Origin of the sequence: Flavobacterium sp. XS2P24 (assembly GCF_030010285.1) — a bacterium.
GTDB lineage: Bacteria > Bacteroidota > Bacteroidia > Flavobacteriales > Flavobacteriaceae > Flavobacterium > Flavobacterium algoritolerans.
This window is the reverse complement of the sequence record NZ_JASCRU010000020.1, coordinates 1-54,324: the sequence shown is the minus strand read 5'-3', so window position 1 is coordinate 54,324 and position 54,324 is coordinate 1. Positions and strand designations below refer to the sequence as shown.

The window sequence follows — 54,324 nt, the reverse complement described above, 5'->3', positions numbered from 1 at the left end:
GAATAATGTTTCTTCAAGACTAATTCTGCGCATTCTAGCTTAAATGCGTAATCATACTTAACTTTTCTTTCCATAAAAAATGCCCCAAATAGTGTCTAACTTTTTGGGGCATGTTCATTGTTAAGCCTTTTTTGTTATACTTTGATGCGTTTCCACTTTCCTCTTTTGTAGAGAACAATACTTGCCAAAGTAATTGCGGTTTCGGCTATAGGAATCGCTATAAAAACACCTGTTGGTCCCATTTTATAATATTTGGATAATAAATAAGCCAATGGAATTTGGAACAACCAGAATCCGAAAAAATTAATCATTGTTGGAGTCCAGGTATCACCGGCTCCATTGAATGTATTGATTAACACCATTCCTATTCCATAAAAAACATATCCCAAGCACATGGTTTGTAATGCTTCAACGGCAATCTTTTGAATAATAAGATCATTTGTAAAAAATGAAATCAGGGAACTGGCAAAAAACAATGTGATAACTGTAATAATTGCCATAAAAATCACATTGTATTTTGCGGTGGTAAAAACTGATTTTTCGGCACGTTCAATTTTTTTGGCACCTAAATTTTGACCCACCAAAGTTGCTGCAGCATTACTTAATCCCCAAGCAGGAAGAATAAAAAACATCATGATGCGCAATGCCGTTTGATATCCCGCCGAACCATGATCTCCACCCGTTGTGGCTACTAATTGAGCCAAAAATATCCAACTACAGGAAGCAATTACAAATTGTAATACTCCAGGAGCAGCGATTTTTACCAATGCTTTTATTTGTTCCAAATCTGGAATGAAATAAGAAGGTATGATTTTTAAAATTCCTCTGCCATTAAATAAATGATACAATTGGTACAAAACACCAATACTTCTGCCTATAGTTGTTGCCATTGCGGCACCCATTAATCCAAAAGCAGGAATAGGTCCAAATCCATTGATTAATATGGGACATAAAATAATGTTGCAAATATTAGCCAACCAAAGACTTTTCATGGCAATGGCAGCATTTCCTGCACCACGGAATATTCCGTTAATAAGAAATAAAAGCATGATGCATAAGCTTCCGCCCATCATAATCCGAGTGAAGTTTAGCCCATATTCAGCAGCTTCAACAGAGGCTCCCATAAATAACAAAATATCTTTAGCGTAAATAAAACCAAAAATGCTGATTATTGTATTGATAACAAATGCAATAATAATGGCTTGCATTCCTGCTTTTGCAGCAGCGACAGGATCTTTTTCGCCAATTCGACGAGCAACAACCGCAGTAGCAGCCATACTAATCCCGATAGCAATAGAATAAACAATCGTGATTACCGATTCGGTTAAACCAACCGCTTGAATAGCATAACTGCTTTGCTCTAAATGACCAACAAAATATAAATCGACTAAAGCAAAAACGGATTCCATAAGCATTTCCAATACCATCGGAATGGCTAGAAGAATTACTCTTTTTTTGATGCTTCCAGACGTGTAATCAAAAGATTCATCTCCTTTGATAGCTTGTTTTAATGTTGTAAAAATTCGAGAAAATAAGTTTTTTTCTATTGTTGTTTCTGTCATGATAAATTAGGATTAATAAGATGGACAGTCCAGACGTATTAGCTGGACCTAAAAGTAAATAAAGTGGACCTAATTATTTTATAAATAAAGAAGGACTAGACAGAAACTATCATAGCGTTTAGATTTTAAGAAAGGTAAATGTAAATATTCTTTTTAATTAAAAAAATTAATCCAACAACTTCTTGCTCACGCGACTACTTGCAATTAAGGAAGCAATAAAGCCTAGTGCAACGATAGTTCCCATGACGATTAGTACGTTTTCGAGAGAAAAAATCACAGGATACGCCAGTGTAGGAGTAATCATGACCAACTGAAAATATTCTTGTAACAACACAATAATAATTCCTAAAACCAAGCCAATAATTCCGCCGAAAACACTTAGTAAAGTGCCTTGAAGCAGGAATATTTTTCGTAAATCCTTGATTTCGGTTCCAAGATTAAAAAGGGTTTTTAGGTTTCCTTTTTTGTCTAAAATCATCATAATTAACGCGCCAATCAAGTTAAAAAGCGCCACAACTATCACTAAGGTAAAAATTAAATACACGGCTATATTTTCGGTATTCAACATTTTATAAAGCGATTCGTTGAGTTGTGCCCTGTTTTTTACGGTGATTTTATTGTTGAAAATAGTTTGAAGTTGTTCAGTAATTGCACTTTCGTAAGCATCGGTTTTTGTCTTGATTTCAATCCCGGAAACCTGATTGGTTTTGTACTCCAATAATTCCTGCGCTAAACCTAAATCGGCAAAAACATATTTCGAATCTAAATCTTCACTGATTGCATAAATCCCAACAGGAATTAGATCCGTTTTGTTAAAAGCTTCTTCCGGATTTTCGATAGCGCCTTTTCCTGGCTTTGGAACTAAAACTTCTAATTGACGATTAAAATCAAGCAATCCCATGGAGAATTTTTGGGAAATTCCGTAACCCACCACCACTTGATAGGTGTCGGGTTTTAGCCATTGTCCGTTAAAAAGTTTTGTTTCTATGGCATTTACTTTACTGAAATTAGAATCAACTCCTTTCAAGTAGGTAACTTCCTGTTTTCCGTCAAAAGTGAATAAAACACGCTCTTCAATAATTTTAGTATACGAAACCAAGCCATCAATTTTCTTGATTTGGCTTTCTTGATTTGGAGAAATCAAAAAGGATTTTCCTAGAGTGCTGCTTATTTTTAGGTCGGGATCAATCTCATTCGTAAACGAAAGACTAAAAACTTTCAACCCGCTAAAAACAGATAAAACCACAAACAAAGCCATTGCGCCAACAATAATTCCCATGCTGGCAATGCGGTTGATAATATTGATAGCATTATTTTTACTATTGCTACGAATGTAGCGTTTGGCTATGTAAAGGGGAAAATTCAAATTTTATTGAAATCTGCGTTTGTCCAAAAGATCTCTGTTTTCTATAGGATTATCTCTGTTGGCTAAAGCATTGTCAATTTTTTCAATGTAATCCAAAGAGTCGTCAATAAAGAAAACCAAATTTGGAACTTTTCTTAATTGCAAACGAACACGTTGTGATAAATCATGCTTAATGTTTTTAGCATTGGACTTCACCGCCTCTAAAATCTCTTTTGCTTTGTCCTGAGGGAAAACGCTTAAATGCACTGTCGCTACTGATAAATCTGTAGTCACAGTAACCTTGGATACCGAAATGATTAAATTAGCCAATCCGTTTTTTCTCACTTCACCTTGCAGAATATCAACCAAATCTTTTTGGATAACCCCACCTATTTTTTTCTGTCTATTTGTTTCCATGCTGCAAAAATACTACTTTTAAGTTTTATCCCGAAGTTTCGGGACAAATTTTAAAAGTAACCTATTAATACGTGTGTTTTTAGAAGCTATTTCCTGCTGTTCACTATATCTTTTTATAAGGTGAAGAAAAATCACCTTATAAAAAGGATGCCGTTTCCATCAGGGCTAGGAGATTGAGAAATTAGGACGCTAATTCTAAATCAGAAATCTAAAATCGTTAATCAGAAATCTAAAATCGCAATGCAAAGACCTTCCTTTTCCATATACGATGCATCGGCCGGCTCCGGAAAAACCTATGCGCTTGTCAAAGAATACCTAAAAATCATCCTTGTAGCGCCAAAAAATGATGCCTACCGAAACATTCTCGCCATTACGTTTACCAACAAAGCGGTACACGAAATGAAAAGTAGAATCGTAGGCAGTTTATCCGAATTTGCTAAAGACGAACCAAGTGCAAAAGCGCAGGATTTAATGCAGGATTTATCCATTGACACGGAATTATCCATCATTCAAATTAAAACCAAATCACAGCAAATCATCAAGCATATTATTCATAATTATGCCGCTTTTGATATTTCGACCATTGATAAATTTACACATAAAGTGATTCGGGCTTTTGCGCATGATTTGAATTTGCCGATGACTTTTGAAGTCACATTGGACACCGAAAATTTATTGATAGAAGCCGTCGATGCTATTATTGCTCAAGCTGGAGAAGATGAAACATTAACAAAATTGTTAATTGATTTCACGATGGAAAAAACCGACGATGATAAATCTTGGGATATTTCTCGAGAAATCCTCGAAACGGGTCGGTTGGTTTTAAACGAAAATAACCGAAACGAAATCACCCATTTTCAAGATAAATCCATCACTGAATTTGTCGAAATTAAAAACAAACTTTCCGAAGCCTGCAAAGACTTAGAAAAGCAAACTATTATTTTTGCAGAAGAAGCGCTAACGGTAATTGATAAAAACGGAATTGATGTGAAATCTTTTTCCAGAGGGACTTTTCCAAATCATATTAATAGTATTCAACAAGGGAAATTCAATCCCAAGAATAAAACTTTTCATGAGTTTGATGATATTGCAATCAATAAAACGGCAAAAGATCGAGCGATTATTGAAAACCTTATTCCTGAATTTTTGCTAATTCTTACTAAAGTTTACACGGCTTTCGAAAAGATAAATTTCTATAAAGCGTTCCTGAAAAACATTACGCCATTATCATTACTAAATACCGTAAGTAATGAATTAGCCAAAATTCAGGAAGAACAAAATGTACTTTCTATTTCAGAATTTAACGCCATCATTCACCGAGAGATTCAAAATCAGCCTGCACCTTTTATATACGAACGATTGGGCGAGCGCTACCGTCATTTTTTTATTGATGAATTTCAGGATACGTCCGAAATGCAATGGCAAAACCTGATTCCGCTGATTGATAATGCGCTTTCGGGTCAGGATGATTTTGGAGTAAAAGGAACTTTGATGATTGTGGGCGACCCAAAACAATCCATTTACAGGTGGCGTGGCGGAAAAGCAGAGCAATTTATCGAGTTGAGTAAAGACCAAAATCCGTTCAATAACCCAGACAAAAGACTCGAACATTTAGATAAAAATTACCGCTCTTATTCGCAAATAATCGAATTCAACAATAATTTTTTTAAATTGTTATCGAATGAATTCGAACATTTGGATTATAAAGATTTGTATGAAAATCACAGCCATCAAAAAACGAATGACAAAACTGGTGGCTACGTAAATATTTCTTTCATTCCAAAAGTTGAAACTTCGGAAGATGAAGAAACTTTGGATAAAACCGATTTGTATGTTTTAGCGACATTAAATACGATTCAAAAAGTACTACAACAAGGCTTTCAATACAAAGACATTGTGATTCTGACTCGAAAACGAAGCCAGGGAATTGCGATTGCTAATTATTTGACCGAGCAACGGATTCCACTTTTGTCATCGGAAACTTTGATGATTCAAAATGCCACCGAAGTCCGATTAATTATTCATTTATTGAAATATTTGAAAAACAGTTCTGACTTGGAATCCAAAGCGAATTTCCTTCAATATTTAGGTCAAAACAGTCAGGATAAATTACCTATTCATGATTTTATCGCTCAAGGAATGGCGTTATTTCAGGAAATTGATTTCGAAAATTGGTTGGTGAGTTTCGATGTTTCGCTTTCGTTTCAAAACATTAGAAAAAAATCATTGTATGAAGCGGTGGAGACAATAATAACAAAGTTCCTGAACCCAAAAATTAGTAATGCCTACGTTCAATATTTCTTGGACATTGTTCTGGAACGAGACATTCGCAACCAAGCAGGGATTTCGGACTTCTTAAATTTCTGGGATAAAAATGCGGAGAAATTCAGTATTCCGTCTCCGGAAGGGACTAATGCAGTTCGGATTATGACGATTCATAAATCGAAAGGTTTGGAATTTCCGGTTGTAATTTTTCCTTTTGCGGAGGAAGATTATAGTCTAAAGCCAAAAGATAAATTATGGCTCAACGCGGAAGAACAGGATTTTGGTTTGCCAAAAGTGTTGATTGATAATAGTAAAGCGGTGGAAGGATTTGGAGTTGAAGCTGCGGAGGTTTATAATCAAAAAAAGCAGGAAGAATTATTAGATAACATCAATGTTTTATACGTTGCTTTGACAAGAGCTGAGGAGCAATTGTATGTGATTTCGAATATGAATTTATCCAGTAAAGGAGAAATTCCAAAGAATAATATGTGTAGTTTTTTTATTAATTATTTGGATAATAAAGTTGGGTTTGATGAAAATAAATTGGAATATGAATTTGGAAATCCAGCGAAATTATCTTCAGTAAAACAACACATCGACACTTCAAAAACGATTCCTTTGGTTTCTGAAATTCTAAATCCAAAGAATATAAAAATTGCGCAGCGTGAAGCATTAATGTGGGGAACGCATCAGCAGGAAGCTATAGAGTATGGAAATGTAATTCATGAAATTCTGTCTTTTGTGAAAACTAAAAACGATGTTGATTTGGCAATTACAAAGTCTATTGAAAACGGATTGATAACTTTTGATCAAAAAGAAATAGTTTTTAATACGATTCAAGAAATTGTCAATCACAGTGAATTAGGAATTTGTTTTGCTGAAGGGAATGAAGTTTTGAATGAACAAACTATTATTCAAAAAGAGGGTAAGACCATTAAACCAGACCGAATGGTTTTAACAAAAAACAAAGAAGTTTTGTTGCTGGATTATAAAACGGGAACACACAATGTGAAATACAAACAGCAATTGGAAAATTATCAAACGGCAATTGAGTTAATGGGATATAAAGTGATAAAAAAAGCACTTATATATATAGGAAAAGAAATCGATGTAGTAAATTTGTAGCCTGAGATATTTATAAACATAAAACGAATTAATAAACACTAACAATGTACGGAAAAATAAAAGAACATCTTCAAGCAGAATTACAGACTATTGAAGATAATGGAATTTTCAAAAAAGAAAGAATTATTACTTCGCCACAAGGAGCCGAAATTACTATTTCTACAGGGGAAACTGTTCTGAATTTTTGTGCCAATAATTATCTTGGATTATCATCACATCCGGAGGTTATTCAGGCTGCTAAAGACGCTTTGGATACTCATGGCTTCGGAATGTCATCAGTTCGTTTTATTTGTGGAACTCAGGATATTCACAAAACATTGGAAAGAAAGATTTCTGAATTTTATGGTACTGAAGATACTATTCTTTACGCTGCTGCTTTTGATGCTAACGGTGGGGTTTTCGAACCTTTATTAGGGGAAAACGATGCGATAATTTCAGATAGTTTAAATCATGCTTCTATCATAGATGGTGTTCGTTTGTGTAAAGCAGCTCGATATCGTTATGAAAATAGCAATATGGAAGATTTGGAGCAACAATTAATAAATGCTTCAGAGGCTGGAACTCGTTTCAAATTAATTGTTACAGATGGTGTTTTCTCTATGGATGGCGTTGTAGCTCCTTTGGATAAAATCTGTGATTTAGCAGATAAATACGATGCGATGGTTATGGTAGATGAATGTCATGCTGCCGGATTCATTGGTGCAACCGGAAAAGGAACACTCGAGGCAAAAGGTGTAATGGGGAGAGTAGATATTATTACCGGAACATTAGGCAAAGCACTTGGTGGCGCAATGGGAGGCTATACGACTGCCAAAAAAGAAATTATTGAGATACTACGCCAACGTTCCAGACCTTATTTGTTTTCTAATTCTTTGGCGCCAGCTATTGTTGGAGCTTCTATTAAAGTTTTTGAATTATTAGAAAAGGATACTTCATTGCGTGATAGATTGGAATCGAATACTAATTATTTCAAAGACGGGATGAAAAAAGCAGGTTTTGATTTCATTGATGGGGATTCTGCTATAGTTCCGGTTATGTTATATGATGCAAAATTGTCACAAAAAATGGCAGATGAGCTTTTGAAAAAAGGGATTTATGTTATAGGTTTCTTCTTTCCGGTAGTCCCTAAAGATAAAGCAAGAATTAGAGTACAGTTATCTGCAGCACATACAAAAGTACATTTAGACAAGGCTATCAGTGCTTTTGTTGAAGTTGGCAGAATGTTAAATGTTATATAATTTTGATTTGAAGTTATATAATTTCCACTTTTGGCAGTTTTTATAGGTTTTTTTTAATATTTAGTTTTGTAGTTAAAAATTTACGCATTACTTTTGTTTATAATTAACTAAATTGTAATTAAAAAAATTAAGTATGAAACATCTTAACAAACTTTTAGTTGCTGTAATGATGGTGATGGGATTAAGTTCTCACGCACAAGACAGTAACAATCCATGGGCAGTCTCTTTTGGAGTTAATGCCGTTGACACTAAAACTAGTGCTGGTGGAGGACACAATTGGCTAGATCAACATTTTTCTCAACCGTTTGCGATTAAAGACAACTGGAATATTCTTCCTTCGGTATCATACCTTAGCGTATCGAAATACGTAGGCGATAATTTCTCATTTGGACTTTCTGGTTCTGTGAACAAAATCGATAAATATGTGAAATTTGCTCCAACTGCAGTAGGTCATGATTCTCGTGGATATGTAGTTTCTAACCCTGGTGATTTGATGTACTACGGTGTTGATGCAACTATTAAATATAGTTTCATGAATTTAATCAATTCTAAAGTTATTGATCCGTCTCTATCTGTTGGTGGAGGTTATACTTTCTTCGGTGATAGTAGTTTCGGAACTTTAAACCCAGGTGCTGGTTTAACTTTTTGGTTTACTGAAAATGTTGGTTTAGAACTTGCAACAAAATATAAAAAATCTTTTGGTGATAGAGAAGATGCAGCTGGTGTTCCTGATGCTCCATCACATTTTCAACATTCAGCTGGACTTATCTTCAAATTCGGAGGTAAAGATACAGATGGAGATGGAATTTATGACAAAGATGATGCTTGTCCAGAAGTTGCTGGTTTAAAAGAATTCAATGGTTGTCCTGATACAGACGGAGATGGAATTCAAGATAGTGCTGACGCTTGTCCAGAAGTTGCTGGTTTAGCTGCATTGAACGGATGTCCTGATACAGATGGAGATGGAATTGCTGATAAAGATGATGTTTGTCCAGAAGTTGCTGGTTTAGCTGCATTGAAAGGTTGTCCTGATACTGACGGAGACGGAGTAGCTGATAAAGATGACAAATGTCCAACTGTTGCAGGTCCTAAAGAAAACGCAGGTTGTCCTTGGCCAGATACTGATGGAGATGGTGTTTTAGACAAAGATGACAAATGTCCAGAAGTAAGAGGTACTGTTGCTAATCAAGGTTGTCCAGAAGTTTCAGAAGAAGTTATGAAAACTTTAAATAACTATGGTAAAATTATCTTGTTTGATTCTGGTAAATCTACTTTCCAAAAAGGAACTTATACAGTTTTACAATCAATCACTTCAATCTTAAAAGAATATCCTTATTCAAGATTCATGATCGAAGGTCACTGTGATAGTGATGGTAGTAATGAACTTAACCAAACTTTATCTGAGAACAGAGCTGCTGCAGTTAAAAATTATTTAATTGAAAACGGAATTGCTGCTGATAGACTTAGATCTACAGGTTTCGGAGAAACTAAACCAATTGCAACTAACAAAACTGCAAAAGGAAAAGCAATGAACAGAAGAGTTGAAATATCTTTGATTAAAGAATAATTTCTTTCTAAAATATTTATGGAAAACGCCTCGATTTATCGAGGCGTTTTTTTTATTTTTATAAAATGACAAATACTTCTTTTTTAGATAAAATAGCCTCAGTTTTAATTGAAAATTACTCAGGCAATCTTTCCAATACGATTGTTGTTTTACCAAACAAACGAGCCAAAATATTCCTGATTGAAGCGCTAAAAAATCAGGTTACGACAAATATACTTTCTCCCGAAATTATAAGTATTGAAGATTTTGTTCAAAATATTGCAGGTATTCGCACCATAGATCCCATTGAACTATTATTTGAATTCTATGAAGTCTACTTATCCATTACCGATAAAGCAAACCAACAAACGTTTGAATTGTTTGCCAATTGGGCAAAAACGCTGTTACAAGATTTTAATGAAATTGACCGCTATTTATTAGAGTCATCACATGTTCTTTCGTATTTGAAAGATATCGAGGATATTAAAAAATGGGGAATTGAAGTCGAAAATAAAACGGTATTATTAGAGAAATATATCGATTTTTGGAAATTACTACCCAATTATTATCAATTCCTTTATACTCATTTACTGAATAAAGGAATCGGATATCAGGGATTAATTTATCGTGAAGCGGTAAACAATTTAAACCATTTTTCGAATTCAGTACAAAGTAAACAATTCCTGTTTGCCGGTTTTAATGCATTAAATGCAGCCGAAGAAAAAATAATCCAGCACCTTATCGCTTCTGATCAGGCCAAAATATATTGGGACGTAGATCAAACATTTCTCAATGATCCGTATCACGATGCAGGGCTGTTTGTGCGACGTTTCAAAGAAAGTTGGAAACATTATAAATTACATCCGTTTGAATGGATTGTAAATGATTTTTCGCAGACTAAAAACATACAGGTTATTGGAACGCCAAAAACAATTGGTCAGGCCAAAATAGCCGGAAGTATTATTGAGAATGTCATTAATGAATCCCGAAGCCTTGGGACTGACGGGAAGTTGGATAAAGTGGCTGTGGTTTTAGGCGAGGAAAATCTTCTGGTGCCGCTTTTATATTCGTTACCGTCAAGCGTTGGTGCTTTGAATATCACAATGGGATATTCAAGCAAGAACAATCCAGCCCAGATTTTGATTGCAAAATTATTCAAAATGCACACGAATGCGTTGTCCAGAAATGCCAAAAGTTATGTCTTGTATTACAAAGATGTTTTGGATATTTTGACACATCCTTTGGTGGAACCGTATGCGAAAACCAGTGCGCTTGTCCATACTATTAATCAAAATAATTATACTTTTATTACGCATCATAAATTGATGGAATTGAATGTAATTCCAAGCGAGTTGTTTCTCTTGTTATTCCAAAAATGGGAAAATGGTTCGATTCCGGTATTAGAGACTATTTCTAAATTATTGCAAACTATAAAAGAAAATTTAAGTAACGACAACGAAGAAGAAAAAATCACTAAGGCTTTTGTCTTTGCCATTTTCAAAGTCATCAATAAACTGATTAATTACTATTCCAAGCACGAACACATCGATAAAATAGAAACACTTTATGCGATTTACAAACAAGTCATTGATTTAGCCGAAGTTTCTTTTGAAGGAGAACCTTTGAATGGTTTGCAAATTATGGGAGTCTTAGAAAGCCGTGTTTTGGATTTTGACACCGTTATTGTCACTTCATTGAATGAAGGGAAATTTCCGGCGGGGAAATCACAAAATTCTTTTATTCCGTATGATGTGAAACGCGAACTAGGTTTGCCGACATTCAAAGAAAAAGATGCTATTTATACGTATCATTTTTATCATTTATTGCAACGGGCCAAAAACATTTACTTGCTGTATAATACCGAAAGTGAAGGATTGGATGCGGGTGAAAAAAGCCGGTTCATCACCCAATTGGAAGTCGAAAAGCAAAAAAATCATACATTGACTCACGAAATTTATAATGCTGTTTTACCCGAAACAGCGTATCAACCGATGGTAATTCCAAAATCGGAAAGTGTGATGGTGCGATTGAGAGAAATTGCCGAAAAAGGGTTTTCTCCATCGGCATTGACGAGTTATATCCGTAATCCGATTCAGTTTTATTTCCAGAAGATTTTACGCATCAGCGAAGTCGAAGAAGTAGAGGAAAACATTGCCTTGAATACGTTGGGAACTATTATCCACGAAACCCTAAAAGTTTTGTACGAGCCTTTCATTGGTAAATTTATTTCGGAAAGTGATATTCTAAATTGTTTCAAACAAATTGACGCTGAGGTTTTGGAGCAATTCAAATTGGTGTATAAAGAAGGCGAAATCAAAAAAGGTCGAAATTTATTGGCGTTTGAAGTTGCTAAACGAAATGTTTCGAATTTCTTAAAAGTAGAACTGGAAAGTATCAAGAACGGAGATGCAATAAAAATTTTAGGGTTAGAACAAACTTTCGGGCGACCATTACATCATCCTAATTTGCCTTTTCCGGTATTGATAAAAGGAAATGTGGACCGAATTGAAGAACGCAACGGAATTATTCGAATCATTGATTATAAAACCGGAAAAGTAGAAAAAGCAAGCGTCACTTTGAAATCTTGGAAAGGATTAACCGAAGACATTAAAAGCGATAAAATCATTCAGGTGCTCGCGTATGCTTATATGTATGAACATGAGGCAAAAGGAAAGCCAATTGAAGCAGGAATTATTTCTTTTAAGAATTTAAAGGCAGGTTTTCTTCCGTTTAATTTTAAAGAAGACAAAGAAATAAATTCGATTATAAATGAAGAAATTTTGACTAATTATTTAGAACAAATGGTTCTTTTGTTGAGCGAAATTTTAGACGAGAATATTCCTTTTGAAGAGAAAATAATTTAAATAGAATTCACAATCAGAAAATTAGCCAACATCTTTGAATTTTACAAAAGTACTTTGACGATAAACGTGTCAATAAGTGTTTTGGCATGGGTTTTTGAGGGGTTTGAAACCTTCAAATATGTGCTTATTATTTTTGGTTTCTTCATCAGTATTTTGATAAAAGAAGTGAATGCTAAAAATGAATACTTGTTTTATTACAACAACGGAATCTCTAAATTACATTTATTCATCTATGGTTTTCTAATGAATTTTGTTTTTTCGATGGTGCTGATTTTATTCATTAATGTAGTACTGAAACTCGTATGACTAAAAATATTTTAGAAGTAGACAGTGTTCAAAAACAATATGATGGAAAAATCATAGTTTCCGATGTGTATTTGAAATGTGAAACCACAGATATCATTGGCATTTTAGGAAGAAATGGTTCCGGAAAATCTACTTTGTTGAAAATCATTTTCGGAATTGTAACTGCCGATTTTAAATTTGTTCGAGTTGATGGCGTCGTGAAATCAAAAACTAGAGATTTACTAAATGAAATTAGTTATTTGCCTCAGGATAATTTTATTCCAAATTTATTTTCGATAAAAAAGACAATCTTATTGTCGATTGCCAAAGAGAAATTACAGGATTTCTATGCTGATGAAATGATTCAATCAATGCTGAACAAAAAAATAAAGCATTTATCCGGCGGAGAATTACGATATTTAGAAATTAAATTAATTCTGAGTAATGCGTCAAAATTTGTTTTGCTGGACGAGCCATACAATGGTTTGTCACCCATAATGATTGAAAAAATAAATGAATTAATTACAGAAATGTCTAGTGTAAAAGGTATTATTATCACGGATCATAATTATGAAAATGTGATTAAGGTTTCCACAAAACTGGCGTTGATGAAAGAAGGAAAAATGCACTACTTGAAAGACAAAAGCGAATTGGTTGAAAAAGGGTATTTGAAATCAGGAATGATTTAGATGCTTTTAAAAAAAGCGAACAATACGTTTAATAACTCGTCTTGATTCTCAATATGACTCATGTGTCCGTCCGGAAAAGTCACCAGTTTTACTGCAGTGTTTTCTATCTGTTCTTTGGTTTCTTCGTAATTTAAAACAGGATCTTTTTCGCCCAGAATCAATAATTTTGGATAAGGTGTAAGATGTAATAACACTTCCCGATCTTGTCGTATTTTCATTCCTTCCAGTGACGCAACGATTCCTTGAAGCGGTGTTTTTAAAGCTTCTTTTTTTACGCTTTCAATTTCGGATGAAAGTCGTTCTCTGTTGGCTTCGCTGAATAAGTTTGCAATAGAAAGTGAAACAAAATTCATAAAAGATTGTTTTACCGCTTTAATAGCCCGATCCCGATTTGTTTTTCGTTCCTCGCTGTCGGCTCTTGCGGTCGAGTTTAGTAAAACCAATCCTTTTATGGTGTCAGGATATAATTCTGCGAAAGCCAAAGCGACATAACCACCCATAGAATGCCCGACAAAAATGGCTTTTCGAATGCGCAATTCCGATAAAACTGCGTGAACAGCATCGGCATTATCTTCCATTGTTTGCACGTAACTCAAACATTCCGTTTCTCCATGTCCCAATAAATCAATCGTGATAACGCGGTTTTTTTTAGCAAACTCCGGAATATAAAAATCCCACATACCTTTGTTTTCCAAGAAACCATGAAGCAAGACTATAGCAGTTCCTTTCCCGGTATCGGAATAGGAGATGTTGGTATTTTTAAAGAGAATTTGTTTCAAAATGGAAATTTAGTCTACAAAAGTAACATTTTATTTTTTTAACCATTTAAGAAATATAAGGGCATAGAAGTAATTCATAAATGCGCTTGTATTAAAAATAGTATATTTGAGAAAAGCAATTGTAAATATGGCGAAGATTTTAATTACAGGAAATGGATTTGATTTATTTCATCATTTACCAACAAAGTATGGACATTTTATGTCGATAATGAAAACTATTGAGGGAAATAATTTTTCAAAAGACATCTCATTTGAAGATTTATTTGGCTCGTTTTTTAAAGATGAAAATCAAAATGATTACAAGTTAATAGTTGAAAATTATAAAGTTGCTGAATTTAAATTTGATGTAGATAAAATTAATGATTTGAAAGTTTCATTACATAATAATTTATGGTACAAATATTTTAAAAATGTAATAGAGATAGAAACTTGGATTGATTTTGAGGTTGAAGTTGAAAATGTTTTGAAACAATTATCAATTTTACTTAAATCAGAAACTCCCCAATTTAAAAAAATTAATAATTATAGAGATGTGCCAATAAATTATTCTGATTTTTGTTTATTTGGAATAATTGAGCATAAATATGATGATAAAGAACTTTTTAGTATTCCTGATGTGTATTTAGATAAAAGGAGATTAGGCATTAAAATCGGGCATGTATTGCGTGATTTGTCAAGTTCATTTGAGAGTTTTATAATTATTTTTAATCAATATCTTATTAATGTATTAGCTGTATTTTATGAAAATAAATCACATGATCAAATTATTCCTTTTCATTTAATCACTGAAATATATACTTTTAATTATACACCAACATTAGAAAAATTTTATGGTATTGATAAGTCAAAAGTGGTTTATTTACATGGCGAAATGCATGAAAAAAGCGAAATTCAAAATTTAGTTTTTGGAGTTAGTGAAATCCCTGAAGATGTTAAATTAGCCAAAGCATATGATTTTGCTAAATATTATCAGAGAATAAAGAAAAACTCTAATAAAAAGTTCATTAAAATTCCTTTAGACAGAACAAATCGACTTAATGAAGCGGTTTTTTATATAATTGGGCATTCTTTAGACGAATCTGACAGAGAATATATTAAAGATTTATTTAAATTTCTTGATTTTGATAAGAATGAAAAAGCTAAAATATGTGTATTTTATCAGAGTGATCATGATAGAGAGAATAAATTAAAAAATTTATTCAATATTATCGATAAGAATGTTATTATAGAAATGAATAAGGTTGGAAGACTCTATTTTGTTAAATTAAATATTGAAAATATTACTAAAGAATTCAATAGAGAGACTTATATAAAAAGCCATGGTTTCTCTTAATAAAAACAATAACGGCTTCCATTTTTGAAAGCCGTTATTATTTTGCTATTTCGAGAAATGGAAAGTTTAAATTACATACTAAAATCGTCTGTCGCCATCGAGCAAACTTCCCAATCCGCCTAATAAACTGCCTTCGTCGCGGCTGTTTCCGCCAGCTCTTGGTGCAGATGCAATGATTCTGTCGGCGAGTCGGCTGAAAGGCAAGGATTGTACATAAACTGTTCCCGGACCGCGAAGCGTGGCGTAAAACAAACCTTCGCCTCCAAAAATAGAATTTTTGATGCCGCCAATAAACTCAATATCATAATCAACATCTTTGGTAAAACCTACGATGCAACCGGTGTCCACTTTTAGGATTTCGCCTGCTGCTAATTCTTTTTTTGCCAATGTTCCGCCGGTATGTACAAACGCCAGACCGTCGCCTTCAATTTTTTGCATGATGAAACCTTCACCGCCAAACAATCCGCGACCGAGTTTTTTAGAGAATTCAATCCCCACAGAAACGCCTTTGGCAGCGCAAAGGAAAGCGTCTTTCTGGCAAATGAATTTTCCGCCAAATTGTGTTAAGTCAATTGGGATAATTTTTCCTGGATAAGGCGATGCGAATGAAACTTTGCTTTTGGTATTGTTTTGATTGATAAATGCTGTCATAAAAAGACTTTCGCCTGTTAAAACTCTTTTTCCTGCGCTTAAAAGTTTACCGAACAATCCGTTTTCTTGTTCGGAACCGTCTCCAAAAATGGTTTCCATTTGGATATTATTGTCCATCATCATAAAACTTCCTGCTTCGGCAATTACAATTTCCTGTGGGTCCAATTCTATTTCCACATATTGCATTTCCTCGCCGTAAATGTGGTAGTCTATTTCGTGTGCTTGCATGATTTCTGTGTTTTAAGTTTTTATTTAAAAGTTTTTACCATTAAGAAATTAAGTTTCATTAAGAATCAGAGCTTAATTTTTCTTAATTTCTTTTTGATTCAAATTACATATTGAATATGTTTTAAAAAATAGTTGTTGTTTTAAATAAGTCGGAAGGGTGATTATAAAGTTACAGTTTTACCATGAATTTTGGAATTCGTGTTTTGGAATTATAGATTTTCTCGTTGTAGCGCGCAAGGGATAACAGCGGAAAGCCCACAGTCTTGTCTTTTTGGACGAGACGAGGACTTATAGCGGATAGCCCGACGCAGCTGGAGTTTACGGAAGCTGGGTTGCGCCCAAAAAAAATCGGTTCACATTGCTGTAAACCGATTTGATTGTATGTATTTAAGGAATTAACTGTTCATTAATTCTTCGATTTCGTCCACTTCAATTGGGATGTTGCGCATCATGTTGAATGGTTCACCGCTTTCTTGAACGATGATGTTATCTTCCAGACGGATTCCGAAACCTTCGGCAGGAATGTAAATTCCAGGCTCTACGGTGAACACCATATTGGCTTGCATTGGCTCGGTCAGGATTCCGTAATCGTGCGTGTCCAATCCCATGTGGTGGGAAGTTCCGTGCATGAAATATTTTTTATAAGCGGGCCATTCCGGGTTTTCATTTTGTACATCGGCTTTGTCAATAAGACCTAAACCTAGCAATTCAGAAGTCATTAATTTCCCAACTTCTATATGGTATTGTTTCCAAAGAGTACCTGTTGTCAGCATTTTGGTCGCTTCGTTTTTTACATTTAAAACGGCATTGTACACTTCTTTTTGTCTTTTGGTATATTTTCCTGAAACCGGAATGGTACGCGTCATGTCACTGGAATAATTGGCATATTCAGCCGCAACATCCAATAAAATCAAATCACCGGCTTTACATTGTTGGTTGTTTTCGATGTAGTGCAAGACATTGGCATTGTTTCCGGAAGCGATAATTGGCGTGTAAGCAAAACCTCTGGAACGGTTGCGAATGAATTCGTGAATCAGCTCGGCTTCGATTTCGTATTCGGTAACGTTTGGTTTCACGAAAGACAATAATCTTCTAAAACCAAGTTCCGTAATATTACAGGCTTTTTGGATTAAGTCCAATTCTTCGGTTTCTTTTACGGAGCGAAGACGTTGCAATATCGGATTGCTTTTTGCGACAGCATGTGCCGGATATTTCTCTTTCCACCATTTTACAAAACGGGCTTCACGCGTTTCAGTTTCTACAGTGGCACGGTAATGCTCGTTTGTATTGATGTAAATTGTTTCAGCGTGCGTCATCATTTCGAATAAAACTTTTTCGAAATCCTGCAACCAATGTACGGTTCTGATTCCTGTTACTTCAAAAGCACGCTCTTTAGTCAGTTTTTCACCTTCCCAAATTGCAATGTGTTCGCTGGTTTCTTTCAAGAAAACCATTTCTCTTTGGTACTCGTATGGCGCATCCGGGAAAAGCAATAAAATACTTTCTTCCTGATCTACTCCGCTTAAATAAAAGATATCGCGGTGTTGTGCAAATGGCAAAGTACTATCGGCAGAAACGGGATAAATATCATTAGAATTGAAGATGGCAACGCTTTTTGGCTTCATCTGAGCCATGAATTTTTCTCTATTTTTTATAAATAAATCTCGGTCAATTTGATGATATTTCATTTGTTGATTTTTATTGTTTTTTATTTGTCAAATGGAATTCGCATAAAGCTAAAATTGGTTTTTTATACCATTTTTTTCTATGCTCATTTCATAACAATTCGTTTTTATACATTGAATATTCAAAAATACTAACTTTGAGAGAAACGGATGTTAATTACACTATAAAATTTTCAGATAACTATTTTTATGATTAATTTTCCAACTCAAATCAGTTTTTATGAAAAAAATAGTACTCTTCTCAGCCCTTATCGTACAAAGTATCTCTTGGGGACAAGTTTCTGCGGAAGCGATTCAGCAATCATTGGAAGCCAAAAAAGGAATGGAAAATCAATCGCTTTTTCAAAGTGTTACTTTCGAAAATGTGGGTCCAACGGTGATGAGCGGCAGAGTGGTAGATGTGGACGTAAACCCGGAAAATCCAACCGAGTTTTATGTAGGATATGCTTCAGGCGGACTTTGGTACACGAATAATAACGGAATGAGTTTTTCGCCGGTTATGGATGCGGCGCCAACGCAAAATGTAGGTGATATCGCGATAGATTGGAAACGAGGAACGATTTGGGTAGGAACTGGGGAAGTAAATTCGTCCCGATCATCTTATGCAGGAATTGGAGTTTTGAAATCTGAAGATAAAGGAAAGACTTGGCAAAATATGGGATTGCACGACAGTCATCACATCAGCAGAATCCTGATAAATCCATTAAATCCTGATGAAGTTGTTGTAGGCGCAGTGGGTCATTTGTATTCTAAAAATGAAGAAAGAGGAATTTACAAAACAACAAATGGCGGAAAAACGTGGAGTAAAACCCTTTATATAGACGATGAAACCGGGATTATTGATGTGGCTGTTTCGCCAAAAAACTTCAAGGTTCAATTTGCGGCTTCTTGGAGCAAAGATAGAAAAGCGTGGGATTTTATTGGAAGCGGTGCCACTTCAGGAATTTATAAAAGTGAGGATGCGGGATTGACTTGGAAACTTTTTTCGAATGCTGAAAGCGGATTTCCTGTTGGTGAAGGCGTTGGCCGTATTGGTTTAGCGGTTTATGATGATGCAAATGTATATGCCATTTTAGATAACCAATTCAAAAGACCGTTGCAATCCAAAAAAAGCAATTCGTTACCGATTGCGTTTTCAATGCCGGGAGACGAATTCTTGAAATTACCAAATAAAAGTCTGAATTCTATTCTAAAGAATTACGGATTGACCGAAAAATACAGAGCCGAAAACATCAAGCATTGGGTTGAAAACGGGTATTTGCAACCAAACGAAGCTGCAAAAGTGGTTTTGGATGCAATAAATAGTTTGGCCGAAACAGAAGTTATCGGAGCCGAAGTATACAAATCAAGTAACGGAGGGAAAAATTGGACGAAGACGCATCAAGATTTTATCGATGATTTCTTTTATTCGTACGGGTATTATTTCAGTGTTATTTCTGTTGATCCAAACGATGTGAATAAAATTTATTTGTCGGGTGTGCCTATTATAAAATCAAATGATGGCGGGAAAACATTCACCTCCATAAGCGAAGAGAATGTTCACGCAGATCATCACGTAGTTTGGGTGAACCCAAATAAATCAGGGCATTTAATTAATGGAAATGACGGCGGTTTGAACATTTCATATGATGATGGAGCGCATTGGGTGAAAAGTAATTCACATTCCGTAAGTCAGTTTTATGCAGTGAATGTGGATGAGCAAGAACCGTATAATATCTATGGTGGGATGCAGGATAATGGCGTTTGGGTTGGGCCAAGTACTTATAAATATTCATCAGAATGGTACCAAACCGGAAAATATCCATACGAAAATTTGATGGGTGGAGACGGAATGCAAACTCAAATTGACAAAAGAAATCCAAGTATTGTTTACACAGGTTTCCAATTTGGAAATTATTACAGAATTGATCGTGCAAAAAACAAACGTGATTATATTTCTCCAAAGCCAAAAAAGGACGAAAAACCATTTCGATTCAATTGGCAAACGCCTATTTTATTGTCTTCGCACAACCAAGATATTTTATACATGGGATCTAATTTCTTGCACCGTTCGATGAATCAAGGACAAACTTGGACTGCTATTTCGCCTGATTTGACGCAAGGAGCTAAAGAAGGGAATGTAGCTTTTGGAACAATCGCCGCCATCAGCGAAAGTACATTACAGTTTGGTTTGCTCTACACGGGAAGTGATGATGGATTGATTCATGTTTCGAAAGACGGCGGTGCGACTTGGAATAAAATTTCGGGAGATTTACCTCAAAACCGATGGGTTTCCAGAGTCGTGGCTTCGGCACACAAGAAAGAAAGAGTGTATGCGACTTTAAACGGATATCGAAATGATGATTTCACCAGTTATGTGTATGTGTCAGATGATTTTGGGCAAACCTGGAAAAACATCGCCAATAATTTGCCTGCAAGTCCAGTGAATGTAATTGTGGAAGATAATGTCAACGAGAATGTTTTGTACGTGGGAACGGACAACGGATTGTATGTTTCGTTAAACAAAGGAACGAGCTGGGATGATTTTTCTAGTAGAATTCCAAACGTGGCCGTTCACGATGTAGTGATTCAAAAGAAAGCAAAAGATTTAGTGGTGGGAACTCACGGTCGTTCAGTGTACAAAGTTAATTTGGAACAAGTGCAACAATTGAATGATAAAGTCATAGCTGAAAATCTTCATGTTTTTGAGCTTAAAAAGATAAAAAAATCAAGAGAATGGGGCAGCAGTTGGAGTTCTTGGGCTAAGGCTTCAGAACCAAAAGCAGAGGTTTGGTTTTATTCGAATGAAAATGCAGAAGTGCTTTTGCAAATTGAAAACAGCATGAAAGAAGTGGTTTATTCTCAGAAGATAAAAGCTGTAAAAGGATTGAATAAACACATTTACGATCTTTCAATGACTAAAACAGTAGCAGATAATTGGAAAAATAAAGACAAAAAACTAAAATTTGAAGCAGCCAAAAACGGTAAATATTACCTTCCAATTTCAATCAATAAAATAAGTATTCAAAAAGGAAAAGAGAAAGTGGTTACTGATCTTGAAATTATAGAATCAAAATAAACGGTCCTTTTATTTTAAAAACAAAAAACACGATTTCAGATGAAATCGTGTTTTTTTATGGTTGCAGTTTTTCTAAAACTGTGCTACTTCTGTAGAATCTTTCATCGCAGTAGTAGAAGATTTTCCTATTGTTACGGTATTTTGTACTGCATCAAAATAGGATGTCCCTACGAAACCTTGGTGTTTTACGGCTTTGAAACCGTGTTTTTGTAAAGCAAATTCTCTTTCCTGCAATTCAGAATAACCTGCCATTCCTCTTTCTTTGTATGCTTTAGACAATTCGAACATGCTAGTGTTCAACGCGTGGAATCCGGCCAATGTGATGAATTGGAATTTGTATCCCATTGCGGCAAGATCTTCGCGGAATGTTTCCATTTCAGCAACGGATAATTTTGCAGCCCAGTTGAAAGAAGGCGAACAATTGTAAGCCAACATTTTTCCAGGGAATTTTGCGTGAATTCCTTCGGCAAATTTTCTTGCGTAATCAAGATCTGGATTGCTGGTTTCCATCCAAATTAAATCAGCATAAGGCGCATAACTCAATCCTCTGTCAATTCCTTGCTCCACACCACAATTTACATAGAAAAAGCCTTCTCCAGTTTTTTCACCCGTGATGAATTTAGCATCTCTTGGGTCAATATCGCTTGTTAGTAAATTGGCCGCATCAGCATCTGTACGGGCAACAATCAGCGTTGGTGTTCCCATTACGTCTGCTGCTAAACGTGCTGCAATCAATTTGTTGATGGCTTCTTGTGTAGGAACCAAAACTTTCCCGCCTAAGTGACCACATTTTTTAGCAGAACTCAATTGGTCTTCAAAGTGAACTCCGGCAGCTCCCGCTTCAATCATCGATTTCATTAATTCGAAAGCATTAAGGTTTCCTCCAAAACCGGCTTCGGCATCAGCAACAATAGGAACTAAGTATTGTTTTTTATCGGTTGTTCCGTTTACTACTTGTATTTGATCTGCTCTCAAAAGGGCATTATTGATTCGTTTTACTACCAATGGAACACTGTTAGCAGGATATAAAGATTGGTCAGGATACATTTCGCCGGCTACATTTGCGTCAGCGGCAACTTGCCAACCGCTCAAATAAATAGCGTCTAATCCTGCTTCTACTTCTTGAATCGCTTGGTTTCCGGTAAGTGCGCCAAGTCCGGCTACAAAATCCTGAGAATTTAGTTTGTCCCATAAATTATTGGCTCCAATTCTGGCTACACTGTGCTCTATTTGATAAGAACCTTGCAATTTTACCACTTCTTCAGCAGTATAAGGTCGCTCAATGCCATTCCATCTTTGGTTCGTAATCCAGTCGGTAACTAATTCTTGAATTCTTGTTTCTGTAGTTTTCATTTTTCTTTTTTTTTGGTTGTTTGTTAATAGGTATCGCAATTGATTTTTAAATGTATTTGTATCCTGGAATTGTCAAAAATTCGATAAAATTGTCGTTCACGACCAAAATGTCTAATAATTGTTCGGCCAGTCTGTATTTATGTTTTTCATGATTTTCGTTTCCAACAAGCTTTCTGATTTTCTCAAATTCTTCCATCGCTAGTCGGTGATAATATTTTTCATTCAGTACTTTTTGATTGTCCAAAACCACTTCGTTTTGTAGCCATTGCCACAATTGTGATCTCGAAATTTCAGCAGTAGCGGCATCTTCCATTAAATTGTGCAACGCTGCGGCACCTTGTCCGTTGAGCCATGAAGCGATGTATAGAACGGAAATACTGATGTTTTTTCGAACACCTTCTTCGGTAATGGTTCCTTTTGGAGTTTCCAGTAAATCGCTTTCGGTAACGTGTACGTCTTCTCTTTTTACATGAATCTGATTTTTGGTCGGCATGTTTTTATCGAATACCGTCATGGCGAGCGAAACCAAATCCGGATGCGCGACCCAAGTGCCGTCATGACCATTTTTAACTTCCCGTTCTTTATCGGCAATTACTTTGTCGAAAGCTATTTTGTTGGCTTCTTCATTGTTTTTTATCGGAATTTGTGCTGCCATTCCCCCAATTGCGTGAATATTTCGTTCATGACATCTTTGAATAACCAATTGGGAATACGCACTCATAAATGGCGAAGTCATCGTTACTTGATCTCTGTTTGGAACTAGGAAAGCCGGATTTTTTCTTAGTTTCTTGATGTATGAAAAAATATAATCCCATCGTCCGCAATTAAGACCAACAATATGATCTTTCAATTCAAAAATGATTTCGTCCAATTGAAAACTGGCAGTTATGGTTTCTATTAAAACCGTGGCTTTGAATGTTCCGTTTTTCACGCCTAAATATTCCTGCGTGAATTCAAAAACTTCATTCCACCATCTTGCTTCCAGATAATGTTCCAGTTTTGGAATGTAAAAATACGGTGCCGTTCCATCCTCAATAAGTTGTTTGTGATTGTGAAAAGCATACAAACCAAAGTCAATTAAGGAACCTGAAGTTTGTTCTCCATCAATCAAAATATTTTTCTCCGGCAAATGCAAGCCTCTTGGTCGAACAATCAGTACGGCAGTTTCGTTGTTTAGACTGTATTTTTTATTTTTCACAGTGTCTTCAAGAGTGATGGTTTTATTTACCGCATCTTTCAGGTTTTGCTGGCCTGTCATTAAGTTGCTCCAAGTAGGAGAAGTGCTGTCTTCAAAATCAGCCATGAAAGTTTTTGCTCCTGAATTCAATGCATTGATGACCATTTTTCTATCGACCGGTCCGGTTATTTCGACTCTTCGGTCTAATAAATCCTCTGGAGTTTTTGCAGCTTCCCAATTACTGTCTCTGATGCTTTTTGTTTCAGAAGGGAAAGTTGGTAACGCGCCTACATCAAATAAATGCTGTTGATTTTTTCTTTCGGCTAATAGCAAAAGTCTTTTGTCATTGAATCTGTGATGCAATTCCGTTATTAAATCAATAGCTGCATCCGTCAAAATTGCTGGATAATGCTCTTTCGTTTCAGGTGAAAACTGTAACGTTTTTTCGGTTGTTTCAATAATATCTTTCATGGTTAAAATGTTTTACACGACAATGTTACAAAAAGTTTTTTACAAAACAAGCGAACGTACGCTAAAAATGAAAAATATTTTTTTTGGCGAAAATATTTTTTTAGTATATCTTTGAGATATGAACATAGAAAAGGATTATATCAAGTTAATTTTTGGATTAAAACTTAAGCAGGCTCGTACCAATAAGAACCTGTCACTATTTGGTTTGGCAAAAATCACGGACCTTTCAAAATCGTATTTGAACGAAATAGAAAAAGGGAAAAAATATCCTAAAACGGATAAAATCATTCTGTTGTCTGAAAAACTGGATGTTTCTTATGACAATATGGTTTCGTTGAAACTGGATAATAATTTGGCACCTATTGGAGAAATCCTGAAATCTGGGATTCTAAAAGAGATTCCTCTGGAGATTTTCGGGATTCAGGAAAATGATCTTATCGATATTATTGCCAATGCTCCTGCAAAAGTCAATGCGTTTATCAGCACGATTATTGAGATTGCGCAACATTATAATTTGACAAGAGAGAGTTTCTTTTTGGCTTCGTTGCGTTCGTACCAAGAAGCGCATACAAACTATTTTGAAGATTTAGAGCAGAAAGTGTTGCAGTTTTCCAAGGCGTTTCATGTAAATATTGACACCAAGATTTCGATTGAAGAGCTCACAGCGATATTAATTGAAGAATACGGTTATACGATAAAAGAACTCGTTTTTTCTGAGCAGGAACAATTGGGCGATTTGAGATCGATATTTGTACCAAAAAGCAAGACTCTATTGCTTTCATTAGATATTGACGAGCCTCAAAAGGCATTTATTCTAGCCAAAGAAATTGCGTATAATTACCTTGAAATCACCGAAAGGTTATATACGTTCAGCTGGATTAAATTTGATAATTTTGACCAAGTCCTGAATAATTTTTACGCTTCTTATTTTGCCGGAGCATTGCTTATTCCAAGACAAAAACTGATAGACGAACTGAATTTATTTTTGTCAAAAACTGACCCGAAGCCGCAGGAAATGATTGCTTTGATGAGCGGATTTAATGTTTCGCCTGAATCGTTCTATCAAAGATTGACTAATATTTTACCAAAAGATTTTCAGTTGAAGAATCTCTTTTTCCTGCGATTGTCTCATCAGATAGGAACGGATACGTATCAAATAAAAAAGGAATTACACATTACCAATCAGCAGGAACCGCATGCGAATGAAATGAATGAACATTACTGCCGAAGATGGGTTTCTATACGTACTATTGAGGAGTCTTTGAGGCAAAAGAAAAATCACTTTTTTGATGCGCAAATCTCCAGTTATGAAAACAGCAAAAATGAATATCTTGTTTTTTCATCGGCAACGCCGGATCCGTTTAAGGTAGATTGTATTCGTAGTATTTCGGTAGGAATATTGATTACACCTGGAATGAAGAAAAAATTCAAGTTTATCGAAAATGATTCAATCAAGAAACAGGTTGTTGGGGTTACCTGCGAAACTTGTGCTGTTAAAAATTGTTTGGAAAGAGCTTCGCCTCCAATTCATTTAGAGCAAAAAATGCGCAATGAAAACACAGATTTAATTGTGCAGCAATACATGACAAAATTCAGTTAAACATATTCTGTATTTAAATAAAAAAAGCACCGAAAGTTCAACTGTGAATTGTCGGTGCTTTTTTGTTGAAGTATAAATTAATCTACCCATTTGTAATAGCGAGCGCCAATTAAATTAGGAATTTCGTTTTCAATTCGGTCCAAAGTCCATTCGTTTTTAGGCGTTTGAATGCTGGTTTTTTGCTCCTTTTTATGTAGTTTGTTGTAGGTGTCAAAATCAATTTCAAAGCTTTTTTCTATTGTTTCAAAAAGATTGACACCAGCAATTGCTAATTTCCAGTCCGGTTGAATCGTTCCTTCAAAAACTTTCGATTTTGAACCGCTTCCATACGCCAGAAAACCAAATGTGCTGCCGCTTATTTCTTTTTCAGTATCGTAAAAATGAGCCAAAGTTGATAGTAATCCCATGAAAATAGAACCTGTGTATAGATTTCCAATTAATGAAGAAGCAATTTCTGCGGGCTTTAATTTTTCGTTTACAAATTCCTTGTAGGCTTCTGATTTACTGATTTCTTTCAGTTTATTTTGATATTCTGATGCATCTTCATTACCGGAAATAATTGTTTTGGAAGCATCCAAAGCATATATTTCAGATAACATTCGGCGTCCCTGAAAAGCATAAGGCAAATGCATGACGATGCTTTTCCAGGAATCATAAACAGTTTCGGTGGTATTTTTTAATTTTTTGAATGAAAAATACGCATCTCTGGTTCTGTCCATGTAACATTGATTCGAATATTGTCCGTCAAAAACAGGTTGGTCTTTGTGAATTTCAACTTCACTTTCTAAATTTTCAAACCAAGGTTCGTTAGTTGAATTTCCAGTAACTGCTGTTTTCGAAATCGTTCGGTACGGTTTGAAAAAGTCAAAAACTCCTTTTGTGCTGGTTGCCCAATTGTTTTCGAAAGCAATGATTCTTGGATTTGCAGTAATCAACATTGCCAAAGCTCCGGCGCCTTGCGTGTATTCTCCAGTAGAGTTTAAATCGTATTTTGCAAAATCAGTTGTGACAACAATTGCTTTTTTTGTTGGATTCAATTGTATAAAATCAATACAGTTTTGCATGGCATCAACTCCGCCAATACAGGCAAAGGTAAAATCAACCACATCGCATTCTGACAAAGTGTTTGCGCCAAATTTTTGTTCCATTAATGCAATCAAAAATGAGCTTATTGGTTTAGAGCTGTCAATGGCGCTTTCGGTTCCCACATAAATTCTGGCGATTTCATTGAGGTTGATGTTGTTGTCTGAGATTAATTTTGTTAATGCATTGGCGCCAAAAACAACTGTATCTTGATGTGTGTCCGGCAATGTCATTTTGATTAAACCCAGTCCTTTTTCTAGTTTTTCGGGTTCGATATTTCTGGCTTTTGCCAAAGTGTTTATAGGTAAATGTATTTTTGCAACATCAAAAGAGATGGCGTCAATTCCTGTTTTCATTCTTCAATTTTTAACGTGTAAAGTTAAAAACGCATTGTCTCGATACAATTATTTTAGGGACATAAAATCATCGCGCCGGGTGTTTTTATTGATTTGGAAATAAAGAACAATAAAAATTATTGAATTAGTAATTTCAGGCTGTTTGAGGACTGGTTTTCGGTCAATTTCGTGGTGTATTATTTAAGATTTTTTTCTTTTTTGTTTAACTGTTTTTCGGGCTGTTTTTGGATTTATGTTTGATATTTAAGGATTTCTTGATATTTTGTGTAAAACACTTTAAAATCATTATAAATAACAGCGAAAAGGTTGTAGTTCCTGTCTAATTGCTTTATTTTTGTAGAATTTTTTAAAACAAATTATATAAATCTTATGGCAAAATCTGCATTATTGAAATCGTCAATAGCAAAAAAAGTAGCTATGGCACTTTCAGGACTTTTTTTGATGTTGTTTCTAGCACAGCATTTTTTTATCAATATGACATCGGTTTTTAGTTCCGATACTTTTAATTCGATTTCTCATTTTATGGGAAATAATCCATTAGTTCAATTCGTAATACAGCCTATTTTGATAGTTGGAGTGGTTTTTCACTTTATCATGGGTTTTGTTTTGGATTTCAAAAACAGAAGTGCCAGACCAATTGCATATGCAAAGAACAACGGAGCGGCAAATTCTTCTTGGGCATCAAGAAACATGATTATTTCCGGTTCAGTTATTTTAGCGTTTTTGGTATTGCATTTTTACGATTTTTGGGTTCCTGAAATGGTGTACAAATATGTAGATGTTAGTCCATTGGATGAAACAAGGTATTTTCATGAGCTAGTGGCGAAATTTGAAAGTCCTGTACGTACAGGATTGTATAGCTTGTCTTTTGTCTTGTTAGCATTACACTTAAAGCATGGATTTAGTTCTTCTTTTCAATCGGTAGGATTTAGTAATAAATATTCTAGAGGATTGAAAAATTTCGGATTAGGATTTGCTTATGTGGTTCCTTTCGGATTTATTTTTATTGCGCTTTTTCATCATTTCAATCATTAATATTCAATTATAATGGCATTAGATTCAAAAATTCCGAATGGTCCAATTGCGGACAAATGGACAAATTATAAAGATCATATTAATTTAGTAAACCCTGCTAACAAACGTAATTTAGATGTAATTATAGTTGGTACAGGTCTTGCTGGAGGTTCTGCTGCTGCAACTTTAGCAGAATTAGGATATAACGTAAAAGCTTTTTGCTTTCAAGATTCACCACGTCGTGCACACTCAATTGCTGCACAAGGGGGAATTAACGCTGCAAAAAATTATAAAGGAGACGGAGACTCTGTTCACAGATTGTTTTATGATACTGTAAAAGGTGGAGATTACCGTGCTCGTGAGGCTAACGTACACCGTTTGGCTGAAGTTTCGTCTAATATTATTGACCAATGTGTGGCACAAGGTGTTCCATTGGCTCGTGAATATGGAGGATTGTTAGACAATCGTTCTTTTGGAGGAACTTTGGTTTCTCGTACTTTTTATGCACAGGGACAAACAGGCCAACAATTGCTTTTGGGTGCTTACTCAGCAATGAACCGTCAAATAGGTCGTGGAAAAGTAAAAATGTACAACCGTCACGAAATGCTGGATTTAGTAGTCGTAAACGGAAAAGCAAGAGGAATTATCGCTCGTAACTTAGTTACCGGAGAAATAGAAAGACACTCTGCTCATGCTGTTGTTATTGCTTCTGGAGGATACGGAAACGTTTTCTTCTTGTCAACTAATGCAATGGGATCTAATGCTACTGCAGCTTGGAAAATCCACAAAAAAGGGGCTTTCTTCGCAAATCCTTGCTACACACAAATTCACCCAACTTGTATTCCAGTTTCTGGAGAACACCAATCGAAATTGACATTAATGTCAGAATCATTGCGTAATGATGGGCGTATCTGGGTTCCTGCAAAATTAGAAGATGCGCAAGCTATTCGTGAAGGAAAGAAAAAAGCAACCGATTTATCAGAAGCGGAAAGAGATTATTTCTTAGAAAGAAGGTATCCTGCTTTTGGTAACTTAGTACCTCGTGATGTAGCTTCTCGTGCTGCCAAAGAAAGATGTGATGCTGGTTTTGGAGTAAACAAAACTGGAGAAGCAGTTTATTTGGATTTTGCCGCAGCTATTCAACGTTACGGAAATGAGCAAGCTTATGTAAAAGGATTGGATACTAAGGACACTAAATTAGTAACTAAATTAGGTACTGAACTTGTAAAAAGTAAATACGGGAACTTGTTCCAAATGTATTATAAAATTGTAGATGAGGATCCTTATACTTCTCCAATGATGATTTACCCTGCGGTACATTATACAATGGGTGGTACTTGGGTTGATTATAACTTACAAACTACAATTCCGGGTTGTTTCTCTATTGGGGAATCAAACTTCTCAGATCACGGAGCTAACCGTTTAGGAGCTTCGGCTTTGATGCAAGGTTTAGCTGATGGCTATTTTGTATTGCCTTATACAATAGGTGATTATTTAGCTCCAGATATTAAAATGGGAACAATTTCTACAGATTTACCGGAGTTCGTAGCTGCTGAAAAAGCGGTTAAAGACCAGATTGATAAATTCATGAACAATAACGGAACACATTCTGTTGACTATTTTCATAAGAAATTAGGGAAAATTATGTGGGACAAAGTTGGAATGGCTCGTAATGAAAAAGGACTTAATGAAGCAATTGTAGAAATTGCTGCTTTACGTGAAGAGTTTTACAAAGATGTTAAAGTTCCCGGAACGGATAAAGGTTTCAATCAAGAATTGGAAAAAGCGACTCGTGTTGCCGATTTCCTTGAATTGGGTGAATTGTTTGCTAAAGATGCCTTACATCGTAATGAATCTTGTGGAGGACATTTCCGTGAAGAATACCAAACCGAAGAAGGTGAAGCGCAACGTGACGATGAAAATTTCGCTTACGTAGCAGCATGGGAATACACAGGAAAACCAAGTGAAGCTGTTTTGCATAAAGAGCCGTTGGTATTTGATAACGTGAAATTAGTTCAAAGAAGTTATAAATAATAGTCTATTGTCTAACGTCTAAAAGTCAAATGGCTCAATGTCAATCGACTTTCGACTTTCGACTTTATGATTTTCAAACTAAAAATATGAAACTTACATTAAAAATATGGCGTCAGAAAAATGCCGCTGCAGAAGGAAAAATAGTTGAATATCCGATAGATCATATTGAACCAGACATGTCGTTTCTTGAAATGCTTGACATTTTAAATGACGAACTAATCATGAAAGGGGATGAGCCAGTTGCATTTGATCATGATTGTCGCGAAGGAATATGCGGAATGTGTTCTTTGTACATCAATGGTGAAGCTCACGGACCGGACAGAGGTGTTACAACGTGTCAATTGCACATGAGAATGTTCAAGGATGGTGATACTATTTTTATCGAGCCATTCAGAGCTAAAGCTTTTCCTGTAATTAAAGATTTAGTTGTTGACAGAAGTTCTTTTGACAGAATTCAACATGCAGGAGGATTTATATCTGTAAATACATCTGGAAATACAATTGATGCAAACACAATCCCAATTAACAAAAAAGATGCTGATACTGCTTTTGATTCAGCTGCTTGTATCGGTTGTGGAGCTTGTGTAGCGAGTTGTAAAAACTCATCGGCAATGTTATTTGTTGCTGCTAAAGTATCTCAATATGCTTTGTTACCACAAGGACGAATTGAAGCTACTGACAGGGTTTTAAATATGGTTAGTCAAATGGATGCCGAAGGTTTTGGTAACTGTACTAATACTGGAGCTTGTGAAGTAGAATGCCCAAAAGGAATTTCTCTTGAAAATATTGCTCGAATGAACAGAGAATATATGTCGGCAAGTTTGAAAGGATAATAGTATTCTTTAAGAATATAAAGTTAAAAAAAACGCATTCATTAAATTGAATGCGTTTTTTTTTTATGACTAAATGTTAGGTTCCAGCATTTGTTTAGTCTTTCCATCCCCAAGGTGCGGAAGGTGTTGGAACTGTTTTTGTAATGTCAAATTTTACGGTAAACAATCGGTCTGAACCAATGCGTCTTAGATTATAAGTAAAAGAAGTTTCGTCTAAAGTAATCCACCAGACATTTGCAGCGGCATTTGGGATTAAATCACAAGTTTGTTGATCTGCCGGGAAAAACTGAAGTGTAGATGAACCAGAATTAGAAGTTGTTCCGCCGTATTGTGTCACTTTATCCTCAGAACCATCTTCGTGGCGGTGGTCGTGTTTCAATTGAATACGGTCATTTTTGTATGATAATACCCAAGTTCTGGATTTATCTTCTCCTACAAAAAACGGAATCCGAATCGTGTTTTCGTCACAATTGCGAATGTGCATTACTAGTTTTTTATCTCGAAAAGTGTCATTGGCAGCACCTTCTTTTACTTCACCTTCGAATGATTTGCCGCATTGTTTTTGTAAATTTTCCCAAAATTGTTTAGCTCCTGATTTTTCTTGTCCAAAAATCAGAATAGAACATAACAGTGAGCAGACAAGAAGTATCTTTTTCATAAAGTTGTTTTTTGCTAATATAATGAACTTATGGTATTGTGATATTTCTTATTTTTATAAAAAATAAAACAATGCAAGTCATCCTTATCCAAGCTCCTTTAATTTGGGAGAATCCAAAGTTAAATCGCGATTATTTTGAAACCAAAATAAATGAAATTGCTTCGGCAGTTGATTTAATTGTATTGCCGGAAATGTTTACGAGCGGTTTTACAATGAGTCCTGAAAATGTCGCTGAAACAATGCAAGGCGAAACGATAGTTTGGCTTAAAGTATTGGCGAAAGCCAGAAATTGTGCCATTACAGGAAGCTTAGTTATAGTGGAAAACGGAAATTTCTACAATCGATTAGTGTTTGTATTTCCTTCCGGAGAAATGCAGTTTTATGATAAAAGGCATTTGTTTACTTTGGCTGGCGAAGACAAAGTCTATACAAGTGGGGACCAAAAAACAGTTGTAGACTACTTGGGTTGGAAAATCTGTCCATTGATTTGTTATGATTTAAGATTTCCTGCTTTTTCAAGAAATTCAGAGGATTATGACGTGTTGATTTATGTGGCAAGTTGGCCAAAAATCAGAACAAATGCTTGGGATGCTTTATTGAAAGCCCGAGCGATAGAGAACATGAGTTATGCGATTGGTGTCAATAGAATAGGAACTGATGCGAATGATTATGAATATATTGGTCACTCTCAAGCAGTTGATTTTCTTGGAAATTATGTCTTGGAGCCAAAAGAATCTGAAGGTTTATTTTCAGTGGTTTTAGACAAAGAAAAAATGCTGGAAACCAGACAAAAATTAGGTTTTTTGAACGACAGAGATACTTTTGAAATAAAAAACAGATAATTTTAGTTTCGCTTATCGGTTTTCTTGTCTGTTTTCTTTTTAGGTTCGGGAGTGTAAGGAATGCTCAAGTCAAAAACTTGATTTACATCCCAATTAGCACGAACATCGATTTCCTTGGAAAAATAAATCACTTCTTCGGCTTGGCGTTTTTCCAAATAGTTACCGGAATCCCATTCCTTATTTTTATTAGTGTCATAAATAGCACGTAATGTATAAAGCGTAGGTTCGATTAAATTAAATTCTACCGTGGTGTTTTTTTCGCTGTATTCAGTCGCTAAAACATCTCCTTTTAGATTCGTCAGTTCTACAATGACAGGAAATTGTTTTACATTTTCCAATACCACTTTAAGATTTCCGTAATCGGAGGTGTTTCTCGTATTTAGTTTATAGGTCAACGTATCATTCGATTTTTCGAAAAAATCAGTTAACGCTCCAGGCAAAATTTCAAAAGTGTAATTTTCTGAGGGTTCCTTTTTAAAGTCAAAATACAATTTTTGATTAAATTCGTCATATTCAGTGGTAAAAGGCACTGCGGTTTTTGCATTGTTGATTAAATTTATTTTAGAATTCTCAATGCGAATTAATGGAGTTGAGCTTTCTAAAGTAAAACGCTCTCGGGATTTTAAGTTCCCGATTTGTAAGGCAGAAATACTCAAAGTGTCTTTTTTCTGGTCTTTTATTTTAAAGGTGAAATTGGCTTCGTATTTGTCTTTGGCTACAGCCAAATTTAGCGAATCTACTTTGATGGGTTTGTACCAAACTTGAAGGGAATCCTTTTTTGGTAATTTAGTAATGATATTGGAAAGGACTTCCGTGTTGTTTTTTAAGATTAATTTTGGTCGGGCAGCAGCAGAATTTACAACGCCTTCATATCCTAAAAACAATCTGTTTCCAGATGCTTGAGTTGGTTTGAACGTTTTGAAAGGCAATGTTTCCTTGAATAATTCCAACTCGTAAAGGGTGTCGTTTGGAATAGTGATAAACGCTTTGCTGAATCCAATTTTATCCGTTTTTGGATTGTATTTGTTGTTGCTGTTGTAGTCTTTCATAGCCACAAGAAGATACTTTCCGGCTTTTAGATTCTCAAAACGAAAGGTCTTCAAGCTGTCTAAAGTATTGGTCACATATCTTGGGTTCTCATTATAGACTACTGAATCTTTAAAAGTATCATTCACGTCATAAAGCATAACCGAAACGAATGATTCTACTTCTTTATCATAAGCGCTTTTTACAGTTCCGCCAAGGCTTAAAGAGTCAATATAATCGCCAGTTGAAAACACATATTTGAATTGATTTAACGGATTTCCTTCGTTATTGTCAGCGATACTTTGGCCAAAATTAAAGCTGTAAGTGGTATTAGGCTGTAATGTATCTTTGATTTTTATAGTAATCGTTTTGCTTGGAGTGGTAGGCAGAATTGACGGTTCGTATTTCATTGGTGGTGAAATAATCAACTGCTTGTTAAGATTTTTGAGTTTAATGTTCTCGTCAAAAACTAGTTTGATTTCGTTTCCTTTGAAATTTTTGTTGAAATTTTCAGGAAAACTTACTTTTAAAACAGGGGCAATGGTATCTTTCAAACCGCCAGTGATGGAGCCTCTTTTTGCGCATCCAACAATAATTAAAAGCAATAAAAAGAAGGAGTATTTTAAATTGTTTTTCAACATATCAAATCATAATTAGAATCTACAAAATAACAATTATAATTCATGCAATCGAAATTTTTTATAGAATTATTATGAGCGATTTAATTCCGCTTACTTTTTAGAATGCTTCCCTTTTTTTGTTTTTAATGTTTAATTTTACATCAAATAAGTTTTGTTACGGCTGGCTTATTGCTTGAATTTAAAACCAACGTTGAATTGATAGTATAAATAATGAGAAAAATAGAACATATAGGGATTGCTGTTAAAGATTTAGAAGTATCAAATTTAGTTTTCGAAAAACTCTTTGGTGCTCCGGCTTATAAATTTGAAGATGTAGAAGCCGAAGGGGTGACAACTTCTTTTTTTATGAACGGGCCCAACAAAATTGAACTTCTTGCCGCAACCAATCCAGAAAGTCCCATTGCCAAGTTTATAGAAAAAAAGGGAGAAGGGATTCATCATATTGCTTTTGATGTTGAAGATATTGTTTCAGAAATAGCGCGTTTGAAAAAGGAAGGGTTTGTAGTCTTGAATGAAATTCCTAAAAAAGGAGCTGATAATAAGCTAGTTGCATTTTTGCACCCAAAAAGCACTAATGGTGTTTTGATTGAATTGTGTCAGGAAATAAAATAATTTAAGTACATATAAATGAGTAGTATTCTAATATTCAGTTGGTTTCTGTTTGAAATAAGTTAATAATTGAACTATATTAAAATCTAAGTCAAAAATATTTGGAGCAAATGAAAAATAGTAGTAATATTGCACACTCTTAACCGGTCCTATAGCTCAGCTGGTTAGAGCACCTGACTCATAATCAGGTGGTCCCTGGTTCGAGCCCAGGTGGGACCACAAAACCTAAGCCTTTCAAGCAATTGAAGGGCTTTTTTTATTGAATAAACTGAGTAAATACAGGGATTCTATTTAAACTTAGATTTATAAAAATAGTCAACTTACCAACTTTTTTACACAAAAAAGAGGTGCTATTCGGGTGACTATCTCAATTTACGAGGGTGCCTATTTTTAAGTCCAAAACGTATGCTAATTAACTGTAAAACAATTAGCTATGAAAAAAGAAAATTTTAAAATTCTGTTTGTTATTAAATTGTACAAACTAAACAACAAAGGAGTATGTCCTATCAATGTGAGGATTACTTATCAAGGAGCAAGAAGAGAAAACGCAACAGGTTATTTTGTAGAACCAAAACTTTGGGATTCAAAACGGCAATTAATAATTTCAAATACATCGGATGCTTTAAATACTAATGCCCATTTAGAATTAATAAAACAGAAAATCAAAAACTCTTATTTATCAATTCTTTTAGAAACTGATGATTTTGAAGCAAATGATATTTATCTAAAATACCTTGGTAAACCTCTAAAAGAAAGTGAGTTTGTGGTTAAGTATTTCCAAAAATATTTAGATAAAATTTTTAAATTAATTGGTAAAGATTTAAAATTAGCAACTTGGAAAAAATATAATTATGCCTGTATTCAAATCGTTGGTTTTATTAAATTCAACTACAAAAAAAATGATATCTCACTTGATAAAATCAATTTACAGTTTTTAACTGAATTTGAATATTATCTTAAAACAGAACAGAACCAATCTCAGTCTACTATTAACAAAGCAATACAGCGGTTTAGAAGGCTTATAAGCATTGCAATAGCGGAGGGTTTTTTAGATAAAGATCCATTTATACTGTACAAAGCCAAAAAAGTAAAAAAGGAAATTGTTTTTCTAACTCATGAGGAATTGGAAACGCTTGAAAAAACGCAAATATCACAATCAAGATTAAGTTTAGTAAAAGACTTATTCATTTTCTGTTCTTATACAGGGTTAGCCTATTACGAAATGTCTAATCTTGAAAAACAGAATATTCAAATAGGTTTTGATAAGGTTTACTGGATTCAGATGAAGAGAGAGAAAACAGAGCGTCAAATCTCCATTCCAATTCTACCAAAAGCTCAAGAAATAATTGAGAAATATTCTACTGATAACAATCGTATATTTCCGTTGATAAGCAATCAGAAATTCAATTCATATTTAAAAGAGATTGCAGATATAACTGGAATTGAAAAAAGACTTACTCATCATACAGCCAGAAAAACTTTTGCATCAACTATCCTCCTATACAATGACGTTTCTATGGAGATCGTTTCGGAACTACTAGGTCATTCAAACATGGTCATTACACAGGAAAGTTACGGTAAGGTTGTACAGAAGAAAGTGAGTGAAGCAATGATAAGTCTTTCTGTGAAATTAAAATAAAATTATATCCTGATTTAACATGAATTTTTTGTTGGTCAGGATACTTTTATTAAAATTCAAACTCACTTATTTAAAAAGTTCTATTACATCAACTTCTAATGCTTTGGAAACTGTTTCTAAAGTGGAAAGAGTTGCATTAGCTCTTCCCGCTTCTAATCTGGACATATTACTCTTCTCAAAGTTACACTTCGCAGCCAAATCTTGTTGAGATATATTTTTCTCAATTCTGATTTCCTGAATACGTTTACCAACCTTTATTTGTAAGGAATTTTCCAAATCTAAATTATCATTTATGATAAGTCAAAATTTGTTCTATATTTGTTTAATGTGGTTATCATAAAAGATAACTATGTTTTATTTTACAGAATGTGGAAACCCGTAATGGAATGATTTTGAAAACAAATTACTTTGTTAACATATCACTAAAAGTAGGTATTGTGGAAAGAAAGTAATACATGTTCCTTTGTTAGTAAAAGAAACTAGCAAAAGTAGTATAGGTTTGTTTTGAATTAAAAACTTAAGGAGTATCAAAAACAAACAGTTCTGAAACATCAATTTTTAGAGCCTTAGAAATAGCATATAAAGTAGTAACAGAAGTATTAATAATACCTCTTTCAATTCTGCTAATTTGGGAAATTTCAACACCAAGTTCATTTGCAAGTTGTTCTTGGCTGAATCCTTTTGCTAAACGAAGTTGTCGAAGATTCCCGCCAAAGTTGACTAGTACGCTTTTCTTATCTTGATTATCCACGAGATAAAATTCGACGAATAAATTAATTTTAATGTAGGCATATTTGCCTACATTTACAAAATGCACAAGATAAAATAATTAAATAAAAAGAACAATTATAACAAAAAATATTATGAAATCAAAAATGAAAAAATTCCTTTATTTAGTTAGTGCTACTTTGCTAGCTCTAACATCTTGCTCTAAAGATGAAAGTGTTTCAGAACCAGTTACTGATACAAATGGTACCGAAACAGTTAGTACGGTTTTCGTAAAAAAAATAATACGCACTTACAGCGCCAATGATATTGTCACGTCTACCTATATGTACAACGGCAATAAAATAGTACTAGAAAGTAATGATGGAGGTTTTGTCGCGAACTATACATATACAGGGAATATGATTACAAAAATTGAAGAAAGAGTAAATAATCAGTTTCAAAGCTCACGAGAATTTACTTATGTTGATGGGAAGGTTGCTACAAAAGTTTGGAAACGAAATTATGGAGGCACAACCTCTTACGCATATACACACAATTCCAACGGCACTGTTTCTTACAAAATGACTCAGTCTACTGGTATGAATACAGGCATCTTGACTATTACAAATGGGAATATAGTAAAAAACGAAGTGTTTTATAATGGCTCGCTTTCTAATACGTATACTTATGGATATGACACTAAAATTAATCCTTTTAAGAATGTCCTAGGGTTTAATTTGTTACTTGAAACTGATGAAGAAATGTTTTCTCCAAATAACATGATTCAAGATGGCGGAGGGTCTCCTACATTTAATTACATCTTAAAATACAACGTAAATGGTTTTCCAACGGAGAAAAAACGTTCCGATGTTAGTTCGGGAAGCTCAGATGAGCTTACTCAATATTTTTACTAAATGGGTAATCTACACGAAAGAAAGCAAAGCTTAAAACCAATTTTAGAGTAGATAAAATATATTAATACTTGTATTTGTGATTTATGTCATTATTGCTTTTATAGTAGGAAAGCTTTAGCCGTTACAACTATTAGGAAATAAAGTATGCCTTTTGAGACCAAATTCATCCTGTGAAATTAGTCAATCAAAAGAATTAAAAAAAGCAAATGCATAAGAATCATATTACACTCGTGCTATATAAATTAAAAAAACTTAACTATAAAAATTTAATTATGACAAAAATTTTAGTAACCATAGGAGCAATATTGATTTTCCTATTAATATTTGGAGTATTAATTGCCAGCCAGAAGAGTAGTGGAAATTCAAATCCAGGTATTTTTGGAATTATACTCTTTGGAGGACTTATAGCCGGAATAAGAGCAATTTGGAAAAAACCAGATAGTTCAATTGAGAAAAAGAAGGAAGATGACAATTTCAAATTAGACAAAACGATTTAATAATGTTCAAAAATTACTATAAAATTCTTGATATTAATAAAACGTCATCAGAAGAAGAAATCAAGATTGCATTCAAAAAACAAGCTATAAAATGGCATCCTGATAAAAATCCAAATATCGATTCAACAGAAAAAATGCAAGATATCAACGAGGCAAAATTAATTCTTTTAGACCCAGAAGCAAGAGCTAAATATGATATCGAATATTCAAAATTTGAAAAGAAAGGAACTAATGAAAATCAAAAAAGTGAAAACAAACAATATTCATTTGATGATGATATCTTAGAAAAATGGATAGAAAACGCGAGAAGACAAGCGGTAGATCTGGCAAAACAAACAATTAAAGAAATTGCAGAATTAAGTGTTACGGCGACAAAAGCTGCTGGTTCAAGAATGCTTGAAATGGTTATCTTTTATGGAATTGCAGCAGTAATAGTAATGATAATATTTAAAGCATGTTTATAAACAATCAAAAAAACTTAAAAAAATGAAAATAATAATATCTGGATTAGCATTAATAATTTTAATGATTTCTTGCGGAAATAAAACTCCAACCAAATTTGTGGAAACACCATTGTCCAAAAATTACTCTATAGAAATACCAATTAAATTTAAAAAATTCAAGGAGAACAGTTGGAAACTTCCTGAACATACCTATTTAGATATTGTTGTCGCTAATGATACTGCGTCAAATCTTGAAGATGAGTTAAAAGGCTATATTAATTATTATAGCTCTCAAGAAATGTATAATGGGCAAACTTTTATTAAAAAAGAAAAATTTGAAATTAACGGTTTTAAAGGTTTAATATCTTACTATGAAAAGGATAATAAAGGAAAAAGATTAGGTTTGATAAATTTAAAATCTTACATAGTATATGCAGTTATTCAAGATACTACAAATAGGATTTTATTGAATTCTATTAGTTTAAGCAATAATATTAATGATGATTTATCTAAAAGTATTAAATCCATAAAACTAAAAAGAGCTCTAGTTAGCAATACTCGAAATGATTTTGACGAAACAAAAGCCCAAAAAGAAGGTTTTCAAGTTTTTAAAAATGAAAATTTCATAATAAAATGTAAAGGAAAAATATTATTGGATAAATTAAGAGTTGAACAAATAGAACAAAACGGACTATCAAACAATTCAAAACCATTTCATGTTTTTATAAAGGGAGTCGATTATAACATAAATGTAAGTGATTTAAGTAGTGTCCTAGCAGGTCAAAATAAAGAAGAGCTAATTAAACATAATCAAGAAGATTTGACATATTATCAAACAAAATTCAATGAAATGGCAATAAAAAATCAGCGAGGTAAATTTAAAAATATTGATGCTGTTTATTATCAAAATTCTCAAGAAAACAAACAATCAAAAGCTGTATATTTTCATCATAAAATGAAAAGTTATATGCTACAAGTTACAAGTAAACAAAATACAGATAAACTATTCAATGAATTTATCAATTCATTTGAAATAATTAAATTATAAGAAATGAACGCAAAATTTTTCTTAGCCCTTGAACTATTTCTGGTTTTAGAAATATTACGGGGAAATGATCTTTATTTGTGACTTGTGCAACTAGAAAATTTGCGAAGTACTAGAAAAAAGAACTAGAAGCAAAAAACTGCTTACTTACTTTAAACAGTTTTAATAAATCTCAAAACGGAATAATATTATTAACCAACCCAAACAAATGAAAAAACTACAAATATTCATTATTCTTTTTCCTTTCCTATGTTTTTCACAGGATAAAATTACAGTATCCAAAGGAACAAAAGACACTTATATTGAAACTTACCAATATTATAGCTACAATGATAGCTATTCTATTAAAGAAGCGTACAGACTAGGTCCTTCAAGTGCAAAATTATTAAAAGATGCAATTTCTACATCTATAAAATGGTCAAAACTGAATGAAGAACACGAAAAAAAATTTGAGAAAGAAATTGTTAGATTTAAAGTAATGGATAAAGAAAGTTATAAATTTCATGGATATGTCGATAAGTTTACTGAAGAATTTACTTTAATTTTCAGAGGGTACGAGGATGGTATATTCGAAGTCATTATTAAAAAATATGATGGGTTTGGAGATTTTATAAAAATTGACACTATGAACCAATTGGTTAATTTTCAAGATTTACTTAATGGCAAATCTGCAAACAACGAAATTGATGATGTTTTTAAAAATTAAAACACTAAAAATCATTCTTGAAATTATATTAATCATTGGAGCCTTTAGTTTACTTATTACTTTATTCCAAACAATTAAATTCTTATGAAGCTCCAGAATTAACTTGGCATTTAGTCGAAATGATACTGATGCCATGAGGTGTTTATACTTTTAATGTTACAGAAGAAAAATATGGGACAATTATTAAATGCAAAATGTAACCTTTGCAATTTTGAAACAGATTTTAGATATGGTGGAGGTCGGTTTAATTACCATGAAAACTGCCCTGTTCCGGCAATAAATAAAGAAACTGGACACTTTGAAAGTGTGAACTACATTACAGAAAAAAATAATAAACAGTATTTATTCTATACTGATAAGCAATTAAAGGGTGATAATGGCAACAATAATGTCTACCAAAATTTTACTTTAGAACTAAATCAAACCAATAATTTATGCCCAAATTGCAATCAGTATTCTTTTGACTTTGCAATTAGAATGTTTTATTAATCAGTGAATACAAAATTAATATTAAAGAAAAACAGAGCAACTATAACGGTTGCTCTTTTTCTTTGGTAAACTCAAAACCTTCGCAAAATTTTTTTTTAAATTTTTTTTCAAAGCAAGCGTAACTTAATTAAGAGTCATACCCCGACTTCCATTATGTTTTGGGGATATACCCGCACTAAAACACGTTGGAATTAGATTCATCACTCCACCTTGTTCAAACTTTGCGGGTTTCCCGTTTTGTCTAATCTTATAAATTATTAAAACTATGGTTACAATTTCAGATTACAAGTCTATTGAAAAAGAAGACGGAGAAAGCTTCTTAGTATTGGTATTACAAGGAGGAGTTGAGCCTGTTAAAAGCCAAGCAACTGGAAAGATTTATTTTACCGCTAGAACTGCTAATGTTCCAGCAACATTTGATGAAATAACTTGTCAAAGTTTAATTGGTTCTCAATTTGAAGGAATTATTAGAAAAGTTAAAAGTGAACCTTATCAATATACGATTAAGGAAACTGGCGAGATTGTTAAACTAGATTATCGTTATGAATACGTAATAGATACTGACGAAATAATCAAAGATCAAGTTATCGAAGAAGAGTTTGTCGCTTAAACATTTTTGAAAAACACATATAAAGGTCTCCCTAACAAGGAGACTTTTTTTGTTTAATGCTATTCGGATTCAAAAGATTACCTCTTAAAAAAACATTTAAATCTAAAAATTATGAAATTACAAAAGGCAGAACGCCATCAAGTTAAACTACGTATAGGGCTTTCAGGTCCTAGTGGGTTTGGGAAAACCTATTCTGCATTGTTATTAGCATTTGGAATTACAAACGATTGGAGCAAAATTGCTTTGATTGATACTGAAAACAAATCAGCAAGTCTTTATTCTCATTTGGGTGACTTTAACGTTCTGTCACTCGAAGAACCATTCAGTCCAGAACGTTATATTAAAGCAATTCAGCTATGTGAAAGTTCAGACATAGAAATTATCATTATTGACTCAATTAGCCACGAATGGCAAGGAAAATCAGGTTGTTTGGAGATTCACGAACAATTAGGTGGAAGATTCCAAGATTGGGCTAAAGTAACTCCAAGACACAATGCCTTTATAGATGCAATCATTAAATCAAAGTGCCATATTATCACAACTTCACGAAGAAAAGTGGATTATAGTCTTGATAAAGATTCCAGTGGTAAAACCAAGGTGATGAAATTAGGTACAAAGGAAATTACTCGTGAAGGGTTCGAGTATGAGTTAACGGTAAGCTTCGAATTTTTAAATGACAGGCATCTAGTTTCTGCATCCAAAGATAGAACTGGTCTGTTTACTGGAATACCTGAATTTATTATTAATTCAACAACAGGTAAAAAACTTATCAATTGGTGTAATCAAGGCATATCGATTGATAAAATTACTGAAGAAATAAATGCTTGTGCAACACCCGATGCTTTAAAAGAAGTTTATGGGAAATATCCAAATTTAAGCACAGAACTATATCCTGTAGTGATGGCTAGAAAAGAAGTGCTTGATAATCTTTCAGCACAATTAATCCACGACGAAGAAATTATTCAAAACTTAAATCCTCAAGAAAATGAATTTAGTATTAAATAATCAGGAGCATCAAATTATTGATGAAACGGAAGTAATTGTATTTCCTAAACGGAATTTCATTGAAGCAAACACCACTGAAGTGTCATTAAACCATCTAAAAAATGAATGCAGCGTTCCTGTTTTTGCAAAAGATAACGAGTGCACGATTAGCCACTATGAATTTATCAACAGCACTAAAGAAGTGGTTGAAGACATCTTGAATTACAAAGGCATTTTAAAGCCTGATATTCGAGTATCTCATGTAATCAAAGGTAGAATTCCAACTGCAATAGGAAAGCCCGCAAAAGAGCTTCTAGAGCACGAGAAAACGATTTATTACGAGCGCATGGCATTCGTTATTGAGGTACCTGAAATTAGTGAAGTTATCAATGGAAACAAGCTCAATTTAACGATTGGCGGAGTAAGAAGTTACAACCAAGAGAATCTCTTCAGTAAAAAATCTATGGAGAAATTTAAAGTTTTTGTAGGGTTTCAGAATACTGTTTGTACTAACCTTTGTATAAGCACTGATGGACTAAAAGAAGATTTGAGAATCAGCTCTGTTTTAGAATTAAAAGCTAAAGTGTATGAGTTAATCAACAACTACAAAAAGAAAGAGCATTTGATCGATATGAAGCGTATGTTCAGGTACTCGTTAACTGAAATTCAGTTTGCTCACTTGATTGGAAAGATGAAACTATTTCCTTATTTGAGCAAAGAAGAGAAACTAATACTTTTCCCTCTGGCTATGAATGACACACAATTAAATATTGTCGTCAGGGATTATCACACAGACGCTCACTTTTCTAAATCAGAGAATAATACGATTAGCTTTTGGAACCTTTACAACCTGTTCACTGAAGCCAATAAGAGCGCTTACATTGATAGTAACTTAGAAAGGAATGTTAATGCGTATGCTTATGTGAACTACCTGTTAAATGCCATTGAAAAGAAGGAATCAAACTATTTCATCCATTAATATAATATAGCATTTTTATCGACAATTGGTAGCAAGCTTACCCACTAAAAAACAATATTATATTCCATAAAAATGACAAAAAAAGAGTTGGCAGAGCTATTAAAATACAGTTCTCCACGAGAAATTTATGTAATTACGCATTATAATGTACTAAAACGAGTCTTTTGTCCTTTTCGAGTAACCGTTTTGCAAGAAATTGGAGCATTAAAGAAAGGGCAAATTGTTTTAGTTCATGAAATCAAGGTTACATATGAGTTAAAAACGGTGTTTATCATCAATAATCAAGCGTTTTACTATTATCATTTTGATATTATCATGTAAAAAGCAAAGCTGTTATGCTGTATTTTGTATAATAATCAAACTTTTGAGACGGTTTCAGCTTTATCAAAAAACCCCTGAAAACGTAAATAGCTATTATTAATTCGGGTAACGCAAAAATTATATACATTGCGTTACCTTTTTTTATTAAAAAAACTTGTCAAGTTGACGTCAACTTTTATCCTATGATTTTCACACCCTCTTTTATCGATTTTAGCACGGAATACCATTTTTTAAATCTTCAAAATAAATTCTTGTCTTATGATGAAAGAAGTATTGGAATGGTTGAAGAAATTCAATTAAGAGGAGGAAAAGGCATATTTACGGAAGTGAAAAAAGAAGATTTTTGTATCACTTATAAAACTCTTGACATCAATAATGTTGATCATTATAAGGATATTTATTTTTATAAAGAGTTCATAACTTCCAACATTGAAACATTAGCAATTATTACAATAAATCAAATAACTTCAAGGATTAAAAAGGATTTTTTACATAATGAATTAGAAAGAAAAAGCTACATAACTCTAACTATTCAAAATATAAAGAATTTAGACATCCAAATATCTAATGCAATCTATTTATCTAAAGATATCAATATTTTACTTTCTGGTCAGTTAGAATTAGTTCTAGACTACTTATATGAAAATAATCTTTCTGAAAACTTGTTCAAATTTGATGAAAAAATACAGCTAAAAATGAACAAGAATGATATTCTGGCTTTTTTCATACTGTTAAGACAAAAAGGAATTATCAAATATCCTTACAATGCAGAGTTAGGCAAATTAATCGATAATCATTTTTTATACTATGATAAAACTACAGATGATTATAAAGAGATCCAGCACTCTAACAAGTTATTGAGCGAATATGGAAATGGTTCAAAATCTATTTCAAAATCAATCACTCGATTAAAAGACTTTTTTACTAAGGGTAACTTCTTTCATTTAAAATAAGCTACCTAACTAACGGGGGAAACAAAAATTTCCCCTATTCTTACTTGACATTAGTCACACCTTTGTACCAGTTCTTTGAAATAATGAAAACCAAAATAGACGATACAACGAGGTCGTAGGTATAAATATATTTCAAAAAATATATGGTCAATTGTCTTGCCATAGAATTTAGTGAAATGGACAAATATTATAAAGTTATAATACATGAATGAGAAAGCAGTCCAATTTTGGACAGATGAAAAAGGTAAACCAAGTAAAATCAATCAGTCAGCTTTAATTTTGAATTTAAACAACATCGGCTATGCAAATCTCCGAATTAATCCAACTAATTATATATTAGTAAAATGTGAAAACAACAAGATAACAAGAACATCTGAACATGAAATAATCACCGTGTTAAATGAATACCTTAAACAGAATGCAACAGAAGAGGTACAGGAAACATTTGCACGAGGAGTTGGTACTTATGTGTCTAGTAAAAAACTAACTCTTTTAAATACTTTAGAATTTAAAAAAGATAGAGACAGTAAAAACAGTTCTGATTTTTACTTTAAAAATATCTTTTGCAATGTGATAAAAGAAGGTGTTCAAGTTTTAGATTATGAAAATTCAGCATCGGTAATATGGGAGGATAAAATAATACAAAAAGATTTCACACTCCCTAAAGATGAAAAACCTGGTGATTTTGAAGTTTTTTGCAAGAACTTAACCTTTAACGATAGCGAAAGATTTAACGCTTTTAAAACGATGATAGGGTACCTACTCCATAGAAACAAAGAAATTGGAGAACCCAAAGCAGTAATATTATATGATGAAAAAATGGGGGTTAACAAACAAGCACATGGAGGAACTGGAAAAACCATAATCATTAAAGCCTTGGAGATGTGTAGAGAATCCGTTTATGTTAGTGGTAAAGAACTGAAAACGGGAAGTTTTTTTAAGAATCAAAGGATAAATATTACTACAGATATAGTCGCTTACGATGATTTAAAAGAAAATGTTGATTTTGAAGATTATTACACAATGATAACTTCAGGTATAGAAGTTGAAAAAAAAGGAAAGCAATCTTTTATAATTGATTTCGAAGACGCACCTAAAATTTTATTAAGCTCAAATTATTTGATTAAAGGAGACGGTGGAAATTCAGACTTAAGAAGAAGACATGAATTTGAAATAGCAAATCATTACAATAAAGACTCTACTCCTGAAATGGAATTTGGAAAAAGGTTTTTTAGTAAAGATTGGGGTGAAGATCAGTGGAACAAATTTTATTATTTCATGATGACATGTTTACAAGATTATCTGACAAATGGTTTGATTGAAGTAGATTCAATAAACTTAGAAAAAACTAAAGCAGATAGCAAAAGTTGTCCTGAATTTGTAGAATACGCTAACAGCAATTTTACACACAATGAGTGGCGGGATAAAAGAGCTACCCAAAAAGAATTTGAAGAGTCTTATCCTCAAGTTGAAGTGGTGAGCCCTCATATCTTTTCAAAATGGATAACAAATTTTTCTAATGACAATGGATGTGATTTTCACACAAAAAATTCAGGAGGCACTTACAGCTTCATTTTAGCAAAAAAAGAGATGAAATATGCAAAATAAAATCATCTACAAGGTTGTGAACATTCAAACTAATGAAGTTTACATTGGAGCTACTGCAAGATCTCTTGAGGAGAGAAAAGCAGACCACCTACAAAAAGCAGATAAAAAAGTTGGCAGTTATTTTCAAGAAGCAATCGGGACATATGGTCCCGAGGCTTTCTCTTGGGAGCAAATCGATACTGCTTCAAATAACGATGAATTAGCCCATAAAGAGATCAAGTATATTTCAGAATATGACGCACTTGAAAATGGATATAACTCTGATAAAGGCGGAGGGATTAAGAAAACCGTTTATAAATACAATTTAGACGGTTCATTAAATGCAACATTTGAAGATTTGACTACCGCTTCAAAAACAATAGGCGTAAGGAAGCAAGATATAAGTAGAGCCTGTTGGAACGTAAATCATACTTTAGGCGGTTATCTATGGAGTTATGACAAAATGGAAACGTTCGTTGCTGAGAATGATAGTAGAAAAAAGGAAGTAGTACAATCTTTTTTAGATGGTAATCTTGTAGCCAAATACATTTCCGTTGCAGAGGCTTCTAGGGAAACTGGAATTTCTAAAACCTGTATTTCGAGATGCTGTAGGGGAGAGCGGGAAAACAGTAGTGGCTTTTTATGGAATTATTGTTAAAATTAAAGGCGGTGTAAAAACCGCTTTTTTTATTGCTGTTTATTATAAAAATATCGATAAAATTAAAATTATAAAATTTAAATAAATATGTAAGAATTATTCCTATATTAGCATTAATTAAAAAACTAAAAAAGAGCATATTACATAAAAATAGATAATGCGATACACCTTGCATCATTAAAATTTAATCTGAGTTCAACAAAAAAATTAATTGTAATAATTCTCATATATGGAATTTAATAAATATCAAGAACAAGCTGAGAGAACAATACAGAAAAGCTCATCTGATGATAGACTTAGCTCAATTGTACCTTTTTTAGGGATAATTGGAGAAATTGGCTCAGTCTTAACACAATTAAAAATCAAATTAAGAGATGGAGATTCCTATAAAGTATATAAAAAAAAATTAAGTGAAGAACTTGGAGATGTATTGTGGTATCTATCTACAATTGCAACTCAAAATTCTTTGACTTTAGAAGAAATCGCCTCACAAAATCTTGATAAAATTAAAGATAGATTCTTAGTTGATGAGACAACAGAATATAAAGACTTCGATTTAGATTATCCAGATAATGAAAAATTCCCAGACGAATTTGAAATTCAATTTATTTCATATGTAGAGGATGGTATCAACAAGCTAAAAATAATTGATAAAAGAGATGGAGAAATGATAGGTGATCCCCTAACTGACAATACTTATGAGGAAGACGGCTATCGTTATCATGATATTTTTCATTATGGATATTTAGCAATTATGGGATGGTCTCCTGTAATAAGAAAACTTATAAAATTAAAGAGAAAGAGCGATTCTGAAGTTGATACGAATGAAGATGGAGCACGATCACAAATAACAGAGGAATTAATTTCCTTATTTATTTATCATCATGCTGTTGACTTGGATTTACTAAAATACAGTAAAAGTGTAGATTCAGGTATAATTAAACAGGTTCAAAATTTAGTAAAAAATACTGAGGTTAAAGAATGTAGTGGTATGCAATGGGAAAAAGCAATTTTAAATTCTTATGAAATTTTTAATGAGTTAAGAGAAAATCAGGGAGGAAGAGTGTTAGTTAGTAAAAAGAATCGAAAGCTAATTTATTTAGGAAAGAACTAATCAATCCTCTTCAGATATTATTACCATTCTATGAAAAATATAGTTATCCTCAATAAAAAATTAAAACCTAAACCAAGTATTGTTTATGATACCTATTGGAAATTTGCCAAAGAAAGACAAAATATATTTTTTAATAGGTTAAATGACGGATGTTATCCATGGTCCGACAACTTAATATTGAACGAATATAAGTTTACAAATGTTTATAGAGCAAGTGACAGAGTTAGTCAATACTTAATCAGGAATGTTATTTATAGAGGCAGTCAAGAACCAAAAGAAATCCTTTTTAGAATATTATTATTCAAAATATTTAATAAAATTGATACTTGGGAATTCCTAATGGATCAATTACAAGGGATAACGTGGGAAAATTATTCCTTTAAAAAATATGATACTCTTTTATTGGAATTATTAAAAAATAAAGTTCCAATTTATTCTGCGGCATATATTATGGCATCTGGTAAATCTGCATTTCATTTAGATAGAAAACATCAAAACCATTTAAAGTTAATTGAAATGATGCTTACTGATGATTTATCAACGCAATTAATTCAATCTACAGACATGAGGGATGGATATAATCGTCTTAAAAGCTATCCTTCTATAGGTGAATTTTTAGCTTATCAGTATATAACTGACATCAATTACAGTTCTCTAACAAATTATAGTGAGCAAGAATTTACAAAAGCTGGACCTGGAGCAAAAGATGGTATCACTAAATGCTTTACGGATTTGAGAGATTATACATTTGAAGATGTAATAAAGATGATGAATGAAACTCAAGAACTTGAATTTGAAAGATTAGAATTAAAATTTGATACTTTATGGGGAAGACCATTACAAATGATTGACATCCAAAACATATTCTGCGAAGTAGATAAATATTCGAGAGTTGCTCATAGTACTATTGTAGGTTTGTCTAACAGGACGAGAATAAAACAGAAATTTAAATTCATCGAAAAAGAAAAAATTGATTTTTTTTTTCCTCCAAAATGGAATATAAATAATTTAATTCATAACATATGAATAAAAAATATAATGTTTTTATAAGTCATAAAGGCGTTGATGACGATTCTGTTCAAAGACTCAAAGAACGATTAATATTCAAAGGATATTATATTAGAAATGGTTCTATAGATAGTACTAAGCATCGTGATGAAATTCCACCAAAAAAAGTTATTGAACGTTTGTTACAAATGCGAATAAACTGGGCTGGTACATTTATTTGCCTCATTGGCGAAAACACTCATAAAAGCAAATGGGTAAATTATGAAATTGAGCAAGCCCATTTGAAAGGTAAACGAATCGTAGGCATTTATGCTCATGGTTGCAAAGAAAATGTTGAACTTCCAGAAAAATATAAAGAATACGGAGGGCCAGCTTTGGGTTGGAATTCATTAGACAAATTAGGAGCCGTACTTGATGGCGAAAATGTACCAACAGAAAAGCCGGATGGTTCAATAAGCACACCAATTTTCACAATTACACGCGTAAAATGCTAAAAAAAGAAAAATGAATTACTACTCTTATAAAATTGAACACGATTTTGGATTAGCTCCAAACCCGTTTGGCGGTTTTTGCACGCTAGCTGTTTGCAGACCTACAGTTAGAGCTAACAAAAATCTCAAGATCGGAGATTGGATTATTGGCACAGGGAGTGTAAAATTAAAAAACCTTCATCATTTAATTTATATCATGCAAGTTGATGAACGGCTAACTTTTAATGAATATTGGAGAGATCCAAGATTTCAATATAAAAAACCAGAAATTAATGGGAGTCTAGTGCAAATGTATGGTGATAATATATATCATCAAGATCTTCAAACTAAAGAATGGATACAGAAAAACTCTGCTCATTCTCTTGTTGACGGAGAACCTAATATGGGGCATGTTGATAAAGACATCGATGGTAAATATGTGTTAATATCTAAAACATATTATTATTTAGGGGATAATTCAATTAATATACCTATGAAATTTAGAGATATATGTAGCAATGGTAGAAATATGAAAGGGCCCAGTATTGATAAAAAAAATGCGGAAAAATTTATAAAATGGGTTAAAGAAAAATTTGATATAGGAATTCATGGAGATCCTATAAGCTGGAAAAATCATAAATAATTGAGATATGGGAGGACTAAATCGATTTTATTATCCAGTCAAATATGAGTCAAGAGCACAAGTACTTTCATTGGGAATCAAATGTGTTTTTATTTCCTATCAAAAAGATGATAAGGATGATGCAATAAAAGTAGCTGATTATTTGATGTCGATTGGTATAGATGTATACATTGACAGATATGATGCTGAATTGAAAATTCATCATCAAAATAATAATCCGAAAGCTGTAACTGAATCTATTTGCAAGGGTATTAACAATAGTAGCCATATGTTAACAATAGTTTCCCAAAGTACACTTTATTCTACTTGGGTTCCCTTTGAAATTGGATATGGATATGATAAAACAGAATTATGTGTTTTATGTTTAAAAGATATTCCAAAAGGGAAACTTCCTGAATATGTACGAACATCAAAAATCATAAGAGATATTTATGATTTGAATTTTCTAATTAAAAAAATAACGGGACAGGACACGGCTATTCTTGAAAAAGCAAATTATTTAAATAAGACAATCTACACTTCTTTATCACCTGTCATGGATATAATGACCAATGATCTTTACTGATTCTAATGCTGGACGTTTTGCTTTTACAATAAAAATAAATTATCATAAAAAAATGGAAGAAAAATATTATTGTATTTCAAGATTAACAAAAAATCAAAACGGATTAATTCAAGAGGTTGATATACACGAAGTGATTAACGGTCATATAAACCATTACGGGATTTTAGATCGAAATTGGATGATAGAGGCATGTCAATATTTTGATTTAAAGCAAATTGAAAAAATTGAAAATGGTAAATGGAAATTAGATGGAGATTTTAATTATGACGGCGCCTATTTTAAATGGGCTAGAAAATTACCATTAGTAACAACCAGACATAAGACTTTTTTAAGTTATTATCATTATGATGATCAGGAATACAAGGAAAAATTCACAAATTTATTTAATGATTTAATTATAGCTAAATCTGTGAATGACGGAGATATTGATTCGGATAACAGTGATGAGTATATAAAAAAGTTAATTCAACAAAATCACTTAGAAGATTCAACTATTCTTATTGTGCTTCTAGGACCAAATACTAAACATAGAAAGCATGTTGATTGGGAAATTTCAGGTGCTTTAAATTTAAGAGTAGGTGATAAATATTCTGGTGTACTAGGATTAAAATTACCAACACATCAGGATTATGGCACTGGAAATCATACATATTTAAACTTGCCAGAAAGATTATCAGAAAATTTAAAATCAGATTATGCGATAATTAGAGATTGGACTGATGATAGAATATTAATGCAAGAATACATTGAATTAGCATTCAACAAAAGAAATGATACTGGTAAAATAAAAAATTCTTTACCTCAAATGAAAGAAAACACCAATGAGTAAAAAAACCAAAAAATATACATCTCCACTTGCATTATATGTGATTTGGCATCCAGAATTTACAGAAGGAAAAATCTATGCTGAAAAAGTATTTTCTGCATTTTGCAGAAATTTTGAAAATTCATTAGGTAGAAGTTCAAACATTCCTGTGTACTTTAGGTCTAAAGTGAATCAAACTTCAGGGATTCCAATAGATATCAAATATGATGAAGCTGACAAAAACGCAATCCTCCTTCTGGTTGATGATAATATGTTCGAAGACAATAAGTGGGAAACGTATATTCAGGATTTAGTAAAAAATAAAGCCAAAAACACTAGAGTGTTTCCTGTAGCTTTTTCTGAATATTCTTATCATATAGATAAAGAAAATTTAAATCAGATTCAATTTATTAGAGCAAAAGATATAATTGGGAAAGATGAAAAAGAAACAAATGATAACAGATGGGAATTGATTAGAAATAGATTACTTCATGACATAGCTAGGCAATTATTAAATATTGCAGCTTCATATGATGTTGAAAAAACGGACGATGCTCCAGTTCAGTTGTTTTTAAGCCATGCAAAAAAAGATGGAGAAGATATAGCTAAAATGTTTAGAAACCATATCGAAAATAATTCAAAACTTAATACTTTTTTTGATACTAATGATATAGCAGACGGACATAATTTCGAAAAAGAAATTAAAAAACATCTCGAAAATTCAGCTGTTATAATTTTTAACACCGATGAGTATTCAAATAGGGAATGGTGTAGAAGAGAAGTCATTATAGCTAAGAGATTTAGATGTCCAATATTATGTGTTTTAGATATTAAAAGTGGAGAAACCCGCAGTTTTCCATACAGTGGTAATGTACCAACTTTAATATGGAATGATAATATGGAGGAAATAATTAATCAAACGCTTATTGAGTTTATTAATAATACATATAGTAAACAATTATTAGAAAAAACCATCTATTTACATGATATAAATAATTCTGTGGTGTTGCCAAAAGCTCCTGAGCTTTTTAATTATATTGATATTGAAGAATATAAAAAGGAAAAAGATTTTAAAGGAGAAATAATTGTTCTTTATCCAGAACCTCCTTTAGGTGCTGAGGAAATAAAACTTTTGAATGATATTGATAGTAAAATAAAATTCATAACTCCCGTACTATTATCAACATATAAGTAATATCCAAATGATTGAAGAAAATAAAATAAATTCAGATAATCTAGACAAGTTTGTTGAAGAAGATATAAAAGATTCTGCTACGAGAGAAGTAAAAACATTCTTACACGATAAAAATATAGCAATATCCGTAAGTGAGTGTGAAGATATTGAAGAACTAGGTTTTTCAAAAATACATCAACAAGATATAATTTTAGAATTAACACGATATCTCATAATTAATGGAGCAACACTAATATATGGTGGTGATTTAAGGGCGCAAGGATATACTTTCATGTTCTCTGAAATTGTTGAACAATATATCTATAAAAAGGAAAATAAGAAATATTATAAAAATTTTTTCAGTTTCCCTATTTATCTAGATATGACTCAAAAACATAGATTGGATTTTAAAAAGAATGGTATAAAAGTAATACAAGTTGAACCTCCTGAAACTTTAGATGTAGATCCAAATCAATTTTATATTCCCAACAATAATGAGAATATACTTATTTGGACTGAATCGCTTACGAAAATGCGTAAAGAGATGAATGTCGATAGTCATGCAAGAATTTTTATGGGTGGGACAAGAACAAATTTCAAAGGAAAATATCCTGGTATTTTTGAAGAAGCATTAATCTCTTTAGAAAGTGGTGTTCCAACTTATTTCATAGGAGCCTTTGGAGGTATAACAAAAAGTATCATTTCTGCCCTTCTAAATGAGAAGCCTGAAGAACTAACTGAAGAATGGCAGAGAAAAGCCAATATAAAATATTCTGAATTCATCAATTTTTATAATGTAAAGAACGATATTGAAAAAATAGATTACGCTAAAAATCTAGAATTTTTAAACAAATTTACAATTGAAAAGCTTTGTAAAAATAATGGTCTTGATGAAGATGACAATAAAAGATTATTTGAAACAATACATCTTCCTGAAATTATATATTTAATATTGAAAGGATTAAAAAAAATATTAAATTATTAAAAAAGGCATACCGTTCGGATACCTAAAAAATAACAGCATACCTAAAGACTTGAAAAGAGGTTACTTGCCCGGCCATGGGAGTGCCCAGGTGGGACCACAAAACCCTTTAAAACAAATGTTTTAGAGGGTTTTTCTTTTTTTATTATATGCTTGTCCGTTTAGTTGCCTATAATTCATTCCATTGATGATTGACTCCAGCAATGATTAGTCTTTCCATTGTTTTATCTTGAAAATATCTTCGATTGAATTTGTAGCAAAAC

Annotated in this window: 49 protein-coding genes and 1 tRNA gene; 37 read left to right on the top strand and 13 right to left on the bottom strand. The window is 33.1% G+C overall.

The window, feature by feature from the left end; genetic code table 11:
* Positions 1–134 precede the first annotated feature (134 nt).
* From QLS31_RS12345 to rbfA, 3 genes are all read right to left on the bottom strand, one after another.
* The gene (locus QLS31_RS12345) at positions 135–1,562 is read right to left on the bottom strand and encodes an MATE family efflux transporter (protein WP_282744119.1); all 1,428 of its coding nucleotides are present in this window, start codon (positions 1,560–1,562) and stop codon (positions 135–137) included.
* A 166-nt stretch (positions 1,563–1,728) separates the two neighbouring features.
* Positions 1,729–2,928: an FtsX-like permease family protein gene (locus tag QLS31_RS12340; RefSeq protein ID WP_282744118.1), complete on the bottom strand. Its 1,200-nt coding sequence runs from the start codon at positions 2,926–2,928 to the stop codon at positions 1,729–1,731.
* Positions 2,929–2,931: 3 nt separating this feature from the next.
* Positions 2,932–3,324 carry a 30S ribosome-binding factor RbfA gene (gene rbfA, locus QLS31_RS12335; protein WP_099714149.1) on the bottom strand — a complete coding sequence of 131 codons (393 nt, stop codon included), beginning with the start codon at positions 3,322–3,324 and terminating at the stop codon, positions 2,932–2,934.
* A 240-nt stretch (positions 3,325–3,564) separates the two neighbouring features.
* Here rbfA and QLS31_RS12330 point away from each other — a divergent pair, with 240 nt between their 5' ends.
* The 6 genes from QLS31_RS12330 to QLS31_RS12305 all read left to right on the top strand — a co-directional run bounded on the left by QLS31_RS12330 (position 3,565) and on the right by QLS31_RS12305 (position 13,336).
* Positions 3,565–6,714: a UvrD-helicase domain-containing protein gene (locus QLS31_RS12330; RefSeq protein ID WP_282744117.1), complete on the top strand. Its 3,150-nt coding sequence runs from the start codon at positions 3,565–3,567 to the stop codon at positions 6,712–6,714.
* 44 nt (positions 6,715–6,758) lie between these two features.
* Positions 6,759–7,952, top strand: a complete 1,194-nt coding sequence (gene kbl, locus QLS31_RS12325) for a glycine C-acetyltransferase (RefSeq protein WP_282744116.1) — start codon at positions 6,759–6,761, stop codon at positions 7,950–7,952.
* 133 nt (positions 7,953–8,085) lie between these two features.
* A complete protein-coding gene (locus QLS31_RS12320) occupies positions 8,086–9,519 on the top strand; it encodes an OmpA family protein (RefSeq protein WP_282744115.1) in 1,434 nt (477 codons plus the stop codon).
* Positions 9,520–9,584: 65 nt separating this feature from the next.
* Positions 9,585–12,362, top strand: a complete 2,778-nt coding sequence (locus QLS31_RS12315; RefSeq protein WP_282744114.1) for a PD-(D/E)XK nuclease family protein — start codon at positions 9,585–9,587, stop codon at positions 12,360–12,362.
* Between the two features lie 66 nt (positions 12,363–12,428).
* The gene (locus QLS31_RS12310) at positions 12,429–12,668 is read left to right on the top strand and encodes a hypothetical protein (RefSeq protein ID WP_282744112.1); all 240 of its coding nucleotides are present in this window, start codon (positions 12,429–12,431) and stop codon (positions 12,666–12,668) included.
* Positions 12,665–13,336 (top strand): ATP-binding cassette domain-containing protein, encoded by a 672-nt coding sequence (locus QLS31_RS12305; protein ID WP_282744111.1) that lies wholly within the window; start codon positions 12,665–12,667, stop codon positions 13,334–13,336. Before QLS31_RS12310 ends, QLS31_RS12305 begins: the two co-directional genes overlap by 4 nt.
* Here the strand turns inward: QLS31_RS12305 and QLS31_RS12300 are convergent.
* A complete protein-coding gene (locus QLS31_RS12300; protein WP_121342990.1) occupies positions 13,333–14,115 on the bottom strand; it encodes an alpha/beta hydrolase in 783 nt (260 codons plus the stop codon). The two genes, QLS31_RS12305 and QLS31_RS12300, sit on opposite strands and share 4 nt — an antisense overlap.
* A gap of 106 nt (positions 14,116–14,221) precedes the next feature.
* On the opposite strand from QLS31_RS12300, the gene QLS31_RS12295 reads away from it, so the two are divergent.
* Positions 14,222–15,448, top strand: coding sequence for an AbiH family protein (locus tag QLS31_RS12295; RefSeq protein ID WP_282744110.1), 1,227 nt, complete (start codon positions 14,222–14,224; stop codon positions 15,446–15,448).
* A gap of 78 nt (positions 15,449–15,526) precedes the next feature.
* On the opposite strand, the gene QLS31_RS12290 is transcribed toward QLS31_RS12295, so the two are convergent.
* Together QLS31_RS12290 and QLS31_RS12285 are read right to left on the bottom strand one after the other, a co-directional pair.
* The gene (locus QLS31_RS12290; RefSeq protein WP_282744109.1) at positions 15,527–16,327 is read right to left on the bottom strand and encodes a TIGR00266 family protein; all 801 of its coding nucleotides are present in this window, start codon (positions 16,325–16,327) and stop codon (positions 15,527–15,529) included.
* 395 nt (positions 16,328–16,722) lie between these two features.
* On the bottom strand, positions 16,723–18,015 hold the full coding sequence (locus QLS31_RS12285; RefSeq protein WP_282710993.1) for an aminopeptidase P family protein: 1,293 nt from the start codon (positions 18,013–18,015) through the stop codon (positions 16,723–16,725).
* A gap of 217 nt (positions 18,016–18,232) precedes the next feature.
* On the opposite strand from QLS31_RS12285, the gene QLS31_RS12280 reads away from it, so the two are divergent.
* Positions 18,233–21,070, top strand: a complete 2,838-nt coding sequence (locus QLS31_RS12280) for a glycosyl hydrolase (RefSeq protein WP_282744108.1) — start codon at positions 18,233–18,235, stop codon at positions 21,068–21,070.
* Positions 21,071–21,142: 72 nt separating this feature from the next.
* Here QLS31_RS12280 and aceA read toward each other — a convergent pair whose 3' ends face one another.
* Both aceA and aceB read right to left on the bottom strand, forming a co-directional pair.
* Positions 21,143–22,423, bottom strand: coding sequence for an isocitrate lyase (gene aceA, locus QLS31_RS12275; RefSeq protein WP_282744107.1), 1,281 nt, complete (start codon positions 22,421–22,423; stop codon positions 21,143–21,145).
* A gap of 46 nt (positions 22,424–22,469) precedes the next feature.
* Positions 22,470–24,071 (bottom strand): malate synthase A, encoded by a 1,602-nt coding sequence (aceB, locus tag QLS31_RS12270; RefSeq protein ID WP_282744106.1) that lies wholly within the window; start codon positions 24,069–24,071, stop codon positions 22,470–22,472.
* A 118-nt stretch (positions 24,072–24,189) separates the two neighbouring features.
* On the opposite strand from aceB, the gene QLS31_RS12265 reads away from it, so the two are divergent.
* The gene (locus QLS31_RS12265; protein WP_282710989.1) at positions 24,190–25,671 is read left to right on the top strand and encodes an XRE family transcriptional regulator; all 1,482 of its coding nucleotides are present in this window, start codon (positions 24,190–24,192) and stop codon (positions 25,669–25,671) included.
* Between the two features lie 77 nt (positions 25,672–25,748).
* Here QLS31_RS12265 and QLS31_RS12260 read toward each other — a convergent pair whose 3' ends face one another.
* A complete protein-coding gene (locus tag QLS31_RS12260; RefSeq protein ID WP_282744105.1) occupies positions 25,749–27,110 on the bottom strand; it encodes a hydroxymethylglutaryl-CoA synthase in 1,362 nt (453 codons plus the stop codon).
* A 369-nt stretch (positions 27,111–27,479) separates the two neighbouring features.
* Here QLS31_RS12260 and QLS31_RS12255 point away from each other — a divergent pair, with 369 nt between their 5' ends.
* The 3 genes from QLS31_RS12255 to QLS31_RS12245 all read left to right on the top strand — a co-directional run bounded on the left by QLS31_RS12255 (position 27,480) and on the right by QLS31_RS12245 (position 30,991).
* Positions 27,480–28,145, top strand: coding sequence for a succinate dehydrogenase cytochrome b subunit (locus tag QLS31_RS12255; RefSeq protein ID WP_282744104.1), 666 nt, complete (start codon positions 27,480–27,482; stop codon positions 28,143–28,145).
* Positions 28,146–28,157: 12 nt separating this feature from the next.
* Positions 28,158–30,158 (top strand): fumarate reductase/succinate dehydrogenase flavoprotein subunit, encoded by a 2,001-nt coding sequence (locus QLS31_RS12250; RefSeq protein ID WP_099714166.1) that lies wholly within the window; start codon positions 28,158–28,160, stop codon positions 30,156–30,158.
* An 86-nt stretch (positions 30,159–30,244) separates the two neighbouring features.
* On the top strand, positions 30,245–30,991 hold the full coding sequence (locus QLS31_RS12245; RefSeq protein ID WP_099714167.1) for a succinate dehydrogenase/fumarate reductase iron-sulfur subunit: 747 nt from the start codon (positions 30,245–30,247) through the stop codon (positions 30,989–30,991).
* A 94-nt stretch (positions 30,992–31,085) separates the two neighbouring features.
* On the opposite strand, the gene QLS31_RS12240 is transcribed toward QLS31_RS12245, so the two are convergent.
* Complete coding sequence (locus tag QLS31_RS12240; RefSeq protein ID WP_282744103.1) at positions 31,086–31,649, bottom strand: hypothetical protein; 564 nt, start codon at positions 31,647–31,649, stop codon at positions 31,086–31,088.
* A gap of 71 nt (positions 31,650–31,720) precedes the next feature.
* Here QLS31_RS12240 and QLS31_RS12235 point away from each other — a divergent pair, with 71 nt between their 5' ends.
* On the top strand, positions 31,721–32,491 hold the full coding sequence (locus QLS31_RS12235) for a nitrilase family protein (protein ID WP_282744101.1): 771 nt from the start codon (positions 31,721–31,723) through the stop codon (positions 32,489–32,491).
* Positions 32,492–32,493: 2 nt separating this feature from the next.
* Here the strand turns inward: QLS31_RS12235 and QLS31_RS12230 are convergent, their stop codons facing one another.
* Entirely contained in the window at positions 32,494–34,158 is a 1,665-nt protein-coding gene (locus QLS31_RS12230) for an Ig-like domain-containing protein (protein WP_282744100.1), read from the bottom strand.
* A 210-nt stretch (positions 34,159–34,368) separates the two neighbouring features.
* Between QLS31_RS12230 and mce the strand changes: the two genes are divergently transcribed.
* From mce to QLS31_RS12215, 3 genes are all read left to right on the top strand, one after another.
* Positions 34,369–34,770 (top strand): methylmalonyl-CoA epimerase, encoded by a 402-nt coding sequence (mce, locus tag QLS31_RS12225; protein ID WP_282744099.1) that lies wholly within the window; start codon positions 34,369–34,371, stop codon positions 34,768–34,770.
* Positions 34,771–34,912: 142 nt separating this feature from the next.
* Positions 34,913–34,986 (top strand) — tRNA-Ile (locus tag QLS31_RS12220).
* A 214-nt stretch (positions 34,987–35,200) separates the two neighbouring features.
* Positions 35,201–36,406 carry a site-specific integrase gene (locus QLS31_RS12215; RefSeq protein ID WP_282744098.1) on the top strand — a complete coding sequence of 402 codons (1,206 nt, stop codon included), beginning with the start codon at positions 35,201–35,203 and terminating at the stop codon, positions 36,404–36,406.
* Positions 36,407–36,472: 66 nt separating this feature from the next.
* Here QLS31_RS12215 and QLS31_RS12210 read toward each other — a convergent pair whose 3' ends face one another.
* The gene (locus QLS31_RS12210) at positions 36,473–36,682 is read right to left on the bottom strand and encodes a helix-turn-helix transcriptional regulator (protein WP_282744097.1); all 210 of its coding nucleotides are present in this window, start codon (positions 36,680–36,682) and stop codon (positions 36,473–36,475) included.
* 241 nt (positions 36,683–36,923) lie between these two features.
* Positions 36,924–37,157, bottom strand: a complete 234-nt coding sequence (locus QLS31_RS12205) for a helix-turn-helix transcriptional regulator (RefSeq protein WP_158589748.1) — start codon at positions 37,155–37,157, stop codon at positions 36,924–36,926.
* A gap of 124 nt (positions 37,158–37,281) precedes the next feature.
* Here QLS31_RS12205 and QLS31_RS12200 point away from each other — a divergent pair, with 124 nt between their 5' ends.
* From QLS31_RS12200 to QLS31_RS12100, 21 genes are all read left to right on the top strand, one after another.
* Positions 37,282–38,028, top strand: a complete 747-nt coding sequence (locus QLS31_RS12200; protein ID WP_282744096.1) for a hypothetical protein — start codon at positions 37,282–37,284, stop codon at positions 38,026–38,028.
* Between the two features lie 272 nt (positions 38,029–38,300).
* The gene (locus tag QLS31_RS12195) at positions 38,301–38,525 is read left to right on the top strand and encodes a hypothetical protein (RefSeq protein ID WP_282744095.1); all 225 of its coding nucleotides are present in this window, start codon (positions 38,301–38,303) and stop codon (positions 38,523–38,525) included.
* A 2-nt stretch (positions 38,526–38,527) separates the two neighbouring features.
* Complete coding sequence (locus QLS31_RS12190) at positions 38,528–38,989, top strand: DnaJ domain-containing protein (RefSeq protein ID WP_282744094.1); 462 nt, start codon at positions 38,528–38,530, stop codon at positions 38,987–38,989.
* 22 nt (positions 38,990–39,011) lie between these two features.
* Positions 39,012–40,016, top strand: coding sequence for a hypothetical protein (locus tag QLS31_RS12185; RefSeq protein WP_282744093.1), 1,005 nt, complete (start codon positions 39,012–39,014; stop codon positions 40,014–40,016).
* A 205-nt stretch (positions 40,017–40,221) separates the two neighbouring features.
* Positions 40,222–40,719, top strand: a complete 498-nt coding sequence (locus QLS31_RS12180) for a hypothetical protein (protein ID WP_282744092.1) — start codon at positions 40,222–40,224, stop codon at positions 40,717–40,719.
* Positions 40,720–40,890: 171 nt separating this feature from the next.
* On the top strand, positions 40,891–41,208 hold the full coding sequence (locus QLS31_RS12175; RefSeq protein ID WP_282744091.1) for a hypothetical protein: 318 nt from the start codon (positions 40,891–40,893) through the stop codon (positions 41,206–41,208).
* A gap of 265 nt (positions 41,209–41,473) precedes the next feature.
* Complete coding sequence (locus QLS31_RS12170; RefSeq protein ID WP_121342972.1) at positions 41,474–41,818, top strand: hypothetical protein; 345 nt, start codon at positions 41,474–41,476, stop codon at positions 41,816–41,818.
* Between the two features lie 111 nt (positions 41,819–41,929).
* Positions 41,930–42,823 carry an AAA family ATPase gene (locus QLS31_RS12165; protein ID WP_282744089.1) on the top strand — a complete coding sequence of 298 codons (894 nt, stop codon included), beginning with the start codon at positions 41,930–41,932 and terminating at the stop codon, positions 42,821–42,823.
* Positions 42,804–43,781, top strand: a complete 978-nt coding sequence (locus QLS31_RS12160) for a DUF3871 family protein (RefSeq protein ID WP_282744088.1) — start codon at positions 42,804–42,806, stop codon at positions 43,779–43,781. The genes QLS31_RS12165 and QLS31_RS12160 overlap by 20 nt, the downstream gene beginning before the upstream one ends.
* 72 nt (positions 43,782–43,853) lie before the next feature.
* Positions 43,854–44,102 carry a hypothetical protein gene (locus tag QLS31_RS12155; RefSeq protein WP_282744087.1) on the top strand — a complete coding sequence of 83 codons (249 nt, stop codon included), beginning with the start codon at positions 43,854–43,856 and terminating at the stop codon, positions 44,100–44,102.
* Between the two features lie 182 nt (positions 44,103–44,284).
* Positions 44,285–45,055, top strand: a complete 771-nt coding sequence (locus QLS31_RS12150) for a hypothetical protein (RefSeq protein ID WP_282744086.1) — start codon at positions 44,285–44,287, stop codon at positions 45,053–45,055.
* A gap of 204 nt (positions 45,056–45,259) precedes the next feature.
* Entirely contained in the window at positions 45,260–46,663 is a 1,404-nt protein-coding gene (locus QLS31_RS12145) for a primase-helicase family protein (protein ID WP_282744085.1), read from the top strand.
* On the top strand, positions 46,653–47,300 hold the full coding sequence (locus tag QLS31_RS12140; RefSeq protein WP_282744084.1) for a GIY-YIG nuclease family protein: 648 nt from the start codon (positions 46,653–46,655) through the stop codon (positions 47,298–47,300). The genes QLS31_RS12145 and QLS31_RS12140 overlap by 11 nt, the downstream gene beginning before the upstream one ends.
* A gap of 229 nt (positions 47,301–47,529) precedes the next feature.
* Complete coding sequence (locus QLS31_RS12135) at positions 47,530–48,414, top strand: nucleoside triphosphate pyrophosphohydrolase family protein (protein ID WP_282744083.1); 885 nt, start codon at positions 47,530–47,532, stop codon at positions 48,412–48,414.
* A 30-nt stretch (positions 48,415–48,444) separates the two neighbouring features.
* Positions 48,445–49,440, top strand: coding sequence for a nucleotide kinase domain-containing protein (locus tag QLS31_RS12130; protein ID WP_282744082.1), 996 nt, complete (start codon positions 48,445–48,447; stop codon positions 49,438–49,440).
* Positions 49,437–49,916, top strand: a complete 480-nt coding sequence (locus QLS31_RS12125; RefSeq protein ID WP_282744081.1) for a TIR domain-containing protein — start codon at positions 49,437–49,439, stop codon at positions 49,914–49,916. The genes QLS31_RS12130 and QLS31_RS12125 overlap by 4 nt, the downstream gene beginning before the upstream one ends.
* Positions 49,917–49,926: 10 nt before the next feature.
* Positions 49,927–50,535 carry a hypothetical protein gene (locus tag QLS31_RS12120; RefSeq protein WP_282744080.1) on the top strand — a complete coding sequence of 203 codons (609 nt, stop codon included), beginning with the start codon at positions 49,927–49,929 and terminating at the stop codon, positions 50,533–50,535.
* Positions 50,536–50,542: 7 nt separating this feature from the next.
* Positions 50,543–51,100, top strand: a complete 558-nt coding sequence (locus QLS31_RS12115; RefSeq protein WP_282744079.1) for a toll/interleukin-1 receptor domain-containing protein — start codon at positions 50,543–50,545, stop codon at positions 51,098–51,100.
* Between the two features lie 52 nt (positions 51,101–51,152).
* Positions 51,153–51,929, top strand: coding sequence for a TIR domain-containing protein (locus QLS31_RS12110; RefSeq protein ID WP_282744078.1), 777 nt, complete (start codon positions 51,153–51,155; stop codon positions 51,927–51,929).
* Positions 51,922–53,100, top strand: coding sequence for a toll/interleukin-1 receptor domain-containing protein (locus QLS31_RS12105; RefSeq protein ID WP_282744077.1), 1,179 nt, complete (start codon positions 51,922–51,924; stop codon positions 53,098–53,100). The genes QLS31_RS12110 and QLS31_RS12105 overlap by 8 nt, the downstream gene beginning before the upstream one ends.
* Before the next feature lie 7 nt (positions 53,101–53,107).
* Positions 53,108–54,064 carry a hypothetical protein gene (locus tag QLS31_RS12100; protein ID WP_282744076.1) on the top strand — a complete coding sequence of 319 codons (957 nt, stop codon included), beginning with the start codon at positions 53,108–53,110 and terminating at the stop codon, positions 54,062–54,064.
* Positions 54,065–54,324: the final 260 nt, after the last annotated feature.

What these genes read in the sequence shown, in the direction of transcription:
- QLS31_RS12185 (WP_282744093.1), top strand. Translation starts at nt 39,012, where the DNA reads ATGAAAATAATAATATCTGGATTAGCATTAATAATTTTAATGATTTCT.
- QLS31_RS12160 (WP_282744088.1), top strand. Translation starts at nt 42,804, where the DNA reads ATGAATTTAGTATTAAATAATCAGGAGCATCAAATTATTGATGAAACG.
- QLS31_RS12175 (WP_282744091.1), top strand. Translation starts at nt 40,891, where the DNA reads ATGGGACAATTATTAAATGCAAAATGTAACCTTTGCAATTTTGAAACA.
- kbl (WP_282744116.1), top strand. Translation starts at nt 6,759, where the DNA reads ATGTACGGAAAAATAAAAGAACATCTTCAAGCAGAATTACAGACTATT.
- aceA (WP_282744107.1), bottom strand. Translation starts at nt 22,423, where the DNA reads ATGAAAACTACAGAAACAAGAATTCAAGAATTAGTTACCGACTGGATT.
- QLS31_RS12180 (WP_282744092.1), top strand. Translation starts at nt 40,222, where the DNA reads ATGAAAAAACTACAAATATTCATTATTCTTTTTCCTTTCCTATGTTTT.
- QLS31_RS12125 (WP_282744081.1), top strand. Translation starts at nt 49,437, where the DNA reads ATGAATAAAAAATATAATGTTTTTATAAGTCATAAAGGCGTTGATGAC.
- QLS31_RS12215 (WP_282744098.1), top strand. Translation starts at nt 35,201, where the DNA reads ATGAAAAAAGAAAATTTTAAAATTCTGTTTGTTATTAAATTGTACAAA.
- QLS31_RS12130 (WP_282744082.1), top strand. Translation starts at nt 48,445, where the DNA reads ATGAAAAATATAGTTATCCTCAATAAAAAATTAAAACCTAAACCAAGT.
- QLS31_RS12135 (WP_282744083.1), top strand. Translation starts at nt 47,530, where the DNA reads ATGGAATTTAATAAATATCAAGAACAAGCTGAGAGAACAATACAGAAA.
- QLS31_RS12155 (WP_282744087.1), top strand. Translation starts at nt 43,854, where the DNA reads ATGACAAAAAAAGAGTTGGCAGAGCTATTAAAATACAGTTCTCCACGA.
- QLS31_RS12285 (WP_282710993.1), bottom strand. Translation starts at nt 18,015, where the DNA reads ATGAAATATCATCAAATTGACCGAGATTTATTTATAAAAAATAGAGAA.
- QLS31_RS12235 (WP_282744101.1), top strand. Translation starts at nt 31,721, where the DNA reads ATGCAAGTCATCCTTATCCAAGCTCCTTTAATTTGGGAGAATCCAAAG.
- QLS31_RS12200 (WP_282744096.1), top strand. Translation starts at nt 37,282, where the DNA reads ATGAAAAAATTCCTTTATTTAGTTAGTGCTACTTTGCTAGCTCTAACA.
- QLS31_RS12320 (WP_282744115.1), top strand. Translation starts at nt 8,086, where the DNA reads ATGAAACATCTTAACAAACTTTTAGTTGCTGTAATGATGGTGATGGGA.
- QLS31_RS12280 (WP_282744108.1), top strand. Translation starts at nt 18,233, where the DNA reads ATGAAAAAAATAGTACTCTTCTCAGCCCTTATCGTACAAAGTATCTCT.
- QLS31_RS12330 (WP_282744117.1), top strand. Translation starts at nt 3,565, where the DNA reads ATGCAAAGACCTTCCTTTTCCATATACGATGCATCGGCCGGCTCCGGA.
- QLS31_RS12230 (WP_282744100.1), bottom strand. Translation starts at nt 34,158, where the DNA reads ATGTTGAAAAACAATTTAAAATACTCCTTCTTTTTATTGCTTTTAATT.
- QLS31_RS12255 (WP_282744104.1), top strand. Translation starts at nt 27,480, where the DNA reads ATGGCAAAATCTGCATTATTGAAATCGTCAATAGCAAAAAAAGTAGCT.
- QLS31_RS12100 (WP_282744076.1), top strand. Translation starts at nt 53,108, where the DNA reads ATGATTGAAGAAAATAAAATAAATTCAGATAATCTAGACAAGTTTGTT.
- QLS31_RS12345 (WP_282744119.1), bottom strand. Translation starts at nt 1,562, where the DNA reads ATGACAGAAACAACAATAGAAAAAAACTTATTTTCTCGAATTTTTACA.
- QLS31_RS12190 (WP_282744094.1), top strand. Translation starts at nt 38,528, where the DNA reads ATGTTCAAAAATTACTATAAAATTCTTGATATTAATAAAACGTCATCA.
- QLS31_RS12150 (WP_282744086.1), top strand. Translation starts at nt 44,285, where the DNA reads ATGATTTTCACACCCTCTTTTATCGATTTTAGCACGGAATACCATTTT.
- QLS31_RS12265 (WP_282710989.1), top strand. Translation starts at nt 24,190, where the DNA reads ATGAACATAGAAAAGGATTATATCAAGTTAATTTTTGGATTAAAACTT.
- QLS31_RS12250 (WP_099714166.1), top strand. Translation starts at nt 28,158, where the DNA reads ATGGCATTAGATTCAAAAATTCCGAATGGTCCAATTGCGGACAAATGG.
- QLS31_RS12140 (WP_282744084.1), top strand. Translation starts at nt 46,653, where the DNA reads ATGCAAAATAAAATCATCTACAAGGTTGTGAACATTCAAACTAATGAA.
- QLS31_RS12290 (WP_282744109.1), bottom strand. Translation starts at nt 16,327, where the DNA reads ATGCAAGCACACGAAATAGACTACCACATTTACGGCGAGGAAATGCAA.
- QLS31_RS12120 (WP_282744080.1), top strand. Translation starts at nt 49,927, where the DNA reads ATGAATTACTACTCTTATAAAATTGAACACGATTTTGGATTAGCTCCA.
- QLS31_RS12245 (WP_099714167.1), top strand. Translation starts at nt 30,245, where the DNA reads ATGAAACTTACATTAAAAATATGGCGTCAGAAAAATGCCGCTGCAGAA.
- QLS31_RS12305 (WP_282744111.1), top strand. Translation starts at nt 12,665, where the DNA reads ATGACTAAAAATATTTTAGAAGTAGACAGTGTTCAAAAACAATATGAT.
- rbfA (WP_099714149.1), bottom strand. Translation starts at nt 3,324, where the DNA reads ATGGAAACAAATAGACAGAAAAAAATAGGTGGGGTTATCCAAAAAGAT.
- QLS31_RS12115 (WP_282744079.1), top strand. Translation starts at nt 50,543, where the DNA reads ATGGGAGGACTAAATCGATTTTATTATCCAGTCAAATATGAGTCAAGA.
- QLS31_RS12165 (WP_282744089.1), top strand. Translation starts at nt 41,930, where the DNA reads ATGAAATTACAAAAGGCAGAACGCCATCAAGTTAAACTACGTATAGGG.
- QLS31_RS12145 (WP_282744085.1), top strand. Translation starts at nt 45,260, where the DNA reads ATGAATGAGAAAGCAGTCCAATTTTGGACAGATGAAAAAGGTAAACCA.
- QLS31_RS12315 (WP_282744114.1), top strand. Translation starts at nt 9,585, where the DNA reads ATGACAAATACTTCTTTTTTAGATAAAATAGCCTCAGTTTTAATTGAA.
- QLS31_RS12260 (WP_282744105.1), bottom strand. Translation starts at nt 27,110, where the DNA reads ATGAAAACAGGAATTGACGCCATCTCTTTTGATGTTGCAAAAATACAT.
- QLS31_RS12195 (WP_282744095.1), top strand. Translation starts at nt 38,301, where the DNA reads ATGACAAAAATTTTAGTAACCATAGGAGCAATATTGATTTTCCTATTA.
- QLS31_RS12170 (WP_121342972.1), top strand. Translation starts at nt 41,474, where the DNA reads ATGGTTACAATTTCAGATTACAAGTCTATTGAAAAAGAAGACGGAGAA.
- QLS31_RS12240 (WP_282744103.1), bottom strand. Translation starts at nt 31,649, where the DNA reads ATGAAAAAGATACTTCTTGTCTGCTCACTGTTATGTTCTATTCTGATT.
- QLS31_RS12105 (WP_282744077.1), top strand. Translation starts at nt 51,922, where the DNA reads ATGAGTAAAAAAACCAAAAAATATACATCTCCACTTGCATTATATGTG.
- aceB (WP_282744106.1), bottom strand. Translation starts at nt 24,071, where the DNA reads ATGAAAGATATTATTGAAACAACCGAAAAAACGTTACAGTTTTCACCT.
- mce (WP_282744099.1), top strand. Translation starts at nt 34,369, where the DNA reads ATGAGAAAAATAGAACATATAGGGATTGCTGTTAAAGATTTAGAAGTA.
- QLS31_RS12110 (WP_282744078.1), top strand. Translation starts at nt 51,153, where the DNA reads ATGGAAGAAAAATATTATTGTATTTCAAGATTAACAAAAAATCAAAAC.